Source organism: Roseomonas sp. E05 (assembly GCF_030063475.1).
Classification (GTDB): domain Bacteria; phylum Pseudomonadota; class Alphaproteobacteria; order Acetobacterales; family Acetobacteraceae; genus Pseudoroseomonas.
Window position 1 is genome coordinate 1 of the sequence record NZ_JASIRT010000027.1, and the last position, 54,744, is coordinate 54,744.

The 54,744-nt window shown below is 70.6% G+C and carries 50 protein-coding genes, 1 tRNA gene and 2 pseudogenes; 25 read left to right on the top strand and 28 right to left on the bottom strand.

All coding sequences use genetic code 11. The annotated features are described in order from the left end of the window. Positions 1-156 precede the first annotated feature (156 nt). The 6 genes and pseudogenes from lon to QMO56_RS20415 form a co-directional block, all read right to left on the bottom strand. Positions 157-2,574 (bottom strand): endopeptidase La, encoded by a 2,418-nt coding sequence (lon, locus tag QMO56_RS20390; RefSeq protein WP_283528824.1) that lies wholly within the window; start codon positions 2,572-2,574, stop codon positions 157-159. 144 nt (positions 2,575-2,718) lie between these two features. After that, complete coding sequence (gene clpX / locus QMO56_RS20395) at positions 2,719-3,975, bottom strand: ATP-dependent Clp protease ATP-binding subunit ClpX (protein WP_283528826.1); 1,257 nt, start codon at positions 3,973-3,975, stop codon at positions 2,719-2,721. Between the two features lie 166 nt (positions 3,976-4,141). Beyond that, entirely contained in the window at positions 4,142-4,783 is a 642-nt protein-coding gene (gene clpP / locus QMO56_RS20400) for an ATP-dependent Clp endopeptidase proteolytic subunit ClpP (RefSeq protein WP_283528827.1), read from the bottom strand. A gap of 210 nt (positions 4,784-4,993) precedes the next feature. Beyond that, positions 4,994-5,785: pseudogene (tig, locus tag QMO56_RS20405) on the bottom strand (trigger factor); the annotation flags it as partial. A 675-nt stretch (positions 5,786-6,460) separates the two neighbouring features. Beyond that, positions 6,461-6,826, bottom strand: a pseudogene (locus tag QMO56_RS20410) (trigger factor); the annotation flags it as partial. Positions 6,827-6,875: 49 nt separating this feature from the next. After that, a tRNA-Leu gene (locus QMO56_RS20415) sits at positions 6,876-6,960 on the bottom strand. A gap of 134 nt (positions 6,961-7,094) precedes the next feature. On the opposite strand from QMO56_RS20415, the gene QMO56_RS20420 reads away from it, so the two are divergent. Further along, complete coding sequence (locus QMO56_RS20420) at positions 7,095-8,294, top strand: pyridoxal phosphate-dependent aminotransferase (RefSeq protein WP_283528829.1); 1,200 nt, start codon at positions 7,095-7,097, stop codon at positions 8,292-8,294. 265 nt (positions 8,295-8,559) lie between these two features. Here the strand turns inward: QMO56_RS20420 and QMO56_RS20425 are convergent, their stop codons facing one another. After that, positions 8,560-10,890 carry a 1-deoxy-D-xylulose-5-phosphate synthase N-terminal domain-containing protein gene (locus QMO56_RS20425; RefSeq protein ID WP_283528932.1) on the bottom strand — a complete coding sequence of 777 codons (2,331 nt, stop codon included), beginning with the start codon at positions 10,888-10,890 and terminating at the stop codon, positions 8,560-8,562. A gap of 290 nt (positions 10,891-11,180) precedes the next feature. Between QMO56_RS20425 and QMO56_RS20430 the strand changes: the two genes are divergently transcribed. Beyond that, entirely contained in the window at positions 11,181-11,882 is a 702-nt protein-coding gene (locus tag QMO56_RS20430) for an EAL domain-containing protein (protein WP_283528934.1), read from the top strand. 24 nt (positions 11,883-11,906) lie between these two features. Here the strand turns inward: QMO56_RS20430 and QMO56_RS20435 are convergent, their stop codons facing one another. Together QMO56_RS20435 and QMO56_RS20440 are read right to left on the bottom strand one after the other, a co-directional pair. Further along, a complete protein-coding gene (locus QMO56_RS20435) occupies positions 11,907-13,304 on the bottom strand; it encodes a malonyl-CoA decarboxylase (protein WP_283528831.1) in 1,398 nt (465 codons plus the stop codon). An 82-nt stretch (positions 13,305-13,386) separates the two neighbouring features. Next, on the bottom strand, positions 13,387-14,829 hold the full coding sequence (locus tag QMO56_RS20440; RefSeq protein ID WP_283528833.1) for an NAD(P)H-hydrate dehydratase: 1,443 nt from the start codon (positions 14,827-14,829) through the stop codon (positions 13,387-13,389). Positions 14,830-15,076: 247 nt separating this feature from the next. Here QMO56_RS20440 and QMO56_RS20445 point away from each other — a divergent pair, with 247 nt between their 5' ends. The 12 genes from QMO56_RS20445 (at position 15,077) to QMO56_RS20500 (ending at position 27,316) form a co-directional block, all read left to right on the top strand. Further along, complete coding sequence (locus tag QMO56_RS20445) at positions 15,077-15,895, top strand: ABC transporter ATP-binding protein (RefSeq protein WP_408906543.1); 819 nt, start codon at positions 15,077-15,079, stop codon at positions 15,893-15,895. Then, a complete protein-coding gene (locus QMO56_RS20450; RefSeq protein ID WP_283528837.1) occupies positions 15,885-16,760 on the top strand; it encodes an ABC transporter permease in 876 nt (291 codons plus the stop codon). The genes QMO56_RS20445 and QMO56_RS20450 overlap by 11 nt, the downstream gene beginning before the upstream one ends. Before the next feature lie 100 nt (positions 16,761-16,860). Next, positions 16,861-17,634, top strand: a complete 774-nt coding sequence (locus tag QMO56_RS20455; RefSeq protein ID WP_283528839.1) for an alpha/beta fold hydrolase — start codon at positions 16,861-16,863, stop codon at positions 17,632-17,634. Positions 17,635-17,730: 96 nt separating this feature from the next. Continuing rightward, complete coding sequence (gene pcaB, locus QMO56_RS20460) at positions 17,731-19,077, top strand: 3-carboxy-cis,cis-muconate cycloisomerase (protein ID WP_283528840.1); 1,347 nt, start codon at positions 17,731-17,733, stop codon at positions 19,075-19,077. Positions 19,078-19,163: 86 nt separating this feature from the next. After that, positions 19,164-19,700 carry a hypothetical protein gene (locus QMO56_RS20465; RefSeq protein ID WP_283528842.1) on the top strand — a complete coding sequence of 179 codons (537 nt, stop codon included), beginning with the start codon at positions 19,164-19,166 and terminating at the stop codon, positions 19,698-19,700. Next, positions 19,697-20,212, top strand: coding sequence for a hypothetical protein (locus tag QMO56_RS20470; RefSeq protein WP_283528844.1), 516 nt, complete (start codon positions 19,697-19,699; stop codon positions 20,210-20,212). Before QMO56_RS20465 ends, QMO56_RS20470 begins: the two co-directional genes overlap by 4 nt. A 46-nt stretch (positions 20,213-20,258) precedes the next feature. After that, complete coding sequence (locus QMO56_RS20475; protein ID WP_283528845.1) at positions 20,259-22,778, top strand: ligase-associated DNA damage response DEXH box helicase; 2,520 nt, start codon at positions 20,259-20,261, stop codon at positions 22,776-22,778. Between the two features lie 63 nt (positions 22,779-22,841). After that, complete coding sequence (pdeM, locus tag QMO56_RS20480; RefSeq protein WP_283528847.1) at positions 22,842-23,570, top strand: ligase-associated DNA damage response endonuclease PdeM; 729 nt, start codon at positions 22,842-22,844, stop codon at positions 23,568-23,570. Further along, on the top strand, positions 23,567-24,994 hold the full coding sequence (locus tag QMO56_RS20485; RefSeq protein WP_283528849.1) for a deoxyribodipyrimidine photo-lyase: 1,428 nt from the start codon (positions 23,567-23,569) through the stop codon (positions 24,992-24,994). Before pdeM ends, QMO56_RS20485 begins: the two co-directional genes overlap by 4 nt. Further along, positions 24,991-25,728, top strand: a complete 738-nt coding sequence (locus QMO56_RS20490; RefSeq protein WP_283528850.1) for a metallophosphoesterase — start codon at positions 24,991-24,993, stop codon at positions 25,726-25,728. Before QMO56_RS20485 ends, QMO56_RS20490 begins: the two co-directional genes overlap by 4 nt. Positions 25,729-25,830: 102 nt before the next feature. Next, complete coding sequence (locus QMO56_RS20495; protein ID WP_283528852.1) at positions 25,831-26,250, top strand: DUF2382 domain-containing protein; 420 nt, start codon at positions 25,831-25,833, stop codon at positions 26,248-26,250. A gap of 25 nt (positions 26,251-26,275) precedes the next feature. Next, positions 26,276-27,316 carry a YsnF/AvaK domain-containing protein gene (locus QMO56_RS20500; RefSeq protein WP_283528854.1) on the top strand — a complete coding sequence of 347 codons (1,041 nt, stop codon included), beginning with the start codon at positions 26,276-26,278 and terminating at the stop codon, positions 27,314-27,316. 460 nt (positions 27,317-27,776) lie between these two features. Here the strand turns inward: QMO56_RS20500 and QMO56_RS20505 are convergent, their stop codons facing one another. Next, positions 27,777-27,926, bottom strand: coding sequence for a hypothetical protein (locus QMO56_RS20505; RefSeq protein ID WP_283528856.1), 150 nt, complete (start codon positions 27,924-27,926; stop codon positions 27,777-27,779). Between the two features lie 135 nt (positions 27,927-28,061). After that, on the bottom strand, positions 28,062-28,847 hold the full coding sequence (locus QMO56_RS20510) for a FadR/GntR family transcriptional regulator (RefSeq protein ID WP_283528858.1): 786 nt from the start codon (positions 28,845-28,847) through the stop codon (positions 28,062-28,064). An 82-nt stretch (positions 28,848-28,929) separates the two neighbouring features. Between QMO56_RS20510 and QMO56_RS20515 the strand changes: the two genes are divergently transcribed. Next, entirely contained in the window at positions 28,930-30,117 is a 1,188-nt protein-coding gene (locus tag QMO56_RS20515; protein ID WP_283528860.1) for an alpha-hydroxy acid oxidase, read from the top strand. A 24-nt stretch (positions 30,118-30,141) separates the two neighbouring features. Here the strand turns inward: QMO56_RS20515 and QMO56_RS20520 are convergent, their stop codons facing one another. Both QMO56_RS20520 and QMO56_RS20525 read right to left on the bottom strand, forming a co-directional pair. Continuing rightward, positions 30,142-30,414, bottom strand: a complete 273-nt coding sequence (locus QMO56_RS20520) for a hypothetical protein (protein ID WP_283528862.1) — start codon at positions 30,412-30,414, stop codon at positions 30,142-30,144. 240 nt (positions 30,415-30,654) lie between these two features. Further along, positions 30,655-31,242, bottom strand: coding sequence for a DUF6134 family protein (locus QMO56_RS20525; RefSeq protein WP_283528864.1), 588 nt, complete (start codon positions 31,240-31,242; stop codon positions 30,655-30,657). Between the two features lie 214 nt (positions 31,243-31,456). Here QMO56_RS20525 and QMO56_RS20530 point away from each other — a divergent pair, with 214 nt between their 5' ends. From QMO56_RS20530 to QMO56_RS20550, 5 genes are all read left to right on the top strand, one after another. Continuing rightward, complete coding sequence (locus QMO56_RS20530) at positions 31,457-31,990, top strand: histidine phosphatase family protein (RefSeq protein ID WP_283528866.1); 534 nt, start codon at positions 31,457-31,459, stop codon at positions 31,988-31,990. A gap of 2 nt (positions 31,991-31,992) precedes the next feature. Continuing rightward, entirely contained in the window at positions 31,993-33,441 is a 1,449-nt protein-coding gene (locus QMO56_RS20535) for a CHAD domain-containing protein (protein ID WP_283528868.1), read from the top strand. A gap of 63 nt (positions 33,442-33,504) precedes the next feature. Then, complete coding sequence (locus tag QMO56_RS20540; RefSeq protein WP_283528869.1) at positions 33,505-34,068, top strand: thermonuclease family protein; 564 nt, start codon at positions 33,505-33,507, stop codon at positions 34,066-34,068. Positions 34,069-34,197: 129 nt separating this feature from the next. Next, complete coding sequence (gene gltA, locus QMO56_RS20545; protein ID WP_283528871.1) at positions 34,198-35,505, top strand: citrate synthase; 1,308 nt, start codon at positions 34,198-34,200, stop codon at positions 35,503-35,505. 285 nt (positions 35,506-35,790) lie between these two features. Further along, complete coding sequence (locus QMO56_RS20550; RefSeq protein ID WP_283528872.1) at positions 35,791-36,444, top strand: hypothetical protein; 654 nt, start codon at positions 35,791-35,793, stop codon at positions 36,442-36,444. Positions 36,445-36,555: 111 nt separating this feature from the next. On the opposite strand, the gene QMO56_RS20555 is transcribed toward QMO56_RS20550, so the two are convergent. From QMO56_RS20555 to QMO56_RS20610, 12 genes are all read right to left on the bottom strand, one after another. After that, the gene (locus tag QMO56_RS20555) at positions 36,556-37,395 is read right to left on the bottom strand and encodes a universal stress protein (protein WP_283528874.1); all 840 of its coding nucleotides are present in this window, start codon (positions 37,393-37,395) and stop codon (positions 36,556-36,558) included. Positions 37,396-37,473: 78 nt separating this feature from the next. After that, positions 37,474-38,325 carry a F0F1 ATP synthase subunit gamma gene (locus tag QMO56_RS20560; protein ID WP_283528876.1) on the bottom strand — a complete coding sequence of 284 codons (852 nt, stop codon included), beginning with the start codon at positions 38,323-38,325 and terminating at the stop codon, positions 37,474-37,476. Further along, positions 38,322-39,830 carry a F0F1 ATP synthase subunit alpha gene (locus QMO56_RS20565; protein ID WP_283528877.1) on the bottom strand — a complete coding sequence of 503 codons (1,509 nt, stop codon included), beginning with the start codon at positions 39,828-39,830 and terminating at the stop codon, positions 38,322-38,324. Before QMO56_RS20565 ends, QMO56_RS20560 begins: the two co-directional genes overlap by 4 nt. Next, positions 39,811-40,575 carry a hypothetical protein gene (locus QMO56_RS20570; protein WP_283528879.1) on the bottom strand — a complete coding sequence of 255 codons (765 nt, stop codon included), beginning with the start codon at positions 40,573-40,575 and terminating at the stop codon, positions 39,811-39,813. Before QMO56_RS20570 ends, QMO56_RS20565 begins: the two co-directional genes overlap by 20 nt. A gap of 4 nt (positions 40,576-40,579) precedes the next feature. Continuing rightward, positions 40,580-40,825: a F0F1 ATP synthase subunit C gene (locus QMO56_RS20575; protein WP_283528881.1), complete on the bottom strand. Its 246-nt coding sequence runs from the start codon at positions 40,823-40,825 to the stop codon at positions 40,580-40,582. Further along, on the bottom strand, positions 40,822-41,514 hold the full coding sequence (locus QMO56_RS20580) for a F0F1 ATP synthase subunit A (RefSeq protein WP_283528882.1): 693 nt from the start codon (positions 41,512-41,514) through the stop codon (positions 40,822-40,824). Before QMO56_RS20580 ends, QMO56_RS20575 begins: the two co-directional genes overlap by 4 nt. 4 nt (positions 41,515-41,518) lie before the next feature. Beyond that, on the bottom strand, positions 41,519-41,785 hold the full coding sequence (locus tag QMO56_RS20585; protein WP_283528884.1) for an ATP synthase subunit I: 267 nt from the start codon (positions 41,783-41,785) through the stop codon (positions 41,519-41,521). Continuing rightward, entirely contained in the window at positions 41,782-42,069 is a 288-nt protein-coding gene (locus QMO56_RS20590; RefSeq protein WP_283528886.1) for an AtpZ/AtpI family protein, read from the bottom strand. Before QMO56_RS20590 ends, QMO56_RS20585 begins: the two co-directional genes overlap by 4 nt. Continuing rightward, the gene (locus QMO56_RS20595; RefSeq protein WP_283528888.1) at positions 42,066-42,485 is read right to left on the bottom strand and encodes a F0F1 ATP synthase subunit epsilon; all 420 of its coding nucleotides are present in this window, start codon (positions 42,483-42,485) and stop codon (positions 42,066-42,068) included. The genes QMO56_RS20590 and QMO56_RS20595 overlap by 4 nt, the downstream gene beginning before the upstream one ends. Beyond that, positions 42,482-43,942 carry a F0F1 ATP synthase subunit beta gene (gene atpD / locus QMO56_RS20600; RefSeq protein ID WP_283528890.1) on the bottom strand — a complete coding sequence of 487 codons (1,461 nt, stop codon included), beginning with the start codon at positions 43,940-43,942 and terminating at the stop codon, positions 42,482-42,484. The genes QMO56_RS20595 and atpD overlap by 4 nt, the downstream gene beginning before the upstream one ends. Before the next feature lie 103 nt (positions 43,943-44,045). Beyond that, entirely contained in the window at positions 44,046-44,744 is a 699-nt protein-coding gene (locus QMO56_RS20605; RefSeq protein WP_283528892.1) for a helix-turn-helix domain-containing protein, read from the bottom strand. A 127-nt stretch (positions 44,745-44,871) separates the two neighbouring features. After that, the gene (locus QMO56_RS20610) at positions 44,872-47,073 is read right to left on the bottom strand and encodes a PAS domain S-box protein (protein WP_283528894.1); all 2,202 of its coding nucleotides are present in this window, start codon (positions 47,071-47,073) and stop codon (positions 44,872-44,874) included. A gap of 366 nt (positions 47,074-47,439) precedes the next feature. On the opposite strand from QMO56_RS20610, the gene fixJ reads away from it, so the two are divergent. Both fixJ and QMO56_RS20620 read left to right on the top strand, forming a co-directional pair. After that, a complete protein-coding gene (gene fixJ / locus QMO56_RS20615) occupies positions 47,440-48,273 on the top strand; it encodes a response regulator FixJ (protein WP_349362376.1) in 834 nt (277 codons plus the stop codon). A 93-nt stretch (positions 48,274-48,366) separates the two neighbouring features. Further along, positions 48,367-48,798, top strand: coding sequence for a response regulator transcription factor (locus tag QMO56_RS20620; protein WP_283528896.1), 432 nt, complete (start codon positions 48,367-48,369; stop codon positions 48,796-48,798). Here QMO56_RS20620 and QMO56_RS20625 read toward each other — a convergent pair. Beyond that, on the bottom strand, positions 48,755-50,596 hold the full coding sequence (locus tag QMO56_RS20625; RefSeq protein WP_283528897.1) for a PAS domain-containing sensor histidine kinase: 1,842 nt from the start codon (positions 50,594-50,596) through the stop codon (positions 48,755-48,757). The genes QMO56_RS20620 and QMO56_RS20625 overlap by 44 nt on opposite strands. A 240-nt stretch (positions 50,597-50,836) precedes the next feature. Next, positions 50,837-51,169 (bottom strand): cytochrome c, encoded by a 333-nt coding sequence (locus QMO56_RS20630; protein ID WP_283528899.1) that lies wholly within the window; start codon positions 51,167-51,169, stop codon positions 50,837-50,839. Positions 51,170-51,342: 173 nt separating this feature from the next. Here QMO56_RS20630 and QMO56_RS20635 point away from each other — a divergent pair, with 173 nt between their 5' ends. The 3 genes from QMO56_RS20635 to ftsH all read left to right on the top strand — a co-directional run bounded on the left by QMO56_RS20635 (position 51,343) and on the right by ftsH (position 54,126). Further along, the gene (locus QMO56_RS20635; protein ID WP_283528902.1) at positions 51,343-51,792 is read left to right on the top strand and encodes a host attachment protein; all 450 of its coding nucleotides are present in this window, start codon (positions 51,343-51,345) and stop codon (positions 51,790-51,792) included. 163 nt (positions 51,793-51,955) lie between these two features. Next, the gene (locus tag QMO56_RS20640) at positions 51,956-52,156 is read left to right on the top strand and encodes a hypothetical protein (RefSeq protein ID WP_283528904.1); all 201 of its coding nucleotides are present in this window, start codon (positions 51,956-51,958) and stop codon (positions 52,154-52,156) included. Between the two features lie 140 nt (positions 52,157-52,296). Then, positions 52,297-54,126 (top strand): ATP-dependent zinc metalloprotease FtsH, encoded by a 1,830-nt coding sequence (gene ftsH, locus QMO56_RS20645; RefSeq protein WP_283528906.1) that lies wholly within the window; start codon positions 52,297-52,299, stop codon positions 54,124-54,126. 48 nt (positions 54,127-54,174) lie between these two features. Here ftsH and QMO56_RS20650 read toward each other — a convergent pair whose 3' ends face one another. Continuing rightward, entirely contained in the window at positions 54,175-54,714 is a 540-nt protein-coding gene (locus QMO56_RS20650) for a rhodanese family protein (protein WP_283528907.1), read from the bottom strand. Positions 54,715-54,744: the final 30 nt, after the last annotated feature.

Genomic DNA, 54,744 nt, shown 5'->3' on the forward strand with positions numbered 1-54,744 from the left:
GCTATGACTTGCGGGTCGCCATCGAGCGCCTGTGGGAGCGGCAGGCGGCGGCCGAATGAAGTAGCGGGGGCGGCATTACTGCCGCCCCCGCCATCAACACGTTAAGCTAGTGGCTGGGGCAAGCCCCCCGGCCCTGTTCTTCAGTCCCTCGGCCGCTCAGTGCGGCAGGCTGGCCGGTTGGGCCGCCTTGCCGTCGGCCGGCGCCGGCGTGGCCTCCTCCGGCTCGATCCAGTCGATCGCCTCCGGAGCGCGGACCAGCGCCTGGCTGATCACCTCGTCCACATGCGCGACGGGGATGATGGTCAGCCCCTTCTTCACGTTGTCCGGGATCTCAGCGAGATCCTTTTCATTGTCCTTGGGGATGAACACCGTGGTGATGCCGGCCCGCAGCGCCGCGAGCAGCTTCTCCTTCAGCCCGCCGATCGGCAGCACCCGCCCGCGCAACGTGATCTCGCCGGTCATGGCGACATCCTTGCGCACCGGAATACCGGTCAGCACCGAGACGATCGAGGTCGCCATGGCGATGCCGGCGGAAGGCCCGTCCTTCGGGGTCGCCCCCTCCGGCACGTGCACGTGGATGTCCCGCCGGTCATAGACGTTCGGCTTGATGCCGAAGCTGGTCGAGCGGCTGCGGACATAGGAGATGGCCGCGGAGACGCTCTCCTGCATCACATCGCCCAGCTTGCCGGTGGTCTGCACCTTGCCCTTGCCCGGCACCATGACCGACTCGATGGTCAGGATCTCGCCACCCACCTCGGTCCAGGCCAGGCCGGTGACCACGCCCACCATGTCCTCGGCCTCGGCCTCGCCATAGCGGAACTTCCGCACCCCGGCATACTTGTCGAGGTTCTTGCGGTTGATCGCGACCTTCTTCGCCTTCTTGGAGACGATCTCCTTCACCGCCTTGCGGGCCAGCCCGCCGATCTCACGCTCAAGGTTCCGGACACCGGCCTCGCGCGTGTAGTAGCGGATGAGGTCCAGCAGGGCCTCGTCGGAGACGCTCCACTCGCCTTCCTTGAGCCCGTTGGCCTCGGTGACCTTGGGCAGCAGGTGGCGCTTGGCGATCTGGACCTTCTCATCCTCGGTGTAGCCGGGGATGCGGATGATCTCCATGCGGTCCAGCAGCGGCTGCGGCATGCGCAGGCTGTTGGCCGTGGTGACGAACATCACGTCGGAAAGGTCGTAATCCACCTCCAGGTAGTGGTCGGCGAAGGTGGCGTTCTGCTCCGGGTCCAGCACCTCCAGCAGGGCCGAGGACGGGTCCCCGCGCCAGTCGGCGCCGAGCTTGTCGATCTCGTCCAGCAGGAAGAGCGGGTTGGAGGTCTTCGCCTTCTTCATGCCCTGGATGACCTTGCCAGGCATGGAGCCGATATAGGTCCGCCGGTGGCCGCGAACCTCCGCCTCGTCCCGCACGCCACCCAGCGACATGCGCACGAAGTTGCGGTTGGTGGCCCTGGCGATCGACTTGCCGAGCGAGGTCTTGCCAACACCCGGAGGGCCGACCAGACAGAGGATGGGACCCCGGATCTTCGGCGAGCGCGACTGCACCGCCAGATACTCCAGGATGCGCTCCTTGATCTTGTCCAGCCCGTAGTGGTCGGCGTCCAGCACCGCCTCGGCCTTGGCCAGGTCGTTGCGGACCTTCGACTTCTTCTTCCAGGGAATGGAGAGGATCCAGTCGAGGTAGTTGCGCACCACCGTCGCCTCGGCGCTCATGGGGGACATGGTGCGGAGCTTCTTCAGCTCGCCCAGAGCCTTGTCGCGCGCCTCGGGGGAGAGCTTGGTGGCCTTGATCTTGGCCTCCAGCTCGGCGGCCTCGTCCTTGCCGTCCTCGCCCTCGCCCAGTTCCTTCTGGATCGCCTTCAGCTGCTCGTTCAGGTAGTACTCGCGCTGGGTCTTCTCCATCTGCCGCTTGACGCGGTTCCGGATGCGCTTCTCCACCTGAAGGACGCCGATCTCGCTCTCCATGTGAGCAAAGACCCGCTCCAGCCGCTGCGCCACGCTGGCGATCTCGAGCAGCTCCTGCTTCTCGCTGATCTTCAGGTTCAGGTGGCTGGCGACCGTGTCCGCGAGCTTGGCCGCATCGTCGATCTGGTTGATCGAGACCAGCACCTCGGGCGCGATCTTCTTGTTGAGCTTGATGTACTGCTCGAACTGGGAGACCACGGTGCGGGCGAGCGCCTCCACCTCGGACGACTCGGCCTCGGCCTCATCGATCGCGGCGGTATAGGCCTCGAAATACTGCTCCGTCTCCTTGAAGCCGAGCACGCGGGCGCGCTTGCCGCCTTCAACCAGCACCTTGACGGTACCGTCCGGCAGCTTCAGCAGCTGCAGCACAGTCGAGACGGTGCCGACCTCGTACAGATCATCCGCGCCAGGATCGTCCTGGGATGCGTTGCGCTGGGCGACGAGCAGGATCTGCTTGTCCTCCCGCATCACCGCTTCCAGCGCACGGACGCTCTTCTCTCGCCCCACAAAAAGCGGAACGATCATATGTGGGAACACCACGATGTCCCGCAGCGGGAGCACGGGAAGCAGCTCGCCGCTCTTCAATTCGGGTTTTTTATCCGCCATTGGGGACCTCACTCAGGACAGCCGGCACGGCTCCGCCCAGTCTCGGCACGGAGCCACGCCACGGGGATCTCCCATGAAATGGGAACGGCACGGGCGCAGGGCAAGCCGCGTAGGCCAGCCCTGCTTTCCCGGCCGGGCTTGACCTCACGCGGAAGTCTGCTCCGCTGCCCGTTCACCATAGATGAACAGCGGGGCGGCACGGCCTTCGGCCACCTCCTTGTTCACCACAACCTCTTCGACATCCTCCAGCCCCGGCAGGTCGAACATGGTGCCGAGCAGGATGCCCTCCATGATCGAGCGCAGGCCACGGGCGCCGGTCTTGCGCTGGATGGCGCGGGTGGCGACCGAGCGCAGCGCGTCCTCGGTGAAGGTCAGCTTGGTGGCTTCCATCTCGAACAGGCGCTGGTACTGCTTGACCAGGGCGTTCTTCGGCTTGGTCAGGATTTCGACCAGCGTCTTCTCGTCCAGGTCGTCCAGCGTGGCCACGACCGGCAGGCGGCCGATGAACTCCGGGATCAGCCCGAACTTCAGCAGGTCCTCCGGCTCCACCTCGCGCAGGATCTGCCCGGTGCGGCGCTCGTCCGGCCCCCGGACCTCGGCGCCGTAGCCGATTCCCGAGCCCTTGCCGCGGCCGGCGATGATCTTCTCCAGCCCGGCGAAAGCGCCGCCGCAGATGAAGAGGATGTTCGAGGTGTCGACCTGCAGGAATTCCTGCTGCGGGTGCTTGCGCCCGCCCTGCGGCGGCACGGAGGCCACGGTGCCTTCCATGATCTTCAGCAGGGCCTGCTGGACACCCTCCCCGCTCACGTCGCGGGTGATCGAGGGGTTGTCCGACTTGCGGCTGATCTTGTCGACCTCGTCGATATAGACGATGCCGCGCTGCGCCCGCTCGACATTGTAGTCGGCCGCCTGCAGCAGCTTGAGGATGATGTTCTCCACATCCTCGCCGACATAGCCCGCCTCGGTCAGCGTGGTCGCATCCGCCATGGTGAAGGGAACGTCGAGGATGCGGGCCAGGGTCTGGGCCAGCAGCGTCTTGCCCGAGCCGGTGGGCCCGACCAGCATGATGTTCGACTTGGCGATCTCGACGTCGCCGGTCTTCCCGCCATGCGCCAGGCGCTTGTAATGATTGTGAACCGCGACCGAAAGCACACGCTTGGCGTGCTCCTGCCCGATCACGTAATCATCCAGCACCTTGCAGATCTCGCGCGGGGTCGGCACCCCGTCGCGGGACTTCACCAAGTGCGTCTTGTGCTCCTCACGGATGATGTCCATGCAGAGTTCGACACACTCGTCGCAGATGAAGACCGTCGGGCCGGCGATGAGTTTGCGGACCTCGTGCTGCGACTTGCCGCAGAACGAGCAATACAGGGTGTTCTTCGAGTCGCCGGACTTGCTCATGCGCGCTCCTGGACCCTCCGGGGATGGACCGTCGGATCTTGCGGGACTGTAGCCCCCCTGTCATCCAGGGGGAAGCGGAACGGGAGGCGGGCGGCCCGCGCCGGCCCTGCCATCCCTCTCAAGAGGTGCCTCCGGGAAGCGCCAGCTGCGGATTCCCGGTGGTCCATCACCCCTTCGACGCCTCGGCAGCCGTCAGCGGCCGCTCCTCGACCACCTGGTCGATCAGGCCGAACTCCTTGGCTTCCTCGGCGGACATGTAGCTGTCGCGCTCCAGCTTGCGCTCGATCTCCTCGATCGGCTGGCCGGTGTGCTTGACATAGATTTGGTTCAGGCGCTTGCGCAACGCCAGGATCTCGCGCGCCTGGATTTCGATGTCCGTCGCCTGGCCCTGGGCGCCGCCCGAGGGCTGGTGCACCATGATGCGGCTGTTCGGCAGGGCGAAGCGCTTGCCCTTGGCTCCGGCCGTCAGCAGCAGGCTACCCATGGAGGCCGCCATGCCAAGGCAGACGGTACTCACCGGGCTGCGGATGTACTGCATGGTATCGTACATCGCCAGGCCCGCCGAGACCACGCCACCCGGGCTGTTGATGTAGAAGGCGATATCCTTGTTCGGATTCTCGCTCTCCAGGAACAGCAGCTGAGCGCAGATCAGCGACGACATCTGGTCATAGACCGGACCCGTCAGGAAGATGATCCGCTCCTTCAGCAGGCGCGAATAGATATCGAAAGCCCGCTCGCCCCGCGCGGTCTGCTCAACCACCATGGGGACGAGGTTGTTATAGATCTCGACCGGATCGCGGTCCCGCATCTTGCATCCTCTCGCGGCGGCGGGGCCCGGGTGCCTCCGCGAGCCCCTGCCCGCTTCAGCCCGGCGCCAACCTGCCGCCGTCACCTTAGACTTCGAAGGTTAACATGGGGCAGACGCCACGCTGGCGAAAGAGGGGGGAACCCTTCACGCTTGCGGGCCGGGGCGGTATTTCCGCGCCCGGCCCGCCGCAACCCGCGAGGCGAGGTGCCCTCAGACCGAGGGTTCAGCCGAGAGCTCGGCCGCGGGGACCTCCTTCTCGGTCACCTTGGCCAGTTCCAGCATGAAATCCACAACCTTCTCCTCGAAGAGCGGCGCCCGAAGGTTTTCAATGGCCTGCGGATTCTTCTGGAAGAACTCCAGCACCTGCCGCTCCTGCCCGGGGTAGCGCTGCGCCTCGGTGCGCATCGCCCGGGAGAGCTCCTCGTTGCTCACCTGGATGTTGTTGCTGCGGCCGATCTCGGAGAGCAGCAGGCCCAGGCGGATTCGGCGCTCGGCGATGGCGCGGTAGTCGGCCTTCAGCGTCTCCTCGTCCTTGCCCTTGTCCTCCTCGTCCAGCCGGCCGGCCTTCATATCGGCCTCGACGCGCTGCCAGATCTGGGCGAACTCCATGTCCACCATGCTCTGCGGCACCTCGAAGGAGGCCTGCGCCGAAAGGGCGTCCAGCAGCTTGCGCTTCACGTTGAGGCGGGAGAGCTGGTCGTACTCGCCCTGCAGGGACTCGCCGATCCGCTTCTTCAGCTCGTCCAGGCTCTCCAGGCCGAGCTTCTTGGCGAAGTCGTCGTCCAGCGTCGCCTGGGCAGGCTTCTTCAGCGCCTTGGCGGTCAGCTCGAAGCGGGCGGGCTTGCCGGCCAGTTCGGCGGCGCCGTACTCGGCCGGGAAGGTCACGTCCACATGGCGGGTCTCGCCGATCTGGACGCCCTCCAGCCCCTCGGCAAAGCCGGGGATGAAGCCGCTGCCGCCGATCTCCACCGGCATATCCGTGCCGGAGCCGCCCGGGAAGGGCTCGGAAAGGCCGCCCGCCTCGCCCCCGCGGGTCAGGCTCACACCCTCCAGCCGCAGAACCAGGTCGAACTCGGTCGGGCCAGTGACCATAATGCGCAGCACCGGGAAGACCGATGCCGTGCTCTCGTGGCTCAGCGTGGCCGTGAACGCGATCGGGCGCGTCTCGCCATCCGGCGTGGCCAGGTTGGCCTGGTTATGCTTCAGCCAGGCCTTTTCCGCGTTGCGCTCGGAGAGATCGACGATCGCCGTGACATTGGCCGGCCACTCCCCGGAGACCAGGCGATACCCGCCCTTCAGCGTCAGGGTATCGCCCGCCTTGGTCGCCAGGACGCCCGGCTGCACGAAACCGAGCGTGACCTGCCCGGCGCCCTTGAAGCTGCCCGTCACCGAGACGTCGTACCAGGCTTGGTCACCCTCACCGCCCTTGGCGACGACCTTCACCGCCGGCTGTGCCTCGATCTCGCCAAAGGCGCCGCCGAAGAAGCCGTTCTCCGGCAGGAGGTTCGCTCCCCCCTCCACCAGCCGCCCGACGAAATCCGTGACCACCACGTCGCCCTTCGCGGCGGGGCGCGCCTCGGCGACGTCCTCCAGCTCGCGGTTGCGGGCGGCGATGCCCTCAAGCGCCTTGGTGACTTCCTCGTCGCCCACCTTCGCCACCGGCTTCTCCAGCTCGATGGTGGAGAAGTCGGGCAGCGGGATCTCGGGGAGCTGCTCCAGCTCGATCTTGAACTCGAGGTCGGCGCCCTCGGCGAAGTTCACCAGCTCCACCTTGGGCTGCATCGCCGGACGCAGGCCGCGCTCGTCCACCACGTTCTTGGTGGCGGACTGCACCTGCTCCTCCAGCACCTCGCCCATGATGGCGGAACCGTAGCGCTGCTTCACCACGCCCATCGGCACCTTGCCGGGGCGGAAACCAGGCAGGCGGACCTCCTTGGCGAGCGACGTCAGGCGCTGATCGCGCGCCGCGGCGATATCCGCCGCCGGAACCACCACGGTAAAGGCCCGCTTCAGCCCCTCGGCTGCCAGCTCGGTCACCTGCATCGCCACACAATGCTCCTGAAGAAGATCGATATTCCGCCGGCAGTCCCGATGGTGCGGGCGGAGGGACTTGAACCCCCACGGCTTGCGCCACTGGAACCTAAATCCAGCGTGTCTGCCAATTCCACCACGCCCGCATGCGAGGCACGGCGCTCCTTAAGCCGGCGCGTTTAGCGCAGCGGGCGCCGCTTTGAAAGGGTGGCTGCGCGGGCACCCGGCTTGCGCGCCTCCTGCAGCGGCGGCACACAGGCCCCTCGCCCCGGAGACCCGCATGAACGCCACCCTCGGCACCTTGCCTGCAACCACCCCCTTCGAGGACCTGCCCGAGCGGATCCGCAGTCTGCCGCAGAACCAGATCGCCGAGATCGCCTATCTCGGCCTGGAGGACCCGGAGGTCATCAAGCTCTGGGTCGGCGAGGGCGACCTGCCCACCCCTGCCTTCGTCACCGAGGCGGCGGCCGAGGCCATGCGGGCCGGCCACACCCGCTACACCTACTCGCTCGGTCTGCCCCGGCTGCGCCAGGCCCTCTCCGACTACCATCGCCGCCACTGGGGCGTGGACGTGCCGCCGGAGCGCTTCACCATCACCGTCGGCGGCATGAACGCCATCATGCAGGCGATGCAGGCGGTGCTCAGCCCCGGCGACGAGGTGATCTTCCCCACCCCGCACTGGCCGAACCTGGCCGAGGCCGCCAAGGTGCTGGGCGGCGCCCCGGTCCCGGTCGCGCTGCGCCAGGATGCCGCCGGCGCCTTTCGGCTGGAGCTGGCCGACATCGAGGCCGCGATCACCCCGCGCACCCGGATGATCGCCATCAACTCGCCCGCCAACCCGACGGGCTGGGTGATGCCGAAGGCGGAGATGCTGGCGCTGCGCGACCTCGCCCGCGCGCGCGGCCTCTGGATTCTCTCCGACGAGGTCTACAACCACTTCACCTACGGCAATGCCATCGCCCCTTCCTTCCTGGAGATCTGTGGCGCCACGGATAAGCTGCTGGTCACCAACACTTTCTCCAAGAACTGGGCGATGACCGGCTGGCGGGCCGGCTGGCTGGTCTTTCCGGAGGGGCTGGCGCCGGTCTTCGACAACCTGAGCCAGTACAACACCACCAGCATCCCGACCTTCCTGCAGCACGCCTGCATCGCGGCGCTGGAGCAGGGCGACGATTTCATCCGCACCATGGTGGCGCGCTGCCGGGAGAGCCGGCGGATCTTCACGGAGGGCTTCGCGGCGCTCCCCGGCATCACCGTGCAGCCGCCGGAGGGCAGCTTCTATCTGATGCTCTCGGTGGCCGGCGAGACCGATTCCCGCGCGCTCGCCATCCGCCTGCTGCGCGAGGCGAAGGTCGGGCTGGCCCCCGGCACCGCCTTCGGCCCCGCCGGCCAGGGCAAGATGCGGCTCTGCTTCGCCGTCAACCCGGCTCTGGCCGAGGAGGCGATGCGCCGCCTCACCGTCTTCTTCCGCAAGGGATAAGGACGCCAGGCCGGCACGCGAGCCTCAAGGCCAAGGCCATGCTGGCGCGCGACAGCCATGCGCATCTCCGCCTGTTGCTGCTGCGCCGCCCGCGCAAGGCAGCCGGCGCGCTTCGCGCCCTGCTGCGGGAGCACACCGGAGCTATGGGTTGAACGGCTGGGCTAGAGCATTTTCCGTTCGCTCTGGCTCACGGAAAACGCTCCAGCCGTCTGTTTTGACGAGCATCTTCACCCGTTCCGATGATGCCATTGGAACGGGATCTGCTCTAGCCTTTTAGCAACGCCTGGGCGCAGGCATCGAGAATGGCGTCCGTGTCCAGCCCGTACTCACGGTACAGGGACGGGATATCACCGGACTGCCCGAAGCGGTCCACCCCGAGCGGCACCACCCGCTGCCCGCGCACGGCGCCGAGCCAGCTATGCGCCGCCGGGTGCCCGTCCAGCACGGAGACGATCGCCGCGCCGGTCGCCAGGGGCGCCAGCAGCCGCTCCACGGGCGAGAGCGCCGCGCCCGGCCCCTGCCGCGCCGCGTGGCGCGCCTTCAGCCAGCCGTCATGCAGCCGGTCGGGCGAGGTGATGGCCAGCAGCCCGGCGCCCGGTTCCTCCTCGCGCAGCGCCTCGAAGGCGGCCCAGGCCTCCGGCGCCACCGGCCCCTGATAGGCGATGGCGATCCGGGCGCCCTCGTCGGGAGGCACCGCCCAGTAGCCGCCCTCGATCACCGCCGCCGGATCGAGGCTGCGCGCCGGCTGCGGCACGCCGCGGGTGGAGAGCCGCAGCCAGACCGCCGAGCCATCGGGCTGCTGCATGTGGTGAAAGGCGTGGCGCAGCAGGATGGCCAGTTCGTCGGCATGGGCGGGCTCGTAGGCGACGAGCCGGTCCTGCGCCATGCCGATCAGCGGCGTGTTGACGCTCTGGTGCTGGCCGCCCTCCGGCGCCAGGCTCAGCCCCGAGGGGGTGGAGACCAGCAGGAAGCGCGCATCCTGGTAGCAGGCATAGATCAGCGCATCGAGGCCGCGGTTGACGAAGGGATCATAGACCGTGCCGACCGGCAGCAGCCGCGCGCCGTGCATCCGGTCGGCCAGGCCCAGCGCGCCGAGCACGAGGAACAGGTTCTGCTCGGCGATACCCAGCTCGATATGCTGCCCCTTGGGCGACATGCCCCAGCGTTGCGCCGAGGCGACCTTGGCATCGCGGAACACGTCGTTCTTCAGGTGCCGGTCGAAGATGCCGCGCCGGTTCACCCAGGGGCCGAGATTGGTGGAGACCGTCACATCCGGGCTGGTGGTGACGACGCGCTCGGCCAGCGGCGCCATCTCCCGCCCACCGCGCCCGATCTCGGCCATCAGCTCGCCGAAGGCGGCCTGGGTGGAGAGCGTCCGGTTCGGCGGCAGGCGCACCGCCGGCAACCGCTCCGGCACCGGCACATAGGGCGCCGCCAGACTGCGGCCTTCCGGCGTCAGCGGCTTGGCGAAGGGCACCTGCGCCAGGAAGGCGCGCAGCTCGGCCTCGGGAACCTCCAGCCCTTCGAAGAGGTCCCACTCATGGCCGGGGCGGATGCGCATCTCCTCGCGGAAGGCCTGCATCTGCTCCTTGGTCATCAGCCCGGCATGGTTGTCCTTGTGCCCGGCGAAGGGCAGGCCCATGCCCTTCACGGTATAGGCGATGAAGCAGGTCGGCTGGTCCCCCGCCGCCTCCTGGGCGCGGAAGGCCTCGGTCAGCGTCTCGACGTCGTGCCCGCCGAGATTGGTCATCAGCGCGCCGAGTTCCTCGTCGGTCAGCGGGTCGATGATGGCGCGGATGCCGGGAATGCGGCCCAATTCCGCCAGCAGCGCGCTGCGCCAGGCGGCGCCACCCTGGAAGGTCAGCGCGGCGTAGAGGCTGTTCGGGCAGTCGTCGATCCAGCGCCGCAGGTGCTCGCCCTCCGGCCGGGCGAAGGCGGCCTCCAGCTTGCGGCCGTATTTCAGGGTGACGACGTTCCAGCCCATGTCGCGGAACAGCCCCTCGATACGGCCGAAGAGCCGGTCCGGCACCACGGAATCGAGGCTCTGGCGGTTGTAGTCCACCACCCACCAGACGTCGCGGATGTCGTGCTTCCAGCCCTCCAGCAGGGCCTCGTAGATGTTCCCCTCGTCCAGTTCGGCATCGCCGACGATGGCGACGTGGCGGCCATGCGGCAGCTCCGGGCGCCCGAGCTCGTGCAGCCGCACATAGTCCTGCACCAGCGCGGCGAAGCTGGTCATCGCCACGCCGAGCCCGACCGAGCCGGTGGAGAAGTCCACTTCCGGCCCGTCCTTCACGCGGCTCGGATAGGGCTGGATGCCTCCGAAGGCGCGCAGGGTGGAGAGCTTCTCGCGCTCCTGCCGCCCCAGCAGGTAGTTCACCGCGTGGAAGACCGGCCCGGCATGCGGCTTCACCGCCACCCTGTCCTGCGGCCGCAGGATGTCGAAATAGAGTGCCGTCATGATGGCCGCGACCGAGGCGGAAGAGGCCTGATGCCCGCCCACCTTCAGCCCGTCCCGGTTCGGGCGGATGTGGTTGGCGTGATGGATGGTCCAGGCGGAGAGCCAGAGAAGCTTTCGCTCCAGCGCCCGCAGCATCCGCAGCCGGTGGACCGGGTCGTCGGCGGCGCGCAGGGCGCGCGGATCGGGCGTGGCGTTCATCGGCTTTCCCTCGTTATCCGCCAGTCTTGGACGGTCTTAGCCTATGGGCGATGGGCTGGTGGACCAAGGCTCCCGTCGTTTACCTGTCATTATCGTGTGTCGCGCAGACTGCGACCGCCGCTAACCGGAGAGTTGCCGCCGTGGGACGCCTGGACGCCGAGCCGACCGACCATCGCCGGGCCTGTGCCGGCTGCCGCGAAGGCTCCGCCACCCTTCCGCCACTCTCGATGGCCTTCCAGCCGATCCTGCGCTGCGCGCCGGAGGGCGGCACCACGCTCTACGCCTACGAGGCGCTGGTGCGCGGCCCGAACGGCGAGGGCGCCGGCAGCGTGCTTGCCCAGGTGAACGAGCAGAACCGGTACCTCTTCGATCAGACCTGCCGCGTCCGCGCCATCGAGATGGCCACCGCGCTGGGTCTGGGCGCGACGGCGGCGGCGCTCTCCATCAACTTCATGCCCAACGCGGTCTACGAGCCACGCGCCTGCATCCGCGCCAGCCTGGCGGCGGCGCAGAAGGCCGGCCTGCCGCGCGAGCGGCTGGTCTTCGAGTTCACCGAGAACGAGGCGATACAGGACCCTGGGCACCTGCTCCGCATCCTGGCCTGCTACCGCGAGATCGGCTTCCGCACCGCCATCGACGACTTCGGCGCCGGCCATTCCGGCCTGAACCTGCTGGCCGATTTCCAGCCGGACACGGTGAAGCTCGATATGGCCCTTGTCCGCGGCCTGGACCGGGACCGGGTCCGGCGGATCATCCTGCGCCATGCCGTCGCGCTCTGCACGGAACTGGGCATCGCCGTGGTGGCGGAGGGCGTGGAGACGCGGGACGAGTTCCAGGCGCTGCGTGACCTCGGCATCACGCTGTTCCAGGGCTACCTGATCGGCCGGCCGGGCTTCGAGCAGCTTCCGGCCGCCCGGCTTCAGGTCTGACGAGTCCCGCTCCGGCGCCCCGCCTCAGAGCACGCTGCGCGCCAGCTTGCGCAGCGCCGGCGCGGCGGGACGGTTGCCCTCGCCGACATAGGTCTCGTGGTAGCTCTCGATCCGCGCGGGGTCGTAGAGGTAGTTCACCATGAAGCCGAGGCTCTCGCGGATGCCCTTGTCCGAGATGTCGCCGCGCCAGCAGATCCGCTCCACCCGCGCGCCGTTGGACAGGTGGAAGTTCCCGACCGGGTCCAGCGCCCGGCGGCCGCGCTTGCCGGTCTCGACCAGCAGGTAGCGGGCACAGAGCCGCGTCAGCACCGGCTCGGCCTTGCCGCACCACGGTTCCGAGAGCGGCCGGCGGCTGGCCAGCAAGGCGCGCAGCGCGGCATGGCCGTCGGACAGGCCGGAGGCCTCAGTGAGCAGCTTGCCCTCTTCCTCCGACAGCAGGTTGGGCTGCGGCTCGATAAGCTGCTCCTCCAGCCAGCGGCGGAAGCCGGGAATCGGCGAGAGGGTGGAGAAGGCCTTGAGGTTGGAGAATTCCTCTGACAGCAGCGTCACCACGCGCTTGATCAGGAAGTTGCCGAAGGAGATGCCATCCAGCCCGCGCTGGCAGTTGTTGATGGAATAGAAGATGGCCGTGTCGGCCTCGCGCGGGTCCTGCACCGGCGCCTTCTCGTCCAGCAGCTTCTGCACCGAGGCGGAAAGGCCCTTCACCAGCGCCACCTCGACGAAGATCAGCGGCTCCTCCGGCATGCGCGGATGGAAGAAAGCGTAGCAGCGGCGATCGGAATCGAGGCGGTTCTTCAGATCGCGCCAGGTGCGGATGCGGTGCACCGCCTCATAGCCCACCAGCTTCTCCAGCAGCGCGGCCGGCGATTGCCAGTCGATCCGCCGCAGCTCCAGGAAGCCAAGGTCGAACCAGTTGGCCAGCAGGCCGCGCAGATCGGCCTCCAGCGCCAGCAGCATGGGATCGCGCCCCATGGTACGCATGAGGTCGGCGCGCAGGTTGACCAGGAACTTCACCCCGTCGGGGATGGTGGAGAACTGCGTCAGCAGCCGCAGCCGGGGCGGCTCCAGCATGCGGCGCAACCGTGCCTTCGCGGCGGCGCGCGCGGCGACGTCAGGCGCGCTGCTGACTTCGCGCATGGCCGCCTCAACCGCCGCCGGGTCCGAGTCGAAGCTGGCCAGGGCCTTGAAGAAGGCCATGCGCCCGGCGTCGTCGAGCTGGGTATAGGATTGCGCCAGGCTGGCCGCGCGATTGCGGACCGAGATCTCGCCGCCCCGCGACTCCAGGCAGGCCCGCATCCGTGCTTCCCAGGACGCATCCTCGGCCGGGCCTGTCACCGAGGAGGCCATGTCGCGCCACAGCAGCGCGACGCGCTTCAGCGCCCGGTCGAACAATCCGGCTTCCGCTACGGCGACGTCTGACATGGTGCCTCCTTCAGCCTGCCCGGCGCGGACCGGGACTGAAACTCCGCGAAACATATGGTGAGAAGATTGCCCCAGCCCAGGGTCACGAGGGAAGCGCCGAGGCGAGACTTGCGCCGATTTCTGCCATGAACTCTTCGGGCAGCAGCGGCGCGCCGGCGGGGCGTCCGCCGAGCGCCCGGCGCGCCGCCGCGCCATGCAGCCAGACACCGGCGCATGCCGCCTCGAAGGGCGCCATGCCCTGTGCCAATAGCCCGGCCACCACCCCGGCCAGCACATCGCCGCTGCCCGCCGTTGCCATGGCCGGCGGCGCATTGTCGTTGATCGCGACACGGCCATCCGGCGCTGCGATGATGGTGTCGGAACCTTTCAGAACGGTGACAGCCGAGAGGCGCGCCGCCGCCTCGCGCACCGCCGCCAGACGGTCCTCGCCGGGCGCCCCGAAGACGCGGGCGAACTCGCCGGCATGGGGCGTAAGCACGCTGACGCCGCGCAGTGCCTCGGGCGTTCCACTGACCGCCGTCAGCGCGCCGCCATCCGCCACCACCTGACGCCCGGCTTCCACCACGCGGCGCAGCAGGTCTCGCGTCGCCGGCGCCGCCGGCAGGCCGGGGCCGAGTACCCAGACGTTGCGCCGCGCGTCGCCAAGCAGCGCGATGGGCGACTCCTCCGCCACCATCAGGCCGGGCTCGCCGGCGCGCAGAAGCATGGCGGTTGCGCGATCCGGCGCGGCGAGGCTGACCAGCCCCGCCCCCGCGCGCCGCGCCGCGCCGGCGGCGAGCCGCGCCGCCCCGGTCAGCGCCGCGCCGGCGGGCACGGTGACGTGGCCGAGGCTGAACTTGTGGCTCTCCGGCTTCCGCTCCGGCAGGCGCCACAGGCCGGGCCCGTTGTGGAAGGCGCGCGGTGCGATCTCGGGCAGCACCGAGTCGGGCAGGCCGATCTGCGCCAGTTCCAGCGTCCCGCAAAGGTCGCGCCCCGGCAGCAGCAGGTGCCCGGGCTTGCGGCGGAAGAAGGTGACGGTCAAGGCGGCCTGCGGCGCGAAGCCGAGCGGCTGGCCGGTGGCGCCGTCCAGGCCGGAGGGCACGTCCACGGCCACCAGTGGCGCGCGCACCGCCTGCAGCACCTGAACCACCGGCGGCTCCAGCGGCCGCGCCAGCCCGGCGCCGAACAGCGCGTCGATCACCAGCCCGGCGCGTGCCGCCTCCTGCGCATTGAAGGGCACCATCGGGCCGCGCCAGCGCGCCGCGGCTCCGGCGGCATCGCTCCCCGCACGTGGCGGAGCGAGCGCGGCGACCGCCACCGGCCAGCCGGCCTGCTCCAGCAGCCGCGCGGCGACATAGCCATCGCCGCCATTGTTGCCAGGCCCCGCCAGCACCAGCGTGCGGCAGGGACGGAAGCGCGCGCGGATGGCGCGCGCCACGGCCGCGCCCGCCGCCTGCATCAGCGTGGGGCCGGCGATGCCGGCGGCCATGGCCGCGCGGTCGGCGCGGCCCATTTCGTCCGGCGTGAGGAGTTCGAGAGATGTCATGAAGGGAGGCTAGAGCGGCTCGGGCACCCCCGGAAACATGCCAGAGGGCCAGCCGTTGCACACCATTCCTCTGGCAGCACGGGCTGTCTCCCTGCCTGTCCCCTGGGCGCCCTGCACATCCTGCGGGCAGCGGAGACGGCCCGGCGCCCGTGGAGCGCGGTCGCGCCGCGTGGTTGCGCTTGCTTTCTCCCCTGCCCGCTTGGCACTTGAAGCCGACGGGCGCGGCAGGCGTGAGGGGGTTCAGGACATGGCGGCGATGGAGCGGCCTTTCGTCGAGATCGACGGCGTCTCGATGCGCTATGGTGGCGCCGAGGGCACGCTGGCCTTGCGGGACACCACCCTCGCGGTGCGGCGGGGCGAGTTCGTCGCCGTGGTCGGCCCCTCCGGCTGCGGCAAGTCCACGCTGATGAAGCTGGTCAGCGGCCTGTGGCCGAGCAGCGCCGGCAGCGTGGTGGTCGCCGGGCAGGAGGTGGATCGGCCGCTCTCCGTGGTCGGCATGGCCTTCCAGAACCCGACGCTGCTGCCCTGGCGCACCATCCTCGGCAATGTGATGCTGCCGCTGGAGGTGGTCGAGCCGCACCGCCGCCGCCTGCGCGCCGAACGCGCCGCCTATGAGGCGAAGGCGCGCGCGCTGCTCGCCATGGTCGGGCTGGCGGGCTTCGAGAAGCAATTCCCCCACCAGCTCTCCGGCGGAATGCAGCAGCGCGCCAGCCTCTGCCGCGCGCTGATCCACGACCCGCAGCTCCTGATGCTGGACGAACCCTTCGGCGCGCTCGACATCTTCACCCGCGAGGACCTCTGGGCGCAGCTGCAGGAGGTCTGCCTGACGCTGAAGCCGACCGTCATCCTGGTGACGCACGACCTGAAGGAGGCCGTCTTCCTGGCCGACCGCGTGCTGGTGATGTCCTCCCGCCCCGGCCGCATCCTGGCCGAGCGCCAAATCCCCTTCCCGCGCCCACGCAGCCTCGACGACACCTACCGGCAGGACTTCCAGAACCTCGTGCATGAGCTGCGCGACCACATCAACGCCGCCCGCAAAGGCGAGGAGCTCGCCAATGCCGCGTGATGCCGCTTCCCCTCCGGGGCCGCGCCGGGGCGACGCCAATGCCCGCCGCGTGGAGGCCATGGCCGCCGCCGCGCGCCGCCGCCGCCGGCTGCAGAAGCTGCTGCCCTGGCTGCTCATCGCCGCCACCTTCCTGTTCTGGGAGGTGCTGGTGCGCGGGCTGCGGATCGACGCCTTCATCCTGCCCGCTCCCTCAGCCATCGCCGCCAGCATGGTGCAATGGTGGCAGCCGCTGCTGGTGAATGCCTGGCAGACGCTGATGACGACGCTGGTCGGCTTCGGCCTCGCCATCGTCTTCGGGCTGGCTCTGGGCGTGGCGATCGGCAGCTCCAGCCTGCTCTACCACGGGCTCTACCCGCTGCTGATCGGCTTCAATTCGGTGCCGAAGGTGGCGGTGGTGCCGATCCTGGTGATCTGGTTCGGCATCGGCACCGTGCCGGCCATCATCACCGCCTTCCTGATCAGCTTCTTCCCGATCGTGGTGAACGTCGCCACCGGCATCGCCACGGTGGAGCCGGAGCTGCGCGACGTGCTGCGCGCCCTCGGCGCCCGCCCGACCGACATCATCCGCAAGGTCGGCCTGCCGCGCGCGATGCCTTATTTCTTCGCCTCGCTGAAGATCGCCATCACCGTTGCCTTCGTTGGCTCCATCCTGGCCGAGACGGTCGGCTCCAATGCCGGGATCGGCCAGCTCATGCTGGTGGCGAGCAGCCGCTTCGACGTGCCGCTGGTCTTCGCCGGGCTGATGGTGACGGCGGTGATGGGGGTTGCGATGTACGCCGTGGCCGCCGCCATCGAGGTGCGCACCACGGGCTGGGCGATGCGCGGCCAGGCGGAGCAGCAGGTCTCCGGCGTGACGGGCGGCTGAACCCGGCCGGCCCAGTCCGCTCCGCTTCGGAACGGAAGGCTTGACCGCGGCCTTTCCTGAGGCGACGGTCGCCCCCTTCAGCCCAGCAGGACCGCCAGGCATGTTCCTCCGGATCGCGGATCATCTCGCGCATTGCGTCACCGAAGGACCAGCGGACGCGCCGTCGCTCCTCCTTCTGCACTCCATCGGCACCACCCACAATGTCTGGGACCCCCAGGTTCCGGCGCTGGCCCGCCGCTTCCGGGTCATCCGGCCGGACCTGCGCGGCCATGGCCTGAGCGGCGTCACTCCCGGCGAGTACTCGATGCAGGGGCTGGCGCGGGATGCCCAGGCGCTGCTCGACACGCTGGGTGTCGCGCAGGCGCATGTCGCCGGCTTGTCGATCGGCGGGCGGATCGCCCAACAGCTCGCCGCCGATGCGCCGGAGCGCGTGACCTCCCTGATGCTCATCGACACCGCCCTCGAATTCCCCGACCCCGCCACCTGGCAGGCGCGCATCGAGGCGGTGCGGGCCGAGGGCACCCAGGTGCTGGCCGATGCGGTGATGCCGCGCTGGGTGCGGTACCCGGAAGCGCCGGCTGGCGAGGGGCTGCGCTGGATGCTGCTGCGCACCGACCGGTTCGGCTATGCCGCCGCCGCCGCCGCGTTGCGGGACGCGCGGGCAGAGGAGGTATGCGGCCGCATTCAGGCCCCCACCACCGTGATCGTGGGCGAGCTTGACCCGGTGGTGCCGCCCGCCGTGACGGCGGCGCTGCGTGCGGCGATTCCCGGCGCCCGCCTCGCCACCATTCCCGGCACGCACCACATCCCGAACTACGAGGCCCCCGAGGCGCTGACCGCGGCGATGCTGGCGCATCTCGGGAACTGGACGTGACGGCGCCCTGAAGCCAGGCACATCGGCAGGCAACCCAAGGGCTTGCGCCGGGGTTGCAGGGGGAGCGAGGCTGGGTTCCAGGGAGGGCTGACCCCGATGCTTTCCGTCAATCCGGCCGATGGGGCGGTGCTCTCCGTCCTCTACGGCACCGACGCGATGCGCATGGTGGTGGGCGAGCGTGCCTTCCTCGGGCAGATGCTGGCGGTGGAGGCCGCGCTGGCCCGCGCCGAGGCACGGCTCGGCATCGTCCCCGAGGAGGCCGCCGCCGCCATCACGGAGGCGGCCGCGTTCGAGAAGCTGGACCTCCCCGCTCTCGCCCGCGCCACCCGCACCGCCGGCTATCCGGTGGCCGGGCTGGTGCGGCAGCTCGCCGCGCTGGCGGGCACCGAGGCGGGCCGCTGGGTGCACTGGGGCGCCGCCACGCAGGACATCATCGACACCGCCGTCGTGCTGCAGCTGCGCGAGGCCTTTGTGCTCCTCGCCACCGATCTCGACCGGCTGAATGTCGCCCTGGCCGAGCGGGCGCGGCAGCACAGGGAGACGGTGATGCCCGGCCGCACCCATCTGCAGCAGGCGCTGCCGGTCACCTTCGGCTACAAATGCGCCGTCTGGCTCTCGCCGCTGATCACCATGCGGCAGCGGCTGGACCAGCTTCTGCCGCGCGTCCTCAAGCTGCAGTTCGGCGGCGCGGCGGGCACCCTCGCCTCGCTGGGCGGACGTGGCATCGCGGTCGCCGAGGCGTTGGCGCGCGAGCTGGATCTCGCTGCCCCGGACGTGCCCTGGCATGCGGCGCGCGATTCGATGGCGGAGGCGGCCTGCTTCCTCGGCCTGCTGTCCGGCGCCCTGGCGAAGTTCGCCAGCGACGTCATGCTGCTGATGCAGACCGAGGTGGCGGAAGTGGCCGAGCCTTACAGCCCTGGCCATGGCAGCTCCTCCAGCATGCCGCAGAAGCGGAACCCGATCGCCTGCGAGTATGTCGTCGCCCAGGCACATGGCGTGCAGGCGCTGGTGCCGCAGATGCTGGGCGCCATGGGCGTGGACCAGGAACGCGGCGCTGGTCCCTGGCAGACCGAGCCGCTTGCTCTGCCGCAGGCCTTCACTCTGGCGCATGGCGCCCTGGTCCAGGCGGTCACCATCGCCGAGGGCATGACGGTGGACGCGAACCGCATGCGGCGCAACCTGGAGGCCAGCGGCGGCCTGATCATGGCCGAGGCGGTGATGATGGGCCTGACGCCGATGCTCGGCCGCGGCGGTGCGCATGAGGCCGTCTCCCGTGCCTGCGACATCGCCCTGGCCGAACGCCTCACCCTGGCGGAGGCGCTGAGCCGCGACAGCTGCGTGACCGGGGTCCTCGACGCCGAGTCCCTCGCCCGGCTGACCGACCCGAGCAGCTATCTGGGCAGCGCCGCCGCCTTCACCGACCAAGTTCTGGCGCGCCTGTAGCGGCGCCCCGGATGCTTTCAGGGTTTGCCCCTCAGCGCCCCTGTGCCAGACAGGGCAGGTTTGATGAAAGGGAGGATCGCCTTGGCATGAAGCCTGTCCTGCTGCTGGGCGCCTTGCTGGCGCTGCCTGGCTGCAACGCCTTCCTCAGCGAAGGCACGGCCGACGTTGCGGGCCTCGCCGGCGCCGCCCTCTCCACCGCGGTGACCGACAACGGCGCGGTGGCCGCCGGCATCGGCCTTGGCGTCCAGTCCGTGGCGCGGGCCGGGTTGCAGTACACCCAGCGCCGCCTGCAGCGTGCCGAGCAGGACAGCATCGCCGCCGCCGCCGGCCCGCTGACTGTCGGCCAGGTGGCGGGCTGGTCCATCGCCCATACCGTACCGATCGCTGACGACCACCAGGGACAGGTTACCGTCAGCCGGGACATCGGCGGGCTTGGCCTGGCCTGCCGCGAGATCGTGTTCTCCGTCGAGACGCTGGAGCGCCCGAAGCCCGGACAGCCGGCGCCGACGCCGGCCGAAGTGCCGGAGCGCGGCTTCTACACTGCCGTGATCTGCCGCAATGGCACGCAGTGGAAATGGGCCAGCGCCGAGCCGGCCACCGAGCGCTGGGGCGCCCTGCAGTGAGCCGCCGCTGCGCGCTGGCGCTGCTGGCCCTGCTGGTGACGGGCTGCGAGAAGAACAGCGAGGTCGCCACCGGGGCCGGCAGCGTGGCAGGCGGCGTCGGCGGCGTCGCCATCGGCGGCCTCACCAGCAATCCGGCGGTCGGCTATGCCATCGGCCTCGCCCTGCGCTCCGCGGTGAGCGCGACGCTGGGAAGCTGGTTCCGCAGCCTGCGGCATGACGAGCAGGAGGCCATCGCCACCGCCGCCGGGGAGATGCAGCCGGGCGAGAGCCGCCTCTGGAAGATCGAGCACGGCCTGCCCTTCGGCTGGCAGAACGCCAAGGGCCGGATGGAGGTCACGCGGGTGATCGAGAACCCGCTCGCCGACTGCCGCGAGGTGATGTTCTCGCTCGCCGGCGGCAAGCCAGCCGACCCGCCGGAGGGCATCTTCATCGCCACCACCTGCCGGCAGGCGGAGGGCTGGAAGTGGGCCACCGCCGAGCCGGCGGTCGAGCGCTGGGGCGCCCTGCAGTAGCCCGAGGCTTGGCAGGCGGCGGCGGGGGCGCCATATCCGCCCCTCCATGGGAACATTGCCGGAACCCTTTGCCCGCTGGTTCGCCGCACGCGGCTGGCGGCCCCGCCCGCACCAGCTCGCCATGCTGGAGGCGGCGGAAGCGGGCCGCTCCGCCCTGCTCATCGCCCCCACCGGCGGCGGCAAGACGCTGGCCGGATTCCTGCCGAGCCTGATCGACCTGCACCGCGATCCGCGCCTCGGCCTGCACACGCTTTATGTGTCGCCACTCAAAGCGCTGGCGGTGGACATCGCCCGCAACCTGCTGGCGCCGATCGAGGAGATGGGCCTCGGCGCCACGGTGGAGACGCGCACCGGCGACACCCCCGCCAACCGCCGTGCCCGCCAGCGCGTGCAGCCGCCGCAGATCCTGCTGACCACGCCGGAGAGCCTGACCCTGCTGCTTTCCCTGCCCGATGCGGGGGAGATGTTCGGCAGCCTCGCCCGCGTGGTGGTGGACGAGGTGCATGCCCTGGCCGGCACCAAGCGTGGTGACCAGCTCGCGCTGTGCATGGCGCGGCTGTCGAAGCTGGCGCCGGGGATGCGCCGCGTTGGCCTTTCCGCCACCGTCGCCCATCCTGAGGCCATCGCTGCCTGGGTGGCGGAGGACGCACGGGCGGAGTCGGTGCGGCTGGTGCGGGCGGAGGGCGGCGCGGCCCCGGCGCTGGACATCGTGTTGCCGGCGGGGCGGCTGCCCTGGGGCGGCCATATGGGCCTCGCCTCCATGCCGGAGGTCTATGCGGCGCTGAAGACGGCGGGTGTCACCATTGTCTTCGTCAATACCCGCGCCCAGGCCGAGTTGTGCTTCCAGGCCCTCTGGCGGCTCAACGACGACAACCTGCCGATTGCCCTCCACCATGGCTCACTGACCGTCGAACAGCGGCGCAAGGTCGAGGCGGCGATGGCGGCGGGGAAGCTGCGCGCCGTGGTGGCCACCGCCTCGCTCGATCTCGGCATCGACTGGGGCGCGGTGGACCAGGTGATCCAGGTCGGCGCGCCGAAGGGCGTGGCGCGCCTCCTCCAGCGGGTCGGCCGCGCCAACCACCGGATGGACGAGCCTTCCCGCGCGCTGCTGGTGCCGGCCAACCGCTTCGAGGTGGTGGAATGCCGCGCCGCCATCGAGGCCGTGGTGGAGGGCCAGGTCGATGGCGAGCCGCCCCGCCCCGGCGGGCTGGACGTGCTGGCGCAGCACATCCTGGCCATGGCCTGCCATGCCCCCTTTCACCCGGACGACCTCTATGCCGAGGTGACGCGCGCCGCGCCCTTTGCCGCCCTCACCCGCCGCGACTTCGACGACACGCTGCGCTTCGTCGAGGATGGCGGCTATGCCCTCACCGCCTATGAGCGCTTCCGCAAGCTGTTCCGCGACAGCGAGGGGATGATCCATGTCCGCACCGCCCAGGTGGCGCGGCAGTTGCGGATGAACCTCGGCACCATCGTCGAGACGCCGCTGCTGAAGGTGCGCCTGCGGGGCGGTCCCATGCTGGGCGAGGTGGAGGAGTGGTTCGTCTCCACCCTGCAGCCGGGCGACAACTTCATGTTCGCCGGCCAGCTCCTGCGCTACGAGCGGCTGGACCCGACGGCCGTCATCGTCTCGCCAGGCGGCGAGGGCGAGCCGCGCGTGCCGGCCTATGGCGGCTCGAAGCTGCCGCTGACCACCGATCTGGCGCGGCGGGTGCGCGCCATCCTCTCGGAGCCGCGCCGCTGGCGCGAGCTGCCGCCGCCCGTGCAGGAATGGTTGCGCCTGCAACGGCACGCCTCGGAACTGCCGCCGCGCGAGGGGCTGCTGGTCGAGACCTTCCCGCATCGCGGCCGCTGGTTCCTGGTGGCCTACTGCTTCGAGGGGCGGCTGGCGCATCAGACGCTTGGCATGCTGCTGACCCGGCGGATGGAACGGATGGGTCACGGACCGCTCGGCTTCCTCGCCACGGACTATGTGCTGGCCGCCTGGTCCGCCTTCCCGCCGGAGGATGTCGACCATCTCTTCGCCGAGGACCTGCTGGGCGAGGAGCTGGAGGAGTGGATGGCCGAAAGCTCCATGCTGCGGCGCTCCTTCCGCAACATCGCCACCATCGCCGGGCTGCTGGAGAAGCACCATCCCGGCCAGGAGAAGTCCGGACGGCAGATGACCATGTCGGCGGACCTGATCTACGACGTGCTGCGCAAGCACGATCCGCAGCACATCCTGCTGCGCGCCACCCGCGCCGAGGCGGCGGCAGGGCTGACCGATATCGGCCGCATCGGCAGCCTGCTGGCCCGCATCAAGGGCCGCATCCGGCACCGTGCGCTGGACCGCGCCTCCCCGCTCGCCGTGCCGGCGCTGATCGAGGAAGGGCGCGAATGGGTCGCCGGCAGTGCCGAGGACGCCCTCTTGGCCGAAGCCGAGGCGCTGGTGGAAGAGGCCACCGGCGGGGCCGAGCACTTTACCGGCACGCTCGGGCTGGGCGCCCTGCCGTCCACGCCCCCGCGCCCAGCGGAACCCGGCCGCCGCCGGGCACCGCACCGCCGCGCACGGCTCGGTGCGGGCTGAGGCAGCCGGGATGTGACTTTCCCCTTCCCGGCCGGCTTCCCGTCCGGTAACGCAGTCGAAGCAATGATTTCCGCGCCCCTGCACCTGGCCGGCGAACGCCTGGCCCTCGATCCGGCGGGCGTGCTGTTCTGGCCCGCCCGGAAGCTGCTCGCCGTCTCCGACCTGCATTTGGAGAAGGGCAGTCACTTCGCCGCCCGCGGCCGCTTCGTCCCGCCCTATGACACGCGCGAGACGCTGGCGCGCCTCACTCCCCTGCTGCGCCGCTACGCGCCCCGCCACCTCGTCTTCCTCGGCGACAGCTTCCACGACGCCGCCGGCGCAGCGCGGCTGCCCCCCACCGAGCGCGCCACCCTGCGGCAGCTTCTGGAGGGGCGCGAGGTGACCTGGGTGCTCGGCAACCACGACCCGCTGCCGCCCGAGGCGCTGCCCGGCGAGGCCGTGGAGGAGCTGCGCCTCGGCCCGCTGGTGTTCCGCCACCAGGGCATCCCCGGCAATGGCGCGGGCTTCGAGCTGAGCGGCCATTTCCACCCCAAGGCCAGCATGGCCACCCGCTGCGGCGCGGTGACGCGGCCCTGCTTCATGACCGACGCGCGCCGCATCCTGCTGCCGGCCTTCGGCGCCTATACCGGTGGATTGGCGATCACCGAGGCGCCGGTGGCCGCCCTGTTCCCGCGCGGCGGGCGGGCCTTCCTGCTCGGCAAGGAACGGCTCTTCAGCCTGGCGGTTGGGCCGATGAAGCATCTGGCCGCGGCCCTGAGCAGGACCCCGGTGGAACCCACATCTCCGGCATGACCGAAGCCCCGACCCTGCTCTGGCTGCGCCAGGACCTGCGCCTCGCCGACAATCCCGCCCTGCACGCGGCGGCCGAGGGACCGGTGCTGCCGGTCTTCGTGCTCGACGAGGCCGCCGCCGGCCGCTGGGCCACGGGCGGCGCGGGGCGCTGGTGGCTGCATCACAGCCTGGCGGCGCTGGGCGCGGCACTGGCCGAGCGGGGCGCGCCCCTGCTGCTGCTGCATGGCGATGCCGGCCGGCTCATCCCCGAACTGGCGGCGCGGACCGGCGCGGCCGCGGTCCATGCGGGCCGGCTGCACACTCCCTGGGCCCGCCAGCGCGATGCGCGGGTGGCCGAGGCGCTGCGGCGCGAAGGTCGGGCGCTGCACCTGCATGACGGCGCACTGCTGATGGAGCCGGAGCGGCTGCGCAACGGCCAGGGGCGGCCCTATGCGATCTACAGCCCCTTCGCCCGTGCGGTGATGGCGTTGGGCGACCCGCCGCCCGCGGTCCCGGCGCCGCCTCGGCTGCAGGGGGTCCGGCCCCCGCCGGGTGGCCTCGCTCTCGCTGACCTGGCGCTGCTGCCGCGCCCCGACTGGGCCGCCGAGTTCGCCGCCTACTGGACGCCCGGCGAGGCCCCCGCCCAGGCGCGGCTGCACGCCTTCCTGCAGGACACGGCGGGGGATTACGACACCGGGCGCGACATTCCGGGCGAGGATGGCACCGCACGCCTCTCGCCGCATCTGCACTGGGGTGAGCTGTCCCCCCGGCAGGTCTGGCACGCCGTGATGCAGCATGGCGGGCAACAGGGCGGGCGCGGCACCTTTCTGCGCGAGATCCTGTGGCGCGAGTTCAGCCATCACCTGCTCTGGCACCGCCCGGAACTGCCGGAGCAGCCGCTGCGCCGGGAATATGCCGGCTTCCCCTACCAGCCCGACCGGGCGCTGCTGCGCGCCTGGCAGCAGGGCCGCACCGGCTACCCGATCGTGGATGCCGGGATGCGCCAGCTCTGGCGCCACGGCTGGATGCACAACCGGGTGCGGATGGTGGCCGCCAGCCTGCTGGTGAAGCACCTTCTGCAGCCCTGGTGGGAGGGCGCGGCCTGGTTCTGGGACACGTTGGTGGACGCCGACCTCGCCAACAACAGCGCCAACTGGCAATGGGTGGCGGGCTGCGGCACCGATGCCACGCCCTATTTCCGGATTTTCAACCCGGTGCTGCAAGGCAGGAAGTTCGATTCCACCGGCGCCTATGTGCGCGCCTTCGTGCCGGAGCTGGCGGGCCTGCCGGATCGCTGGCTGCACGAGCCCTGGTCGGCACCCCCGGAGGTGCTGCGCGGCGCCGGCGTCGTGCTCGGCCGGACCTATCCCGCGCCGGTGATGGACCCGCAGGCCGGCCGCGCCCGCGCCCTCGCCGCCCTGCAGGGCATGAAAGCCGCCGAATGAGCTACGCCCCCGCCGAGCTGCTGCACCGGATCCGCCAAGACTTCGCCGGGCTGCGGGTGGTCGGCGACGTGCATGGTGACGCCGCGAGCTTCGCCGCCGCCATCGCGGGCGCAGAGGAGAAGAGGCTGTTCGTGCTGCAGCTCGGCGACCTCACCGACCGCGGCCCGGACAGCCCGGAGGCGCTGCGCCTCGCCTTCGCCATGCGCGAGGCCGGGCGCGGCCTGTTCCTGCTCGGCAACCATGACCACAAGCTGCGCCGCGCCCTGGCCGGCACCGTGGTGCGGCCGGACCCGGAGGGGCTGGGCGTCACGCTGGCGCAGCTCGACGCCGCGCCCGACGGGCCGGCGCTGAAGGCCCGCGCGCTGGAGGAGATCGGCCACGCGCCGGCCTGGCTGCGGCTTGGCCCCTGGCTCTTCGTGCATGGCGGCTTCCATCCGCGCATGCTGCGCGAGCCCTCCCCGCCCGATGCCGGGCTGCGCAAGCCGGAAGGCCTGGTGCCGCGCGCATTGTTCGGCCAGGTGACCAGCCGCACCCGGCTCGATGGCTATCCGGAGCGGCTGCACAGCTGGGTGCACCGCATTCCCTCCGGCATCACCGTCTATTGCGGGCACGAGATGCGCAGCCTGAACGGGCGGCCCTTCGTCGCCGTCTCCGCCGCCGGCGGCCGCGCCGTGTTCCTCGACACCGGTGCCGGCAAGGGCGGTCACCTCTCCTGGATCGACCTGCCCTGGTGATCGCGCGCCCGTGACGGGCAGGGCGCAGGCAGGTACAGCCAGGAAAATCCGGAACCTTCGCTTTCAGGTGCTGTTTCTTCCCCAGACCCCGGGAGAGGATCAATGCCGGCTGAAACAGAGCCCACTGTTGTGCCGGTCGTCGAAGAAGTCCTCCGGGCCAGCAAAACCAAGCGCGAAACTGGCCGTGTCCGCGTCTCGATCCGCACCGAAACAGTCGAGGACATGGTGGAGGCGCGGCTGCGCAGCCGTGCCGCCTCGGTTGAGCGCGTCGCGGTCGGCCGGGAAGTGACAGAGGTTCCGCAGATCCGGGAGGAGGACGGTGTTCTCATCGTCCCCGTCGTCGAGGAAGTCCTCGTGGTCGAGCGGCGGCTGGTCCTCAAGGAGGAAATTCGCCTGCGCCAGACGGAATCCGAGGAAACGGTGCAGCAGCCGGTCGCACGCCGGGTGCAGCACGCGACCATCGAGCGTCTGCCCGCCGCGCAGGAGGAACCCACCTCCCCGCCATCGACCAACGCGCCGTAAAGCGCAGTAAAATTCAGGAGGTTTCATGACTTGTACCATCACCGGCCTTTTCGACACGCGCCAGGCCGCGGAGGAGACGGTTCGTCATCTGGTCGAGCGCGACGGGATTGACCGCAGTTCCGTCCGGCAGCACGGGCGCGATGAGGTCTCCTCCAACACCGCCGCGGCCGGCGAGGACCAGGGTATCTGGGCCTCGCTGAAGAGCCTGTTCATGCCGGATGAGGACCGCTACTCGTATTCCGAGGGCATCCGGCGCGGCGGTGTCGTCGTCTCCGTCGAGGTCGAGGACAGCCAGGTCGAGCACACCATGGACCTGTTCGAGCAGAACGGCGCCGTTGACCTGAACTCGCGCGAGGCGGAATGGCGCCAGAGCGGCTGGGCCGGTTATACCGGCACCACGCAGGAGACGCCCCGGAGTACCGGTACTGACACGCCGGGCTATGACACGACGGCGGGCATTCCCTCTTCCGCCGGTATCGCAGGTGGCATGGGCCTGGCCGCGAGCGGTGCACCGGGGCTCGGAACACCGGAAAGCCAGCCCGGCTCGATGGAGACCCGCAGCGGCATGACCGGCACGGGGACCGATCGTCCAACCGCCAGCCCTGCGGCGATGACAGGCAGCGACCTGGCCGGCAGTGGCACGGCGGCCACCCCCATGGCGGAAGGCCGAGGCGGCGAGGAGGTCATCCCGGTCGTCGAGGAGCAGTTGCGCGTGGGCAAGCGCGACGCGGAACGCGGCCGCGTGCGCGTGCGCTCCTATGTGCAGGAGCGGCCGGTGACGGAGAGCGTCACGTTGCGGCAGGAGCATGTGAACGTCGAGCGCCGCAACGTCGACCGCCCGATGACCGATGCGGATGATGCCTTCCGTGAACGCACCATCGAGGCGACGGAGCATGGCGAGGAGGCGGTCGTCTCGAAGGAGGCACGCGTCGTCGAGGAAGTGACGATCAACAAGGACAGCACGCAACACGAGGAGACGGTGCGCGACACGGTGCGGCGTCAGGACGTCGAGGTGGAGGACAGCCGCTCAGGCACCACTCCCCCGATGCCGCGCAACCCGGCCTGAGGCCGGGCCGGGACTTCTATCACCTCACCTTCTGACTTGGCTGAAGACGGGGCCGGTTCGCCGGCCCCGTTCGCCTGTGCAGCGCCCGGAACGCTCCCCTCCCGCCCCGCCGGGCGGGAGGGGAGCGGATCAGTGCACCTGTCCGGCGGGGCAGCCCGCGCCGCCGGAACCGCGCCGGCCACGGGTGGTGGTTGGCCGAGGGCCTGGGGGAGACTTCGGCAACAGCGCCAGCCCACTGGCGATGAGCGCCCCAGCCGAGATCGCCATGATGGAAGATGCGCGCATCAGTGTTCTCTTTCTGCCATTGCGGCCTCGCGGTGCCTTGCAAGCTGGGGCGCTCCCGTGCGCAGCCAGCCCCCGCAGGGTCCCGCCGCTCATCGGCTTGGTTGGAAAGTTGACAAAGCCGCGCGCGGCCGGGCGGCAGGGGCCATGCTCGGCGTTGCTGCCGCCTGCCTCCGCATCACGGTGCGAAACCGAAGGCGGCGACGTTGCGGTCAAGCATGAAGAGCGCGACGATGAAGACGGGGCCGGCGAAGATCCGATTCAGTGCGGACTTGCGCCCGGCAAGATGGCAGGCGAACTGCATGCCGATGCCGATGCCGAGGCTCATCCTGCACGCGTTGCAGGTGAACATCGCCGATGGCCGTCTGCCGCCACCGGAAAGCAACGGCCGGCGCTATCTGCGGATTCCGCTCGATGCCTTGGGTGCGGGTGCCCCGGGACTGAGCGCCCCCTCCCCGCCGGCCTATCGCCCCCCGGCCGCGCCCGGGGGGCTGACGAGCGCGCGGACATCGCGCTTGCGCAGCGTCTCGGACAGGCGCGTCGCCTCCTGCTGAAGCTCGTGGAAGGCGGCCTCGGTGAAGGCGATATGCGCATGCATCGCCTTGCCGGCCGCTTCCGCCTCGCCGCGCAGGATAGCCTCACCGAGCGCCTGGTGCTGCTCCAGGATGGCACCTCGCAGGGTGTCGCGCTGCCAATACTGCTCGTGGCTCAGCAGGATGCCCCGACGCAGCAGGCCGGAGAAGACCCGCAGCACATGCAGCATCACCAGGTTATGGCTCGCCTCGTGCACGAGCTGGTGCAACCGCAGGTCCTCGGCCGCTTCCTCCGCGGGCACGGCGCGGGCATGGGCCGCCTTCATGGCGGCCAGGCACTCCTCCAGCGCCGCCCGCTCAGGCGGTGTGATGCGCGTGGCGGCGAGCGCGGCGGCCTCCGGCTCGATCAGCCGGCGATACTCGAAATAGTCGCCGGCGACGCGCGGGTTGTGGCCGAACAGCCCTTCCAGCGGAGCGCTGAGCGGCGCCAGGAAATCCGCCACCAGCGTGCCACTGCGCGAGCCGGTCAGCAGGCCCTTCTCCTCCAACAGAGCCAGTGCCTCGCGCAGTGAAGGGCGGGAGACGCCCAGCACCTCCGCCAGCTCGCGCTCCGGCGCCAGCCGCTCGCCCGGGCGCAACGCCCCTTCCAGGATCAGCCCCTCCAGATGGCTGGCGACGGCATTCGCCAAAGGCGGGGTACGGATCGGCTCGGGCATGGCAGCTCCGTGATCTGGTCAAAGAACTTTACCAAGAGCCCCGACGGCATGACAATGGCGGCACCGGACCGAAGGGATCGCCATGCCGCCTGTCACCAACATCGAGGACCTGCGCCGGATCGCCCGCCGGCGCATTCCCCGCGCCATCTTCGACTATGCCGACCGCGGCTCCTATGACGAGGCCACCTACCGCGCCAACCGCGAGGATCTCGCGGCGCTGAAGCTGCGCCAGCGCGTGATGATCGACGTCTCCGACCGCAGCACTGCCAGCACCATGCTGGGCGAGCCGGTCAGCATGCCGGTCGCCATCGCGCCGACCGGCCTCACCGGCCTGTTCCACGCCGATGGCGAGATCCACGGCTGCCGCGCCGCCCATGCCTTCGGCATTCCCTTCACCCTCAGCACCATGTCCATCTGCTCGATCGAGGACGTGGCGGCGGCGGTGGACAAGCCCTTCTGGTTCCAGCTCTACGTCATGCGCGACCGCGGCTTTGCGGAATCCCTCGTGCAGCGCGCGATCGCCGCGAAATGCTCGGCGCTGGTGCTGACGCTCGACCTGCAGATCCAGGGCCAGCGCCACCAGGACATCAAGAACGGCCTCGCCGTGCCGCCAAAGCTGACGCTCAGGAACGCGCTCGACGTCGCCACCAAGCCGCGCTGGGCGCTGGAGGTGCTGCGGGGCAAGCGCAAGACCTTCGGCAACCTGACCGAGGCACCGGGGGCGAAGGAGGGTCTCAGCACCCTCTCGCACTGGATCGCCGGGCAGTTCGACCCTTCCCTCTCCTGGAAGGACGTCGCCTGGATCCGCAAGATCTGGCCGGGCAAGCTGATCCTGAAGGGGGTGCTGGACGTGGAGGACGCCCGCATCGCCGCCGATTGCGGCGCCGATGCCATGGTCGTCTCCAACCACGGCGGGCGGCAGCTCGACGGCGCCCCCTCCTCCATCTCCGTGCTGCCCGCCATCGCCGAGGCGGTGGGCGACAAGACCGAGGTGCTGTTCGACGGCGGCGTGCGCTCGGGGCAGGACGTGCTGAAGGCGCTGGCCCTCGGCGCCAGAGGCTGCATGATCGGCAAGGCCTGGCTCTACGGGCTGGCGGCCGGCGGCGGCCCGGGCGTGACGCAGGCGCTGGAGATCATCCGCAAGGAGCTGGACGTCTCCATGGCGCTGACCGGCACCAAGGACGTGCGCAATGTCACCGCCGAGGTGCTGCATGCCCCCCGCCGGGATGACGTGGTCCGGCCAGCCGGCTCGCGGCTGGAACTGGCCTGAGGCGGACGGACGGCAGGCGCCGCTTCAGTCGATCGCCTGGGCGTTGAGGAACAGCGCCTGCTCGAGCGCCGAGAAAAAGTGGCGGAACGGCTCCGGGTCCGCCACCTCCTCCATGTTGTACTGGCCGCTGATCCGGACGGCGGTCTGCCCCTTGCCGCGCGGGCGGACCGTGGCCGTAACGCGCAGCACATAGCCGTCCAGCTTGGTGGCAGTGACAGTCCCCAGGCTCTCGTCGGCCCGGTCGATGACGGAGCCGAGGTCCTGCAGCGCCACGAGCGTGGCGCGCAGCACCCGCATCTGGTTCGGCGTATCGAAGGCGCGCGTGGAGCAGGACCGCTGCGGCAGCGCAGGCCCGGCGCAAAGAAGTCGTCGTCACAGTCACCTGCCTTCAGTCCCAATCGAAAGCCTTCATCACGCAACTGTGAAGACAAGGAGATTCATATCGAAAGCTTACATTCCCGACAGAGAATCTCGTTCTAGTTGGGCTGCCTCCACTTTTCTCCACATGCCGGAGGGTGCCCGTGGCCTTCGCCCTGCTCAGACGGCCTCGTAGCGCACCGTGCTGCCGTCATCCCCGCGCATGGAGAAGGCGACCCAGGTTCCCGCCGCGTCGTAGAGCGCCACCATGCCGCGCTCCCGCCATTCCCAGCGGGTCAGAGCGCCGTGGGGACTAGGCTGGGGTGCGCTGGTCAGCGGCAGGCCGGTCGCCGTGTCGAAGAGCGGGCGGTCCAGGCGCCCGGGCGCCCACCAGGAAAGCGGCGCCGCCTCGGCGGGCAGCCGCACCGTGCCCCTGGGCCCTTCTCCGCGCAGCCCCCCGGGTGTGGCGACCAGTTGCAGCCGCCCTTCGTTGCCGTTGCGCAGCGTGCGCGCGGCGAAGCCCACCAGCCGGTCGTCCTGCCAACGCTCGGCATAGTCGTGCGTCATGCGGAATACGGTGAAGGAGAGCAGCTTCACCTCCAGGGTCACCACCGTCCGGGTCACGCCCCCCGGCTCGGCCCGGACCGTATGGGTGCCGATCTCGCGTCCCTCGCGCATCAGGCGGAAGCGGTAGCCGCCGGTTGGCATGGCGCGGGTGGCGACAGGCAGCGCCAGCAGCGGCGCCGCGAGCAATGCGCGGCGCCGCATCAGCCCTTCGCCCGCAGGCTGGCGCGCCCGCCATCCACGCCGATGACCTGGCCGGTGATCCGGGCCGCCTGCGGTGAGCACCACGATCCGCTCCGCCATCCGCCCTGCTCCCCGCCTGTTGCGTCCCGGTCGGCAGATGGGGGCGGTCACGGGAAGCGTAACCCCGCGCCGCCCCCCCCGCGACAGCGGCAGCGCGGCGTGCCAGATTGGGGCCATGCGGCAATTGCTCCTGCTGCGGCACGCCAAGTCGTCATGGGACGACCCAAGCCTGCCCGACCATGCCCGCCCGCTGAACGCGCGCGGAAAACGCGCGGCCGCCGCCATGGCGGGGGTGATGCACGATCTCGGGCTGGCGCCCGACATCGTGCTCGTCTCCTCGGCGCGCCGCACCCTGCAGACGCTGGAAGCCCTGGCGCCGCTGCCGGACAGCCCGATCGTGGAGCCAATGGACGATCTCTACCTGGCGCCCTGGCCGCGCCTGCTGGAGGCACTGCACAGCGCGCCGGAGACGGCGCGCAGCGTGCTGCTGATCGCGCACAATCCCGGCCTGCACGACCTGGCCCTGGCCCTGGCGGGCCCGGCCGGCATGGCTGGCCGCGCGCCCGGCACGCAGCGGCTCGCGGCAGGCTACCCCACCGGCTCGCTGGCGGAATTCGCCGTCGCGGCACCCTGGCGCCTGCTGGAGCCCGGCAGTGGCCGGCTGGTGCGCTTCATCGCCCCGAACGATCTGCCGGAAATGGCGGGATAGGCATGCTCCTGCACCTCCGACTCGCATTGCCGGCCGACGCCGCCATGGCCATCTGGCGCCACGCGGCGCTCACCGGGAGGCGGCGCCCGCGCGCCACCGCCGAGCAGTGGGCCTGGCTGGACAGCGCCGAAGACATCCTGGCCAAGGCCGGGTTGGCATTGCGCAGCCCGCCACAGGGCGGCCGGCGCCTGTGCCGGCTGGAGCCGCCCGCCGGCTTCCGTCTGCCCGGCACGCCTGCCGGTGAGCCGGAGCTGCTGCCGGCAGGCACCGCCCCACCTGAGGCCGGGGGGGCGGCCCTGGCACCGGTGGCCCGCTATGCCGGCCGACTGCAGCAGAGCGTGCCGGATGCGGCCGGCGTCACGCTGCGGCTGCGCATCGGCACCCTCGCGGCAGGAGACATGACGCGGGCGGTGGCGCTGCTGGAACTGGAGGGGCCGGATTTGCCCGTCCTGGATCTGGCCGCCGCCCTCGCCGAGGACCTGCCGCTGCTGCCCGCCGTATCCGGGCTCGACGCGATGGCGCTGGCGCTGCGGCGCGGCGCGGCCGCACCCCAGCACGGCCGGCGCGGACCGCCCGATCTCGGTGCGGCGGAGGCGGCGGAGGATGCGCTGGCCCTGGCCATCGCCCACCTCACCGATGTGCTGCTGGCCCATGCGCCCGCCGCCCGCCCCGAAAGCGGCCCGGAGGCCGTGCACCAGTTGCGCGTCGCCGCCCGGCGGCTGCGCTCCTGCCTGCGGCTGTTCCGGCCGGCGCTCGACGGCCCCGCCCTTCGCGTGCTGGACGCGCTGCTGCGCGATTTCGCCCGGGCCCTGGGCGAGGCGCGCGAATGGGACGTGTTCCTGGGCGAGCTGGGCGCCGAACTCGCGGCCGCGCTGGGACCGGACCGGCGCTGGGAGCAGCTGCTGCGGGCGGCGGAAGCGCGCCGCCAGGCGGCCTATGCCCAGTTGCGCGCAATGCTCGACGGCCCCGCCTTCCGCGCGCTGGTCTGGCAGGCGGTGCGAACCGCCGCGCTTCGCACATGGGATCTGCCCGAGGGGACGGAGGCCGCCCCGCCCCTGCGCGGCCTGGCGGCGGAACTGCTGACCCGGCGCCACCGCAAGCTGCTGAAGGAGGGCCGGAACCTCGAGTCCCTCTCCGACGAGGCGCGGCATGAATTGCGGCTGAAGGCCAAGCGCCTGCGCTATGCGGCGGAACTGTTCGCGCCGCTCTGGCCCGGCAAGCCCGCGCGCCGTTTCCTGAAGCGCATTGCTGCCCTGCAGCAGGCGCTGGGGCTGGCGAACGACACCGTCACCGCGCGGGCGCTTGTCGCCAGCCTCGGCCGCGCCGCACCGGCCTGGGCGGTGGGACTCGCGGAAGGCTGGGCGCTGGCGGCCACCCGCGGCGTTCGGCAGGAAAGCCTGCCGGCCTGGCGGCGGTTCGCCCGGCTGGACCCGTTCTGGAAGCCGGAATGAACCACCGCACCGCGCGGATCGGCGCTTGAAGGCCCCCCTCTCTTTGGTCTAACGCTTCACGACGTGTTGTCCCGCCGTCGTATTTTTCGTCCCGCCCGGTCTTCCCGCCGCTGGGGCGGCGCCGCCCTAGGAGGCGGTGCCGCGTTCCTGGCGCTCGGGCTGATCGGGCTCGGCCTTCCGGCCAACCTGTTCGGCTCCGCGCCTCGCGAGCAGGACTGGATGGCGGAGGCGGCATTGGTGCGCGTGGTGGATGGCGACACGCTGCGCCTCGGCGACCGGACGCTGCGGCTGGCCGGCCTGCTCTCCCCCCAGCGCGGACAAACCTGCACGACGGCCAGCGGGGTGGGCTTCGACTGCGGCGCCGCGGCGGCCGAGGCGCTGGCGCGGCTGGTCGAGGGGCGCGACGTCGTCTGCCGGGTGCAGGGGCGCGATCACTTCGGGCGGGCCCTCGGCACCTGCAAGGCCGGCGCGCTGAATGCGAACGCCGCCCTGGTGGAGGCCGGCTGGGCCCTCGCCGATGAGGACGCACCCGACTTGGCCAAGGCCGAGGCGGCGGCGCACGACGCAAAGCGCGGGCTGTGGTCGCACCTTGCCGGTGCCCCCGCAAGCTGGCGCGCACGCTTCTGAACGGGCCTGCGGCACCGCGGAGCACCCCCCGTGGATGGACAAGCCGCCGGCCCGACGCCTAATCTTGCGCCGCATCATTGACGGCGTCACGCAATGCGGGCGCCGCCCTCCGGAAAAGAGGAAGACGTTATGAGCAGCACGGCCAAAGGGACCGTCACCGTCACGCTCGACGGGAGCAATCGCTCCGCTACCCTGCCCCTTATCCAGGGTTCGATCGGCCCCGACGTTTTCGACATTCGCAAACTCTATGGCGAACTCGGCGTCTTCACCTTCGATCCCGGTTATGGTGCCACGGCTGCCTGTGACAGCGCCATCACCTATATCGATGGCGACCAGGGCATCCTGCTCTACCGTGGCTATCCGATCGAGCAGCTGGCCGAGCAGAGCAATTTCCTGGAGGTGTCCTACCTCCTGCTGAACGGCGAGCTGCCGAACAAGGAGCAGCTGGCGAAGTTCGAGCGCGGCGTGATCCTGCACACCATGGTGCACGAGCAGCTGCGGCGCTTCTTCGACGGCTTCCGCCGCGACGCGCACCCGATGGCGATCCTCTGCGGGGTGGTCGGCGCGCTGTCCGCCTTCTACCACGACAGCCTCGACATCAACGATCCGGCGCAGCGCGAGATCAGCGCCTTCCGCCTGATCGCGAAGGTGCCGACGATCGCGGCCTGGGCCTACAAGTACTCGATCGGCCAGCCCTTCATGTATCCGCGGAACGACCTCGGCTACGCTGAGAACTTCCTCTACATGATGACCGCCGTGCCGGCCGAGGAGTGGAAGCCGAACCCGATCCTCTCCCGCGCGATGGACCGCATCCTGGTCCTGCACGCGGATCACGAGCAGAACGCCTCCACCTCCACGGTGCGCCTGGCGGGCTCGACGGGCGCCAACCCCTTCGCCTGCATCGCCGCCGGCATCGCCGCGCTGTGGGGCCCCGCGCATGGCGGCGCCAACGAGGCCGTGCTGAAAATGCTCGGCGAGATCGGCCATCCCGAGAACATCCCGGACTTCATCAGCAAGGTGAAGGACAAGAACAGCGGCGTGAAGCTGATGGGCTTCGGCCACCGGGTCTACAAGAACTTCGACCCGCGCGCGAAGATCATGCGCGAGACCTGCCACGAGGTTCTGGCCGAGCTGGGCATCAAGGACGAGCCGCTGCTCGACCTGGCAATGGAGCTGGAGCGGATCGCGCTGGAGGACGACTACTTCGTCTCCCGCAAGCTCTACCCGAACGTGGATTTCTACTCGGGCATCATCCTGAAGGCGATGGGCATCCCGACCCACATGTTCACCGTGCTCTTCGCCGTGGCCCGCACGGTGGGCTGGGTGAGCCAGTGGAAGGAGATGATCGAGGACCCCGGCCAGCGCATCGGCCGCCCTCGGCAGATCTACACCGGCGCCACGGAGCGCTCCTTCAAGCCGGTCGAGCAGCGCGGTTAACCGCCGCATTCCGCGCCGCCAGCCAGGAGAAGCCCGTCACAGTTCGCTGTGGCGGGCTTTCTTGTTTGGATGGCGCTGCAAGAACGACTTCCAAGTTATTGCAGGCCATTAAGTTAAGTTAAAACTCCTGCCAGAAGAATGCAGCTAAAAGGGTACCCAAAGTTAGCGCAGCCATCCGCTTGCGCAGAAAAAATCTCGGAAATTTTATATCTTCCTCTTGATCACAAATTCGAGATCGCATTCATTGTTCCCCGTAGCTGCAAAATGCGGACGGAAACACCTCTGATGTGCGACTCAGGCCGACCGGAACTTATCTATCGCTCGCTGGACGACTTGGTCCGCCGCCGCCTGCGCACCTGGCCGCAGCGGCCGCCCGGTGCCATGGACTCGCCAAAGCAGCGCGGCATCTGGATGCGGGCCCGCCCCGGGGATGCCGATACCAGCATCCATCCCTTCCTGCGGCTGCCAGGCTCCAACCGGCTCCGGACCTTGCCGGACGGACTTTGGCTGCATTTCAGCCCTGACCCCGCGGACGCCTATTGCGACATCCTCTGCATCGAAGCCTGCTCGACCCTGCAGAACCTGCTGGACAAGCGCTCCCGCTTCGCCCCCTCCACCACCTCGCTGCTGGCGGTCTGCCCTGTGCCCTGGCTGACGGCCCCGCTCGAACCGGAGAATGACAAGCCGCGTTGGCAGCACATCAAGCTGCTGCGCCAGCAACCGGTCGAGCCGCTGGTGCTGCCGGTGCGCGATGTTCGGGTGCTCTACGGGCTGAAAAGCCGGCAGTATGACGGTTTCGCGCGCACCCAGATGCCCCAGGCGCACGAGTATTTCTGCCCGATGGACGCGCTGACGGACGAGCAGGGCGCCAGCAATCCCGCCATGCAGGCGCTGATCGCCCGGGCCTCGGGAGCGGCCAATTTCATGCTGCTGCCCTGAGAGAGGGGCGGAACGGTGGCGCAGGGAAGGTTATCCACCGCTTTCGCTGCCCAGCTGTCAGGGCGGGGCGCCCTGACAGCGGGCCCGGCCGGCCGGGCCGGCGGGCCACGGTTAGTGGCTGAGCAGACAGCAGCAGGCGGGATGCACCATCAGCTCCCGCGTGACTCCGCCGAAGATCCACTCGCGCAGCCGGGCATGGCCATAGCCGCCCGCCACGATCAGGTCGGCGCCGAGCGCGGTGGCCGCGGCGGCGATCTGCCGGGCGGCGGTCGGCTCCCGGCGTGCGCAGGCCGCGCTCTCGGCCCGCGCACCGTGACCGCGCAGATAGGCAGCCACATCGGCGGTGCGGCGCTCAGCGTCGGCGACCGATTCCTCCGGCTCGCAGACTTCCAGCACCTGAACGCGCTCCGCCCGCGCCAGAAGCGGCAGAGCGTCCTGCACGGCCCGTCGGGCCTCCCGCCGGTCCTTCCAGGCCACCAGAACCCGTGCGGCAGGCAGATGGCCGATTCCCGGCGGCACCAGAAGGACGGGCCGCCCCGCCTGCATCAGCACGTCGCCCGGCTCGGCCGCGCTGATGAAATTGCTGCCGAACGCGCCCCTGCGCGGGCTCATCACCAGGAGATCCGCCGCGCGGGCCTCCCGCGACACGGCGGTGGCAGGGAACTCCGTGAAGCTGCGCCATTCGGTGTGCTCGCCGGCCGCGCCGGCGGCGCCGCGGAATCGCGCCTCGGCGGCCCGCAACATCTCCTCCAGCTCGGCCATCTGCAGCGTGATGACCTGTGCCGAGGCCGAGCCGTAGGAGGCCACGCTCATGGTCAGGGCGACGTCGCCCGCCGCGATGCCGATCAGCCGTGCGCCAAAGCGCTGGGCCAGGTCCGCCGCCAGGCCGACCGGCAAACCCGCCGCATCATCTGCCGGCACATGGACCATAATGCTCCTGTAGCCCTGCATAAGATCTGGCTCCTCCGCACGGAATGGCGATCGTCCGGCTAGCGCAGCACGCCCCGTGCCCACCGTCCCTGACCTATGTCAGCCCCGCGCGGCGACGGCGCGGGAGCCGCCGGCCAGCTCGACCACCTCGGCGGTGATGCTTTCCTGCCGCACCTGCCGCTCCTGCATGCCCAGCTCCTCCAGCATGCGGCCGATATTGCCGCGCGCGGCGGTCAGCATCGTCATGCGCGCCTCGTTCTCGGCGGCGAAGGCGATGGTCACGGCCTCGCGGAGCTGCGCATGGACGTATTCCTCGGCCAGCCCTTCGACAAGCTGCGCCGGCGGCAGGTTGACCAGCGGCGGATTGCGGGAGTGCGGAGTCGCGAAGCGGCCCGGGTCCAGCGGCAGCAAGGGGCGGCGCGCCACCTGCAGGCCCTGCTGCGGATTCCAGTCCGGCAGCAGCATCTCGATCCGGGTCAGCGCCCTGGTGTGAATCGCCGTGTAGAGCGCGTCGCCCAGCCGGTTGGCAAGCCCTGCCAGGCCGTCCACATGCGGTGGCATGGCGGCGGTCCAGCCGGGGTGCAGGCCATGCTCCGCCGCACGGGCCGCGCCGCGCGAGCCGATCAGGAATAGCTCGCTGTCACCGCCCTCGCGCAACAGCATGTCCAGCACCCGCTCGGTGAAGGCACCGGCGAAGCCCTGCTCGGCGCAGAAGACGATCAGGCCGCGCTGCCCCGGCGCCACAGGAGCGGCGGCCAGCCCGGCCGGCAGGAGTTGCAGCGCCTGCGCCAGGGCCTGCGCAACCACCCCGGCATAGGTGCGGATCGCCGGCAGCAGGTTCCGCCCCTGCTGCGCGCGCGCCGCGGCCATGCCGCGCATCGCGCCGACCACCGCATCGAGCTGCTTCACGGTGCCGAGGCGCGCGGAGATCTCGGCGAGCTGGCCGGTCATTCCCCGGCGCCCTTCCCGCGCTCCGCCAGCCGCCGCAGCGCAGCCAGCAACTCGGCACGCGGGGCCTCCTCCAGCGCGTGCGTGCGCTGCACCACCTCGACAATGCCGGGCGCCTGCTGGTCCAGCCAGCCGGGCACCGCGGCACGGAAGGCGGCGACCGCATCGAGCCCCAGGGCGTCCAGCAGGCCCTCCTGCAGCGCCAGGGCGAGCGCCACCTCGTCCACCAGCCGCAGCGGCGTGAAGCGGGGCTGCGACAGGAGCGCCCGCATCCGCGCGCCATGCGCGAGCTGCGCCTTCACGCGGCTGTCGGACATGCCGCCGAAGCGGGTGAAGCTCTCCAGCTCCAGGAACTGCGCGTAGTCCAGCCGCAGCGTGCCCGTGACGTGCCGCAGCGCCGAGGCCTGCGTCTTGCCGCCGACACGGCTGACGCTGGTGCCGACATCCACCGCCGGCTTCTGGCCCTCGTGGAAGAGCATGGCGTTCAGCACGATCTGGCCGTCGGTGATGGAGATCAGGTTGGTCGGCACGTAGGCGCTGAGGTTGCCGGCCTCGGTCTCGGCGATCGGCAGCGCCGTCAGCGAGCCGCCGCCGCGCGCCGCGGAGAGCTTGCCGGCGCGCTCCAGCAGGCGGGAGTGCAGGTAGAAGATGTCGCCCGGGAAGGCCTCGCGCCCCGGTGACTGGCCGGTGAGCAGCGCGATCTCGCGATGCGTCGCGGCATGCTTGGTGAGGTCGTCCACCACCACCAGCGCGTGCTGGCCACGGTCGCGGAAGTATTCCGCCATGGTGAAGCCGGCGAAGGGCGCGATCCATTGCAGCCCCGGCGCCTCGGCGGCGCCGGCGACGACGAAGATGCAGCGCTCCGGCGCGCCGTGCCGGCGGATGGCGTCGATGATCCGCGCCACCGTCGAGGATTTCTGCCCGACCGCGACATAGACGCAGATCATGTCGCTGCCGCGCTGGCTGATGACGGTATCCACCGCCACGGAGGTCTTGCCCGTCGTGCGGTCGCCGACGATCAGCTCGCGCTGGCCGCGGCCGAGGGCGAAGAGCGCATCCACCACCAGGAGGCCGGTCTGCACGGGCTCGCTGACGAGATCGCGCTCGATGATGCTGGGCGCCGGCTGTTCGATCGGCGCGTGGCCTTCCGCCGTGACGGGGCCGCCTTCGTCCAGCGGCCGTCCCAGCGGGTCCACCACGCGGCCGAGCAACCCCGGCCCGACCGGGACGCGCAGCACCGCGCCGGTGCCGCGCACCACGTCGCCCGCCTCGATGCCGGTTTCCTCATCGAGCAGCACGCAGCCGATATGGTCCTGCTCCAGCACCTGGGCAAAGCCGAGCTGGCCCTTGTCGAAGCGCAGCACCTCGGAAAGGCGCGCGCCCGGCAGGCCGGAGATCAGCGCGATGCCGTCGCCGACGCGCGCGACGCGGCCGATCTCCTCCTGCTCCGCCCGGAGGTCCACGGCCTCGACCCGCCGGCGCGCGCGCTCAAGCCAGCTGGTGGACATCGCCGGCCTGCGGGGCAAGGGTGAGCGCATGGGCAAGGCGGTCGAGGTCGGCGCGCCAGCTCCGGCGCACCAGCGTGTGCGGCCCCTGCAACTCGCCGCCGGCGATCAGCGCCGGTTCGTGCCGGAAGGCGAAGTCCGCGCCGCCGCCGACCGCCTGCCGCAGCCGTGCGCGCCAGGCCTCCTGCTCGGCGGGGGAAAGCGGCGTGGCGGTCGCCACCACCACCGGTTCCGGCGCCGCGGCCAGGTCGCGCCGTGCCTCAGGCGGCAGCCGCGTCGTTTCCTGCACCAGGGCCTCCAGCAGCGCCGCCGTCACCTGCGCGGGCGGTAGCAGCGCAAGCAGGCGGCGGGCGATGGTGACGGCCAATTCGCCCGCCTGCGCCTCAAGCGCCTGCCGCATCGCCTCGCGCTCGCGGCCGAGCGTGGCGCGCGCCTCCGCCTCCAGCCGGGCCGCCTCCTGGCGCGCCTCGGCCAGCAGCGCGTCGCGCTCGGCCGTGGCGGCGGCACGCGCCTCTGCCAGGATCTTCTCGCCCTCGGCCGCGAAGTCGCGGCGCCGGGCCTCCAGGGTTGCGGCCTCGGCCTGCGCCCGGGCGCGGTCGGCCTCGGCCTCCTCCAGCACCCTGCCGGCGGCCACGCGCCGCGCCTCGATGACGGCCTTCACCGGCTTGAACAGGAAATGCTGCAGCAGCCAGATCAGGACGAGGACGTTGACGGTCTGCAGACCGAGCGTCCACCAGTCGATCCGCATTGGCCTAGCCCCGGAAGGGGTTCGCGAAGAGCAGCAGCAATGCCACGACCAGGCAGTAGATCGCCATCGTCTCGATCATGGCGAGGCCGACGAACAGCGTGCGGGAGATGGTGTTGGCGGCTTCCGGCTGGCGGGCGATGGCATCCATCGCCGCCGCCACCGCGCGCCCTTCCGCCAGCGCCGGGCCGATCGCGCCGAAGGACACGGCAAGCGCGGCGCCAAGGATGCTGACGATCTCGATGAGGTTCATGAGTTGCTCTCCTCCTGCGCCACGTGCGGCGCCTCGTCCTCGATGCCGCCGCCGATGAAGACCATGGCCAGGACCGTGAAGATGTAGGCCTGCACGGCGCCGGTCAGCAGTTCCAGCGCCATCAGCGGCACCGGCACCAGAAGCCCGACCAGCGACAGCACGATGCCGATGACAAAGATGCCGCTCATCACGTTGCCGAACAGCCGGACCACCAGCGAGAAGGTGCGGGTGATGTTCTCCAACAGGTTCAGCGGGACCATGATGATGCTGGGACGCGCGAAGCTGCGCAGATAGCCGCCGAGGCCGCGCACCCGGATGCCGAAGGCGATGGCGGCGGCGAAGACGATCAGCGCCAGCGCCGCGTCCGTCTCGATGGCACCGGTGGGCGGCTCCACCCCCGGCACCAGCGAGGACCAGTTGGCGACGAAGATGTACAGGAACAGCGTGCCGACCAGCGGCAGATAGGGTGTGGGCTCGGTCCGCATGGTGTCGCGGATCTGTCGCTCCAGCGTGTCCACCACGAGTTCCAGCGCGGCCTGCGTGTTGCCCGGGCGCAGCACCAGGCGGCGCGTCAGCAGCCAGCCGCCGCCGGCAAGCAGCAGCATGATGGCCCAGCTTGTCAGCACCGGTGTGGTGATGGGCACCGGGCCAAGATGGAAGGCGACATGGGTGGCGAGGGGCGATTCCATTCTCTCAGCCCTCCTCCGCCCTCGCCGGCTGCACCGTCAGCAGCCGTGCGAGCAGAAGCCCCGCCGTGGCGAGGAGCAGCGGCCAGGCGCCCGCGCGCGCGGCCAGCAGCAGCCCACCCGCCGTCATCGCCATGCGCCCGAGATGCAGCGCCACCGCCTTCGGCGCGCTGCCGCCGAGGTAGAGCGCGGCATTGCGGCGCAGCGTGCGGAAGTGCAGCAGGCCCAGCAGGAAGCCCGGAAGAAACCAGACAGTGTCGGTCAGCATCATCATTCCCGGTGCATCCATCGCCAGCCCGACCAGCAGCCCAGCGCCACACCGAGCATCAGCAGCGGCGCGCTCCAGAAGATGCCGGTGCCAAAGCTGCGGTCGAGCCAGCGGCCGAGGAACAGGCCGATCAGCGCCGGCGTGACGACCATCCAGCCCAGCGTGCCGACCTGCGCGAGATAGCGTGCAACGCCCGGCTCGCCCTCGCGCCGCGCGCGTCGCCGCCGCGCCGCATACAGGCGTACGGAGTGCAGCAGCCCGTTGCCCTGCGGCCGGTCCGGCACGGTCATGGCATGAGACCCGGCCCGGCCGCGCCGGAGCGCAGAATGCGGACGATCTCCCGCACTGCCTGCAGGTGCATCCGCGTGGCCTCCACGCGCTCGTTGCGATCCGCCTCGGCGGCGGCAAGGAAGTTCGCCAGCACAGTGTGCTCAAGCTGCTCGGGATCTTCGCCGAGCTGCCCCTCGCGCGTGGCGATGGCGATCTCCTGGCCGCCGCGCACCGTCAGCACGCCGCCGCGCACGGCACAGCAGCCGGTGCGATTATCCTGATGGCGCCAGACAACGACGGAGACGCTCAGCACCGTCAGCAGGTCGGCATGGCCGGGCAGGATACCGAAGCCGCCGCTGGGATCCGCCGCGCGCAGGGCGATGACATCCGCATGGTCCGCGAGCACCTGCACGGGATCGGTGATCAGCAACCTCATGCCGCCTCCTTCCGGCGGCGGGCATCCTCCTTCTGCCGTGCCTCCGCCAGGTCGCCGACCATGTAGAGCGAACTCTCCGCCCAGTCGTCCGTCTCGCCCGCCAGAATGGCGCGGCAGCCCGCCAGCGTCTCGGTCAGCGGCACCGAGCGGCCCGGCGTGCCGGTGAAGGCCTCGGTCACGCCGAAGGGCTGCGTCAGGAAGCGCTGCAGCCGCCGCGCCCGCGCCACGGCCTGTCGGTCCTGCGTGCCAAGCTCCTCGACGCCGAGCAGTGCGATGACGTCCTGCAGTTCGCGGTAGCGCGCCAGCACTTGCCGGGCGCGCGCTGCCAGCGCCGCGTGCTCATCGCCGATCACCGAAGGGTCGAGCAGCACGGAGGAGGAGGCAAGCGGATCGATGGCGGGATACATGCCCTCGGCCGCCATGCCGCGGGAGAGCGCGAGCATGCTGTCCACATGCGCCGAGATGGCGGTGACGGCGGGATCGGTGAAGTCGTCGGCGGGGACATAGACCGCCTCGATGGCGGTGATGGCGGCGCCCGCCACCGAGGCGATGCGCTCCTGCAGCGCCGCCACCTCGGTGGCCAGCGTCGGCTGGTAGCCGACGCGCGAAGGCGGGCGGCCGAGCAGGCCGGAAACCTCGCTGCCCGCCTGCACGAAGCGGAACACGTTGTCCATCAGCAGAAGCACGTTGCGGTGCTGCGCGTCACGGAAATACTCGGCGATGGTGAGCGCCGTCAGGCCGACGCGCCAGCGCGCGCCCGGCGGTTCGTTCATCTGGCCATAGACCAGCACGGTGCGCGCCAGCACGCCGGAATGCGTCATGTCGTCCAGCAGCTCGTGCCCCTCGCGGGAGCGCTCGCCGATTCCGGCGAAAACCGAAATGCCCTGGTAGTGCTCGGCCATGGCGCGGATCAGCTCCATCACCAGCACCGTCTTGCCGACACCGGCGCCGCCGAACATCGCCGCCTTTCCGCCGCGCGCCAGGGGCACCAGCAGATCGATCACCTTGATGCCGGTCTCGAACATCTCCGTGGCGGCGCTTTGCCGCGCCAGCGCTGGCGGCGGGCGGTGGATCGGCCAGCGTGGCGTGCCTTCCGGGAGGGCGGGGCCGAGGTCACGCACCCGCCCCATCACATCCAGCAGGCGTCCGAGCACGGCATCGCCGACCGGCACGGTCAGCGCCGCGCCGGTGGCCTCCACCGAGGCACCGCGCCGCAGCCCCTCGGTGGCGTTGAGCGCCACGGCCCGCACACTGTCATCATTGAGATGGCTCTGCACCTCGAGCAGTACGTCCTCCGCATCGTCCCGCGCGATGCGCAGCGCCTCGTCGATCCGCGGCAGCGCCCCGGCGGAGAAGCGGATGTCGAGCGCTGCGCCACGGACAGCCAGGACGGAACCGGACCTGCGCGCCGGCGCGGCTTCGCCCGGCGCATCGCCTCGTTCACTGTCCTGTCGCATCGTGGCAGTGTTTCCCTTCGGCCGGCGGGGCGCGCTGCGCCGCGAAGGGCGCGCGGCGGCCTGCGCGGGCGGCGGCAGCGGCCGGGCCGCCGCAGCGCGGACTTCAGAGGATGTCGCGGCTCGCCTCGGCCTCAAGCCGGGCGCGATCGAGGATCCGCACCTTGCGGCAGTCACGGTTGGCGATGATGCCGCCCCGCTTGAAGCCGCTGAAGATGCGGCTCACCGTCTCGGCCGTCAGACCGAGATGGTCGGCGATGTCGTAGCGCGACATCGGCAGGTCCACGAGCGCGCCGGAATTGCCGCGCTCGGCCAGGTCGAGCAGGAAGGAGGCCACGCGCTCCGCCGCCGTCTTGCGGCCCAGCAGCACGAAATGGCTCTGCGCGCCGCTCAGCTTGGCGATCATGAAGTTGCGCCAGGCGCGGGCGGCAGGCAGTTCGTGGTCCACCCACTCGTTCAGCTGCCGGCGCGGAAAGGAGATGACGACCGCCTCGGTGACCGCCTCGGCCGAAAAGTGGTGGTGGTCCACGCCATCCAGGCCGAAGGCCTCGCCGGCGAGCACGAACTCCGCCACGACGCGCCGGCCATCCTGCAGGTAGCGGCAGGTGCGGATGGTGCCGGAGACGACCTTGTACACATCGCCGACCGGCGCGCCCTCGGCATAGATCTCGGCGCCGCGCTCAAGCCGCAGCGGATGGCCGAAAGCCGGCTGCAGGCCGTGCCCTTCGCCGGTGCTCAGCATGTCCAGAGCCGGGAAGGGAAGCGCGGGAGCGGAGCCGCCGCGGGCGAGGGAAGCAATGTGCATGTTCGCGCTCCATCATGCAGTCGGTGTCGGCGAACGAGTAAAGGAAGAGCGACCACCCCGTAATTCGGAATTGCCCCATTGGGAGAAGTACGTATGCCGCCCCGCAGGAGCCTCGCGGCCCGTGCCGTCAGGCCGGCGGGGCAGCGGGCAGCGTGATGCGGAACACTGTTCCGCCCCCCGGATTCGGTTCGGCCCAGATCCGTCCGCCATGCCCCTCCACAATGGTCCGGCAGACGGAAAGGCCGACCCCGAGGCCGCTGCGCTTCGTCGTCACGAAAGGCAGGAACAGGTCATCCGCCACCTCCGGCGCAATGCCCGTGCCGGTGTCGATGACCGCGATCTCGGCCATATCCCCGGCATGCGGGCCGATGCGGACGACGAGACTCCGGCACGGGCTGCCCTCCATCGCCTCGATCGCGTTGTGCATCAGGCTGACCAGCACCTGCCGGATCTGCATCCGGTCCACCATAACCCACGGCGTTGCCGCATCGAGAGCGAGGCGCACTGCGACGTTCTTCTGCCGCGCCGGAAAGGTGACCAGTTCCGCCGCGCCGCCGACCAGCGCAGCCAGATCCTCCGGGCAGCGCTCGGCTTCCTCCTGCGCGACGAAGCGCCGCATCCGGCGGACGATCTGCCCGGCATGAACCACCTGCTGCGCCGCCCGCGCCAGGGCGTCCCGCAGCGCCGGGATGCGCGCGGGCACCTGCGCGTCCTCCGCCTCGAGCATCCGGCGAGCTCCACCGAGATAGCTGGCGGCGGCGGTCAACGGCTGGTTCAGCTCATGCGCGAGGGTGGATGACATCAGCCCGATCTCTGTCAGGCGAGCGACATGCAGGAACTCCACCTGCAGCTGGCGCAGCCTGCGGTCGCTCTCCTGCAGGGCGCGTTCGGCGCGCCGCCGTTCCGAGATGTCGCGCATCAGGCCGGTGAACCGCCAGCCACCATCGCCGGCGCGCCAGCGCGCCAGGGAGAGTTCCACCGGGAACTCGCTGCCGTCCTTGTGCCGCGCGGTGACCTCGCGGCCGCTCCAGGCGACGTGCGGCGTCCCGGTGGCGTTGTAGCGGGCGATCACGCCATCATGCACGCTGCCGATCCGCTCCGGCATCAGGATGGCGACGTTGCGGCCGACCACCTCCGCCGCCCCATGGCCGAAAAGCCGCGTCACCGCCGGGTTGGCGGAGTGCACCACGCCGCGTTCGTCGATGGTGACAATGGCATCCGCCGCCGTCTCGACGATCGCCCGATACTGCGCCTCGGCCTCCAGCCGCCGGTCCTGCTCATGCTGCTGCTCGCTGACGTCCTGCACGATCGCCACCGCGCCGAGCAGCCGCCCGCCACCATCCCGCACCGGCGCGGCGGATTTCACGATCACGCGCTCGCCGCCGTCCAGGCCGCGCAGGCGGATCATCTCACTGACGGAGGTCTCCCCCGTGCGCAGCGCGCGCGAGATGGCCCAGTCCCCCGGCGCCAGCGGCACGCCGGAGTCGAGCCACCAGGCCTCGGCCGGCATGCCACCCTCGGCGCCCGAGACCGCAGGCGCGGGCCCGCCCCAGATGCGCGCCGCCTCGGCATTGCTGCGGACGATCCGGCCTGCGGCGTCGGAGAGCAGGACACCCACCGGCAAGGCATCGAGCAGCACGGCGGAGGACATCCGCTCGAACTCGGTGCGGGCGCGCTCCTGAAGAAGCGCCTCGATCGAATGCTCCCGGTGGGCCAGGCGGCGGCGCAGCAGGAGGATCAGCAGGCCGAGCAGCAGTGCAGCCAGCACGCCCGCGCCGAAGAGCAGGCCGGCGCTGGCCATGGCCCGCCAGCCCTGCCCCCGCTGCTCGGCATCGGCCTCGCGGTGGATGAGGGCCTGCAAGGCGAGGGTTTCCGCGCGGAGCTGGCGCATGATGCGGCGCCCCTCCCCCGCGAGCACCGCAGGCAGGGCCGCGTTCAGCCCGCCGGATTGGCGGAGCGCCACCGCCCGCCGCGCCTCCTCCAGCCAGGCATGGCTGAGTTCGGTGATCGCCCGCACGTGCTGCCGGCGCGCGTCGTTGCTGGCGATGCCCTCGACCGCCGCGAGCCTCTCCTCGATGCGCGCCGCCATCATCTGAGGCGGCGCGAGATAGGTCTCGTCCCCCGTCAGCAGATAGCCGCGCTGGCCGCTTTCGGCGTCCTTGAGGGCGGAGAACAGCGCTTCGACCCGCAGGAGCGCGTCCATGGCCCGCTCTCCGCTCACCCGCACCTCGGCGACGGCGCCGAGGCTGACCGCCAGCGCAAGAAGGGCTGCCAGCAGGAGGGCAAGGGCGCCACCCGCCAGCAGGATCGCAGAGCCGTACCTGATCATAGCCTCGCGCGCATATGCTCCATAGGGCTCGCCCTGATGGCGTAGCCCACCTTCGCCGGCTCATGCCGTCCTCTGCCGCTTCGACTTCTCCTCCAGGCTCAGCCGTCACCCTGAGGCCGTGCCGGGTATTCTCGCCATGTTCGCGATGACTCGGCCGGCTTTCGCAACCGCCGCAGGCATTCCTTGGCGGCGCTTTCCCGGCAGAGGCAGGGTCCGGGGAACTTGCCCGCAGCAGGCGCATTCGCGCCCGTTTCCCCGCGCCGGACCCCGCCTCCCGCCTACGCCGATTCACGCGGCGCGACCGCGCAGCTATGCCGCATTATCGTAACGCGACAAATTGGGGATTATCCGTACGGGGATCTACGTATGGCAGGCCGCGCCTCGGTATCCCGGCAGGCCTGGACCTCGGCGGGGCAGCCGCGTATTCGGAACCGGGCGAGCCGCCGGGGATGGGCCGACACGGCCGTTTCGGAAGCCGCGGCCGCCCTACAGGATCCGTCGCAACTTGGCGGGAGGATTGTTTCCGTGACGACTCCAGATGCGTCTCCGACAGCGGCCGGCATCGCGGTCCATGTCATTGATGATGATGAAGCGGTTCGCCACTCCCTGGCCTTTCTGTTCCAGTGCGCCGGGCTCCCCGCGCAAACCTATGAATCCGCCGCGGCCTTCCTGACCGTGGCACCCTGCCTCCGCTCCGGCTGCATCCTCACGGATGTGCGGATGCCGGACATGGACGGGCTGGCGCTGCAACGCCGCCTGCTGGAACTCGGTTTCCGGCTGCCGCTGATCTTCATGACCGGGCATGGCGACGTACCGATCGCGGTGCAGGCCCTGAAGTCGGGCGCCTTCGACTTCATCGAGAAGCCCTTCGACGACGAGGCCTTGCTCACCGCCATCCGCGCCGCCCTGGAAACCGACCGGAAGGCCCGCGAGCGCGAGGCGGAGACCGAGCGCGTCGTGGCGCGCCTGGCCAGCCTCACCCCGCGCGAGCACCAGGTGCTCGAGCGGCTGGTGGCCGGCCATCCCAACAAGACCATCGCCTATGATCTCGGCGCCAGCCCGCGGACGGTGGAGGTCCACCGCGCCCGGGTGATGGAGAAGATGGGCGCGCGCAACCTCTCCGAACTCGTCCGCATGGCGCTCAGCGCCGGAGTTGCGGTCGAGCCAGGAGCGGAGGAAGGGTCCGCCGCCTCCAAGTGATGCAGATCAGCGCGTGGAGGCCCTCCCCGGCTTAGAAAGGCTCATCCAGACGCCCACCACTCCCCGGCACGCGCCTGAAGCTCGGAAGTTCCGATGGACAGCCAGCCTCCCCGCATCATTGCTCTGGTCGACGACGACGCGGGCGTCCGCGATTCGCTCCGCTTCCTGCTCGAAACGGCGGGCTACAAGGTGGAATCCTACGCCTCCGGCACGCAGTTCCTGGCGGAGGCGCGGCCGGCTTCCATCTCCTGCCTCGTGCTGGACCACAAGATGCCGCAGCTCACCGGCCTTGAGCTGCTCGCCCAGTTGCGCGCCGCCGGCCTGGCGCCGCCGACGCTGCTCGTCACCAGCATGCCAAGCCCCTCCATCACGCGTCGGGCGGCCGAACTCGGCGCCCTCGGGGTGCTGGAGAAGCCCTTCACCCAGGACGACCTGCTTGCCTGCCTCGAAGCCGCGACCGGATCGGGCCAGAAGCCGGGCCTCAGCGTGGCTCCGCATCATCCTCCGGCGCGACGGGAATGGTGAAGCGGAAGATGGTGCCACCGGCGGGATTGGGCTCGGCGCGAATGCGGCCGCCATGCGCCTCGACGATGGTACGGCAGATCGACAGGCCGACCCCCATGCCGCTGCGCTTGGTGGTCAGGAAGGGGGAGAACAGATGGGCGGCGATTTCCGGCGCCAGGCCGCCGCCGGTATCGGCGACGCTGAACTCCACCCCCTCCGCATGCGCCTCCGCCGCCACCGTCAGCTCACGCCGCGGCATGTCGTCCATCGCCTCGATGGCGTTGCGGATCAGGTTCAGCAGCACCTGTTGCACCTGCACGCGGTCCGCCAGGATGCGCGGCAGCCGCGGGTCGAGCCGCAGCCGCACCGCCACCCCACGCTCCTTGACGCCCACCAGCGCCAGCGCGCTCGCCTCCTCCACCAGCTTGACCGTGCTCTCCGGCTGCTTCTCGGTTTCCCCACGGGTGACGAAGTCGCGCAGGCGGCGGATGATCTGTCCGCTGCGCAAGGTCTGCTCGGCCGCCAGCGTCACCGCCTCGCGCACCCGCGCCAGGTCCAGCCCGCCCGCGTCGAACAGCCGCTGGCAGGCGCGCAGGTAGTTGGCCGTGGCGGTCAGCGGCTGGTTCAGCTCGTGCGCCAGCGTCGCCGCCATCTGCCCCATCGCGCTCAGCCGCGAGACCTGCAGCAGCTCGGTCTGCAGTTCCTGCAGCCGGGCCTCCGTCTCCTGCCGCTCCGTCACATCGCGCACGAAGCCGGTGAACAGGCGCCGGCCGTCGCGGTTGACCTCGCCGACCGACAACTCCATCGGGAAGGTGCTGCCGTCCTTGCGCTGGCCGACCACAAGCCGGCCGATGCCGATGATCCGCCGTTCGCCGGTGCGCAGGTAGCGGTGCAGATAACCGTCATGCGCCTCGCGGTAGGGCGAGGGCATCAGCAGGCTGACATTGCGCCCGCAGGCTTCGGCGGCGGTGAAGCCGAACAGGCGCTCGGCGGCGGCGCTGAAGGAGAGGACGGTGCCATGCTCGTCGATCACGATCATCGCGTCGGGCACGGTGTCCAGGATTGAGCGCAGATGCGCCTCCCGCTCCAGCATGCGGGCCTGCACCAGCCTCGCCTCGGTCACGTCCTCCTGCAGGACGACGACGCCCCTGACGCCCTTGCCGCCCCGCTCCGGCGGCCGCGCCACGGCGGCCAGACGCAGCCAGCGCGGCTCGGCGCCGCACGGGCAGGGATACTCCACCTCGAAACGCTCCCGCTCTCCCGCGAGAAGCGCACGCAGGCCCTCAGCCACCTTCTGCGCCGAATCGCGGTCGCACGCCTCCCTCCCGGTGCTGACCTCGGCGTAGTTCTCGCCGGGGACGGCACTGGCGCCGGGAAATCGGAGAGCCCCGCCCAGGCTGCGCCAGGCCGCGTTCACCACCTGCACCGTGCCGTCGGAGCCGAGCAGCATGGCGGCCATCGGCAGGGCTTCGAGGAGGTCAGCCTCCTGGTCAGCCGCGTGCTGCGGCGGGACGGCCGGGCGATGGGCGTCCTCCAGCAGGGCGATCGTCAGCATCTCCCCGCCCGGCATAAGGAGGGCCTGCCAGCGCCGGGCGCCCCCCCGCGCCGTCAGGGAACCCTGGCGGAGCTCGCCGGTCCGCAGCGCATCCGCCACGGCGTCCTGCAGCCCGTGGAGCCCTGCGCGCGCGAGGAAGGCCGCGAAAGGCTGCCCGATATCCTCCGCGCCGAGGCCGAGGATCGCCGCCGCCTCCGGCGTGAAGCCCTGGACCGCCTGCTGGCAATCAAGAAGAAGGGTCGGGACGGCTCCACGGGCAGGCATGTGCGGTTGTTTGCGTCCTCTGGTGGAATTTGGCCCGGCTCGCGCGCTCGCGGCCTTCCCGGCGCTCCGTTTTCCGGCGTGGCGGTCATGCCACACCGCCCGCGCGCATGCATCCAGGCGCTGCGCACCGGTGCACGGCATCAGATGCATGGCAGCACCAGTACTATGATCGTAGCAGAGCCGGCGCATGGTGGAAGGCCAGATACGACCCTGATGGTGCCGCGCGGACCCGTCGGCTGCCTATTCCCCGCGAAGGCTGAGGATGAAAGCCGCCACGGCGTCGCGTTCGGCGCGGCTGAGCTGAAAGTCCGGCATCGCGCCATGCGGGCCGCTCAGGAAGGCGTGCAGCGAGGCGGCGTCGGTCGAGGGCCGGGCAGCGATGCTGCGGAAGGATGGCGCGGCGTCGGCGGCCGATCGCGGCGGCCTTTCCCCGGTGATGTGGCAGTTGCTGCACCAGGTGGCGGCGATGCGCCGCCCTTCCTCCGCATCTCCTTCCCGCATCTGCGCGACTGCCGGCAGGAGCGCCGACACGCCCAGGGCGAGCACCACAAGCGCGGCAAGCCTTCGAAGCATTGTCCGTTCTCCCTCCGGGGCCGCGGCCCGCGTGGCGCGGCCGGCCATGGTGCTGATCATGCGGCCGCGGTGTCGTGCGCCCGTTGATCTGCGTCATGGTTTCCTCGCCTCAAATCCGTCTAGCTCTCCGCACCCGCCTTGAAGGCGCAGAGATAGAGAAGGGAAGCAGGACGATGCAGGGTCATCCGGTGTGGGTTCTCGTGGCGGATGCGGGGCGGGCGCGCATCCTGGAGCGGGCGGCCCTGAACGCGGCCTGGCAGGAGCGGACCGAGCAGGAGTGCAGGAATGCGGTTCCGCCCTCCCGGGAACTCACCTCCGACCGGCCGGGCCGCGTGGTCGAGAGCGTCGGCGGGGCGCGCCACGCCGTTGAGCCACGGCATGATCCGCACGACGCGGCCGAAGCCGATTTCGCCCGCGAGCTGGCCAAGAAGCTGGAGGCCGATGCGGCGCAGGGCCGCTACGCGCGCCTCATGCTGGTCGCGCCGCCGCGCTTCCTGGGGCAGCTGACGAGGAATCTCGGCGATGCCGCCCGCCACCGCCTGCGTGGCACGCTGGACAAGGATCTCGTCCGCGCCCCGCTGCCCGACATCGTGGCGCATCTGCCCGAACACCGGCCGGCCTGAGGGGGCGCGCAGCGCCGGTCCGCCCCGCCGCCGCGCCCCGCACCCGTGCAACAACTGCGCGTCCTGTCCCGAGGCGAAAGCCAAAAACTATCGCTTCAAGAAACGACGGATACCAGGGGATACAATGCGCGAGTACCTGAGCAGGGTGATCGACAGGAACGCCATGATCGCAATCTACATGCGCCTTCTCGGCAATACCCTCCTGCCGCATGAGGAGGTGGTCACCCTGGCCGACCATGACCGGGCGCAGCTGATCGCGGAGATCGTGGCGGGCAGCGAGGCCTTTGCCTGCGCTGGCGCATCCTCCCCTGGCGTGCCCTCCCCTGGCACTATGCCAGCCTGCCCTGACTGGCCCGGCGGATGACGGATGAAAGCCCTGCCGCGGGGTAGCGCTGTGCCGCCGGCATGGGCCGGAACATGCGTCCGCGCGCACTCGGCATGGAAAAGGAAAGACACGTCCATGAGGTCCGCAGGCCGCCTGCGCATCCCCCGGGAGGAGGCCCGATGAACCCGCAGGCACGCTTCCACATCGGCTATTGGGTGGCCGCCTTCCTCGCGCTGATGCTGGTCCAGTACATGCTGGCCAACAACCAGGAGGTCGCCGCCATCCCCTACAGCCAGTTCGAGCAGCTGCTGCACGACGGCAAGGTGGCGGAGATCGGCGTTTCCGACCGCTTCATCCAGGGCAGGCTGAAGACGCCGCTGCCGGGCGGCGAGACGCGCTTCACCACGGTCCGCGTCGATCCTGCCTTCGCGCAGGACCTGCAGCGCTACGATGTCCGCTACAGCGGGCAGGTCGAGAGTACCTGGCTGCGCGATCTGCTCTCCTGGATCGTGCCGACCCTGCTGTTCATCGGCATCTGGATGTATGCCCTGCGGCGCATGGGCGGCCAGGGGATCGGCGGGCTGATGCAGGTCGGCAAGAGCAAGGCGCGGGTCTATGTCGAGCACGACACCGGCGTCACCTTCGCCGATGTCGCCGGCGTGGACGAGGCGAAGGATGAGTTGCGCGAGATCGTCGAGTTCCTGAAGGCGCCGGAGCGCTATGGCCGGCTCGGCGGACGGATGCCGAAGGGCGTGCTGCTGGTCGGCCCGCCCGGCACCGGCAAGACATTGCTCGCCAAGGCGGTGGCCGGCGAGGCCAAGGTGCCGTTCTTCTCCATCTCCGGCTCCGAGTTCGTCGAGATGTTTGTCGGCGTCGGTGCCGCCCGCGTGCGCGACCTCTTCGCCCAGGCGCGCGAGAAGGCGCCGGCCATCATCTTCATCGACGAGCTGGACGCGCTTGGCCGCGCCCGCGGCGTGGGCGGCTTCGGCGGGCATGATGAGAAGGAGCAGACGCTGAACCAGCTCCTGGCAGAGCTGGACGGCTTCGATACCAGTGGCGGGCTTGTGCTGCTGGCCGCCACCAACCGGCCGGAGATCCTCGATCCCGCCCTGCTGCGCGCCGGCCGCTTCGACCGCCAGGTGCTGGTGGACCGGCCGGACCGCAAGGGCCGCATCGACATCCTGATGGTGCATCTGCGCAAGGTGCAGCTGGCGCCGGAAGTGGACCCGGAGAAGGTGGCGGCACTGACCCCCGGCTTCACCGGTGCCGACCTGGCGAACCTGGTGAACGAGGCCGCCCTGCTCGCCACCCGGCGCGGCGCCGAGCTGGTGGCGATGCGCGACTTCGACAACGCGGTGGAGCGGATCGTGGCGGGGCTGGAGAAGCGCAACCGGCTGCTCAACCCGCGCGAGCGGGAGATCGTCGCCTATCACGAGATGGGCCATGCGCTGGTGGCGCTGGCCACCCCGGGCGCCGACCCCGTGCACAAGGTCTCCATCATCCCGCGCGGCGTCGGCGCGCTCGGCTACACCATCCAGCGCCCGACCGAGGACCGCTTCCTGATGACCGCGCAGGAGCTGGAGAACAAGATGGCCGTGCTGCTCGGCGGCCGCGCCGCGGAGTGGATCGTCTTCGGCCATCTCTCCACCGGCGCCGCCGACGACCTCGCCAAGGTGACCGACATCGCCCGCTCCATGGTCACCCGCTACGGAATGTCCGCCCGGCTCGGTCAGGTGGCCCTGGAGAAGGACAGCCGCAGCTTCCTCGCGCCCGACCCGCTGGCCGGTGCCATGCAGGAGCGCATGTATTCCAACGAAACCGCCGCAGCCATCGACAGCGAGGTGCGCGGCATCGTGCAGCAGGCCTTCGAGCGCGCCATCGGCCTGCTGAAGGAGCGGCGTGGCACGCTCGACGAGGCGGCGCACCGCCTGCTGGAGAAGGAGACGCTGGAGGCCGCGGAACTCCAGGCCCTGACGGGTGGGCGGCTGCGCGACACCGCCGCCGAATAGCGGCGGCGTGCGATGCGGCCGCTCCACCGGCGCCCCTCTTGCCGTGGTTCAGGCGGCCGCCGCGATGGGCAGGCGGCGGTTCCAGGGCATCAGCCGCAGCACGCGGGCCAGCCCGCAGCTGCCGGTGATTCCGGCGAAGACCAGCCCCGCGCCGACGAAGGCGGAAAGCAGATAGAACCAGGGCCAGACCAGCGCGCCCAGCATCACTCCGAGCAGCACCATGGAGCCCGCCGCGATCTGCACCTGGCGCATCAGCTCCAGCGGCTGGCGTCGGTCCTCCGCGACCGGCAAGCCGGCCCGCTTCCAGGCGTCCAGGCCACCCTCCAGGACATAGGCCTCGCAGGAGGATACCCTGTCGGCCAGGCGCGCGGCATTGGCCTGCGTGCGGGCGCCGCTGCGGCAGTGGAACACCACCGGGCGGCCCTGCTGCACGGCAAGCTCCACCTCCTCCAGCCGCGAGAGCGGCAGGTTGCGGGCGCCAGGGATGCGCTCGCGCGCATGCTCGTCCGGCTCCCGCACATCGACCAGGGCGGCACCCTCCTCGCGCAGCAGGCGCGCCGCTTCCGCGGGGGTGATCGTCTTCAGCATCGTCCTCATTCCCTTCAGAGGTTCGTTTCC

Bases quoted from the DNA above. Each gene is read 5' to 3' on its own strand.
- lon (WP_283528824.1), bottom strand. From the start codon at position 2,574: ATGGCGGATAAAAAACCCGAATTGAAGAGCGGCGAGCTGCTTCCCGTG.
- clpX (WP_283528826.1), bottom strand. From the start codon at position 3,975: ATGAGCAAGTCCGGCGACTCGAAGAACACCCTGTATTGCTCGTTCTGC.
- clpP (WP_283528827.1), bottom strand. From the start codon at position 4,783: ATGCGGGACCGCGATCCGGTCGAGATCTATAACAACCTCGTCCCCATG.
- QMO56_RS20420 (WP_283528829.1), top strand. From the start codon at position 7,095: ATGAACGCCACCCTCGGCACCTTGCCTGCAACCACCCCCTTCGAGGAC.
- QMO56_RS20425 (WP_283528932.1), bottom strand. From the start codon at position 10,890: ATGCTGCGGGCGCTGGAGCGAAAGCTTCTCTGGCTCTCCGCCTGGACC.
- QMO56_RS20430 (WP_283528934.1), top strand. From the start codon at position 11,181: ATGGCCTTCCAGCCGATCCTGCGCTGCGCGCCGGAGGGCGGCACCACG.
- QMO56_RS20435 (WP_283528831.1), bottom strand. From the start codon at position 13,304: ATGTCAGACGTCGCCGTAGCGGAAGCCGGATTGTTCGACCGGGCGCTG.
- QMO56_RS20440 (WP_283528833.1), bottom strand. From the start codon at position 14,829: ATGACATCTCTCGAACTCCTCACGCCGGACGAAATGGGCCGCGCCGAC.
- QMO56_RS20445 (WP_408906543.1), top strand. From the start codon at position 15,077: ATGGCGGCGATGGAGCGGCCTTTCGTCGAGATCGACGGCGTCTCGATG.
- QMO56_RS20450 (WP_283528837.1), top strand. From the start codon at position 15,885: ATGCCGCGTGATGCCGCTTCCCCTCCGGGGCCGCGCCGGGGCGACGCC.
- QMO56_RS20455 (WP_283528839.1), top strand. From the start codon at position 16,861: ATGTTCCTCCGGATCGCGGATCATCTCGCGCATTGCGTCACCGAAGGA.
- pcaB (WP_283528840.1), top strand. From the start codon at position 17,731: ATGCTTTCCGTCAATCCGGCCGATGGGGCGGTGCTCTCCGTCCTCTAC.
- QMO56_RS20465 (WP_283528842.1), top strand. From the start codon at position 19,164: ATGAAGCCTGTCCTGCTGCTGGGCGCCTTGCTGGCGCTGCCTGGCTGC.
- QMO56_RS20475 (WP_283528845.1), top strand. From the start codon at position 20,259: ATGGGAACATTGCCGGAACCCTTTGCCCGCTGGTTCGCCGCACGCGGC.
- pdeM (WP_283528847.1), top strand. From the start codon at position 22,842: ATGATTTCCGCGCCCCTGCACCTGGCCGGCGAACGCCTGGCCCTCGAT.
- QMO56_RS20485 (WP_283528849.1), top strand. From the start codon at position 23,567: ATGACCGAAGCCCCGACCCTGCTCTGGCTGCGCCAGGACCTGCGCCTC.
- QMO56_RS20490 (WP_283528850.1), top strand. From the start codon at position 24,991: ATGAGCTACGCCCCCGCCGAGCTGCTGCACCGGATCCGCCAAGACTTC.
- QMO56_RS20495 (WP_283528852.1), top strand. From the start codon at position 25,831: ATGCCGGCTGAAACAGAGCCCACTGTTGTGCCGGTCGTCGAAGAAGTC.
- QMO56_RS20500 (WP_283528854.1), top strand. From the start codon at position 26,276: ATGACTTGTACCATCACCGGCCTTTTCGACACGCGCCAGGCCGCGGAG.
- QMO56_RS20505 (WP_283528856.1), bottom strand. From the start codon at position 27,926: ATGAGCCTCGGCATCGGCATCGGCATGCAGTTCGCCTGCCATCTTGCC.
- QMO56_RS20510 (WP_283528858.1), bottom strand. From the start codon at position 28,847: ATGCCCGAGCCGATCCGTACCCCGCCTTTGGCGAATGCCGTCGCCAGC.
- QMO56_RS20515 (WP_283528860.1), top strand. From the start codon at position 28,930: ATGCCGCCTGTCACCAACATCGAGGACCTGCGCCGGATCGCCCGCCGG.
- QMO56_RS20520 (WP_283528862.1), bottom strand. From the start codon at position 30,414: ATGCGGGTGCTGCGCGCCACGCTCGTGGCGCTGCAGGACCTCGGCTCC.
- QMO56_RS20525 (WP_283528864.1), bottom strand. From the start codon at position 31,242: ATGCGGCGCCGCGCATTGCTCGCGGCGCCGCTGCTGGCGCTGCCTGTC.
- QMO56_RS20530 (WP_283528866.1), top strand. From the start codon at position 31,457: ATGCGGCAATTGCTCCTGCTGCGGCACGCCAAGTCGTCATGGGACGAC.
- QMO56_RS20535 (WP_283528868.1), top strand. From the start codon at position 31,993: ATGCTCCTGCACCTCCGACTCGCATTGCCGGCCGACGCCGCCATGGCC.
- gltA (WP_283528871.1), top strand. From the start codon at position 34,198: ATGAGCAGCACGGCCAAAGGGACCGTCACCGTCACGCTCGACGGGAGC.
- QMO56_RS20550 (WP_283528872.1), top strand. From the start codon at position 35,791: ATGTGCGACTCAGGCCGACCGGAACTTATCTATCGCTCGCTGGACGAC.
- QMO56_RS20555 (WP_283528874.1), bottom strand. From the start codon at position 37,395: ATGCAGGGCTACAGGAGCATTATGGTCCATGTGCCGGCAGATGATGCG.
- QMO56_RS20560 (WP_283528876.1), bottom strand. From the start codon at position 38,325: ATGACCGGCCAGCTCGCCGAGATCTCCGCGCGCCTCGGCACCGTGAAG.
- QMO56_RS20565 (WP_283528877.1), bottom strand. From the start codon at position 39,830: ATGTCCACCAGCTGGCTTGAGCGCGCGCGCCGGCGGGTCGAGGCCGTG.
- QMO56_RS20570 (WP_283528879.1), bottom strand. From the start codon at position 40,575: ATGCGGATCGACTGGTGGACGCTCGGTCTGCAGACCGTCAACGTCCTC.
- QMO56_RS20575 (WP_283528881.1), bottom strand. From the start codon at position 40,825: ATGAACCTCATCGAGATCGTCAGCATCCTTGGCGCCGCGCTTGCCGTG.
- QMO56_RS20580 (WP_283528882.1), bottom strand. From the start codon at position 41,514: ATGGAATCGCCCCTCGCCACCCATGTCGCCTTCCATCTTGGCCCGGTG.
- QMO56_RS20585 (WP_283528884.1), bottom strand. From the start codon at position 41,785: ATGATGATGCTGACCGACACTGTCTGGTTTCTTCCGGGCTTCCTGCTG.
- QMO56_RS20590 (WP_283528886.1), bottom strand. From the start codon at position 42,069: ATGACCGTGCCGGACCGGCCGCAGGGCAACGGGCTGCTGCACTCCGTA.
- QMO56_RS20595 (WP_283528888.1), bottom strand. From the start codon at position 42,485: ATGAGGTTGCTGATCACCGATCCCGTGCAGGTGCTCGCGGACCATGCG.
- atpD (WP_283528890.1), bottom strand. From the start codon at position 43,942: ATGCGACAGGACAGTGAACGAGGCGATGCGCCGGGCGAAGCCGCGCCG.
- QMO56_RS20605 (WP_283528892.1), bottom strand. From the start codon at position 44,744: ATGCACATTGCTTCCCTCGCCCGCGGCGGCTCCGCTCCCGCGCTTCCC.
- QMO56_RS20610 (WP_283528894.1), bottom strand. From the start codon at position 47,073: ATGATCAGGTACGGCTCTGCGATCCTGCTGGCGGGTGGCGCCCTTGCC.
- fixJ (WP_349362376.1), top strand. From the start codon at position 47,440: ATGGCAGGCCGCGCCTCGGTATCCCGGCAGGCCTGGACCTCGGCGGGG.
- QMO56_RS20620 (WP_283528896.1), top strand. From the start codon at position 48,367: ATGGACAGCCAGCCTCCCCGCATCATTGCTCTGGTCGACGACGACGCG.
- QMO56_RS20625 (WP_283528897.1), bottom strand. From the start codon at position 50,596: ATGCCTGCCCGTGGAGCCGTCCCGACCCTTCTTCTTGATTGCCAGCAG.
- QMO56_RS20630 (WP_283528899.1), bottom strand. From the start codon at position 51,169: ATGCTTCGAAGGCTTGCCGCGCTTGTGGTGCTCGCCCTGGGCGTGTCG.
- QMO56_RS20635 (WP_283528902.1), top strand. From the start codon at position 51,343: ATGCAGGGTCATCCGGTGTGGGTTCTCGTGGCGGATGCGGGGCGGGCG.
- QMO56_RS20640 (WP_283528904.1), top strand. From the start codon at position 51,956: ATGATCGCAATCTACATGCGCCTTCTCGGCAATACCCTCCTGCCGCAT.
- ftsH (WP_283528906.1), top strand. From the start codon at position 52,297: ATGAACCCGCAGGCACGCTTCCACATCGGCTATTGGGTGGCCGCCTTC.
- QMO56_RS20650 (WP_283528907.1), bottom strand. From the start codon at position 54,714: ATGCTGAAGACGATCACCCCCGCGGAAGCGGCGCGCCTGCTGCGCGAG.